Origin of the sequence: Endozoicomonas sp. 4G (assembly GCF_023822025.1) — a bacterium.
GTDB lineage: Bacteria > Pseudomonadota > Gammaproteobacteria > Pseudomonadales > Endozoicomonadaceae > Endozoicomonas_A.
This window is the reverse complement of the sequence record NZ_CP082909.1, coordinates 4,055,001-4,112,671: the sequence shown is the minus strand read 5'-3', so window position 1 is coordinate 4,112,671 and position 57,671 is coordinate 4,055,001. Positions and strand designations below refer to the sequence as shown.

48 protein-coding genes, 1 rRNA gene and 1 riboswitch (2 of these 50 cut by a window edge) are annotated in these 57,671 nt (G+C 49.7%); of the genes, 24 read left to right on the top strand and 25 right to left on the bottom strand.

Features of this window, described 5'->3' with window-relative positions; translation table 11 throughout:
* Window positions 1–848, bottom strand: partial view of a tyrosine--tRNA ligase gene (gene tyrS, locus K7B67_RS16065; RefSeq protein WP_252176894.1) — the 5' portion only. Its footprint begins 460 nt before the window's first position; 848 of the gene's 1,308 nt are visible here — the first part of the coding sequence; the start codon lies at window positions 846–848; the stop codon falls past the left edge of the window.
* A 472-nt stretch (window positions 849–1,320) separates the two neighbouring features.
* On the opposite strand from tyrS, the gene K7B67_RS16060 reads away from it, so the two are divergent.
* Together K7B67_RS16060 and K7B67_RS16055 are read left to right on the top strand one after the other, a co-directional pair.
* On the top strand, window positions 1,321–2,757 hold the full coding sequence (locus tag K7B67_RS16060) for a peptidoglycan DD-metalloendopeptidase family protein (protein ID WP_252176893.1): 1,437 nt from the start codon (window positions 1,321–1,323) through the stop codon (window positions 2,755–2,757).
* 48 nt (window positions 2,758–2,805) lie between these two features.
* Window positions 2,806–3,933 carry an anhydro-N-acetylmuramic acid kinase gene (locus K7B67_RS16055; RefSeq protein WP_252176892.1) on the top strand — a complete coding sequence of 376 codons (1,128 nt, stop codon included), beginning with the start codon at window positions 2,806–2,808 and terminating at the stop codon, window positions 3,931–3,933.
* Between the two features lie 65 nt (window positions 3,934–3,998).
* Here K7B67_RS16055 and K7B67_RS16050 read toward each other — a convergent pair whose 3' ends face one another.
* From K7B67_RS16050 to K7B67_RS16040, 3 genes are all read right to left on the bottom strand, one after another.
* On the bottom strand, window positions 3,999–4,853 hold the full coding sequence (locus tag K7B67_RS16050; RefSeq protein WP_252176891.1) for a hypothetical protein: 855 nt from the start codon (window positions 4,851–4,853) through the stop codon (window positions 3,999–4,001).
* A gap of 357 nt (window positions 4,854–5,210) precedes the next feature.
* Window positions 5,211–5,567, bottom strand: a complete 357-nt coding sequence (erpA, locus tag K7B67_RS16045) for an iron-sulfur cluster insertion protein ErpA (RefSeq protein ID WP_252176890.1) — start codon at window positions 5,565–5,567, stop codon at window positions 5,211–5,213.
* A gap of 149 nt (window positions 5,568–5,716) precedes the next feature.
* Window positions 5,717–6,514 carry a DUF6776 family protein gene (locus K7B67_RS16040; RefSeq protein WP_252176889.1) on the bottom strand — a complete coding sequence of 266 codons (798 nt, stop codon included), beginning with the start codon at window positions 6,512–6,514 and terminating at the stop codon, window positions 5,717–5,719.
* 153 nt (window positions 6,515–6,667) lie between these two features.
* Between K7B67_RS16040 and K7B67_RS16035 the strand changes: the two genes are divergently transcribed.
* Window positions 6,668–7,306 (top strand): CDP-alcohol phosphatidyltransferase family protein, encoded by a 639-nt coding sequence (locus K7B67_RS16035; protein ID WP_252180595.1) that lies wholly within the window; start codon window positions 6,668–6,670, stop codon window positions 7,304–7,306.
* A gap of 2 nt (window positions 7,307–7,308) precedes the next feature.
* Window positions 7,309–7,482, top strand: a complete 174-nt coding sequence (locus K7B67_RS16030) for a hypothetical protein (protein ID WP_252176888.1) — start codon at window positions 7,309–7,311, stop codon at window positions 7,480–7,482.
* 61 nt (window positions 7,483–7,543) lie between these two features.
* On the opposite strand, the gene K7B67_RS16025 is transcribed toward K7B67_RS16030, so the two are convergent.
* A complete protein-coding gene (locus K7B67_RS16025) occupies window positions 7,544–7,753 on the bottom strand; it encodes a cold-shock protein (protein ID WP_034832746.1) in 210 nt (69 codons plus the stop codon).
* Between the two features lie 460 nt (window positions 7,754–8,213).
* Between K7B67_RS16025 and K7B67_RS16020 the strand changes: the two genes are divergently transcribed.
* Complete coding sequence (locus K7B67_RS16020) at window positions 8,214–8,732, top strand: GNAT family N-acetyltransferase (protein ID WP_252176887.1); 519 nt, start codon at window positions 8,214–8,216, stop codon at window positions 8,730–8,732.
* A gap of 180 nt (window positions 8,733–8,912) precedes the next feature.
* Here the strand turns inward: K7B67_RS16020 and argC are convergent, their stop codons facing one another.
* Both argC and K7B67_RS16010 read right to left on the bottom strand, forming a co-directional pair.
* Entirely contained in the window at window positions 8,913–9,956 is a 1,044-nt protein-coding gene (argC, locus tag K7B67_RS16015) for an N-acetyl-gamma-glutamyl-phosphate reductase (RefSeq protein WP_252176886.1), read from the bottom strand.
* A 126-nt stretch (window positions 9,957–10,082) separates the two neighbouring features.
* Window positions 10,083–10,379: a hypothetical protein gene (locus K7B67_RS16010; protein ID WP_252176885.1), complete on the bottom strand. Its 297-nt coding sequence runs from the start codon at window positions 10,377–10,379 to the stop codon at window positions 10,083–10,085.
* 102 nt (window positions 10,380–10,481) lie between these two features.
* Here K7B67_RS16010 and pgtP point away from each other — a divergent pair, with 102 nt between their 5' ends.
* Window positions 10,482–11,837 (top strand): phosphoglycerate transporter protein PgtP, encoded by a 1,356-nt coding sequence (gene pgtP, locus K7B67_RS16005; RefSeq protein WP_252176884.1) that lies wholly within the window; start codon window positions 10,482–10,484, stop codon window positions 11,835–11,837.
* Between the two features lie 405 nt (window positions 11,838–12,242).
* On the opposite strand, the gene K7B67_RS16000 is transcribed toward pgtP, so the two are convergent.
* Together K7B67_RS16000 and K7B67_RS15995 are read right to left on the bottom strand one after the other, a co-directional pair.
* Entirely contained in the window at window positions 12,243–12,674 is a 432-nt protein-coding gene (locus tag K7B67_RS16000; protein WP_252176883.1) for a DUF2147 domain-containing protein, read from the bottom strand.
* A gap of 106 nt (window positions 12,675–12,780) precedes the next feature.
* A complete protein-coding gene (locus K7B67_RS15995) occupies window positions 12,781–13,992 on the bottom strand; it encodes an aromatic amino acid transport family protein (RefSeq protein WP_252176882.1) in 1,212 nt (403 codons plus the stop codon).
* A 135-nt stretch (window positions 13,993–14,127) separates the two neighbouring features.
* Here K7B67_RS15995 and K7B67_RS15990 point away from each other — a divergent pair, with 135 nt between their 5' ends.
* Window positions 14,128–14,469 (top strand): 5-carboxymethyl-2-hydroxymuconate Delta-isomerase, encoded by a 342-nt coding sequence (locus K7B67_RS15990; protein WP_252176881.1) that lies wholly within the window; start codon window positions 14,128–14,130, stop codon window positions 14,467–14,469.
* 32 nt (window positions 14,470–14,501) lie between these two features.
* On the opposite strand, the gene hisA is transcribed toward K7B67_RS15990, so the two are convergent.
* Window positions 14,502–15,260: a phosphoribosylformimino-5-aminoimidazole carboxamide ribotide isomerase gene (hisA, locus tag K7B67_RS15985; protein ID WP_252176880.1), complete on the bottom strand. Its 759-nt coding sequence runs from the start codon at window positions 15,258–15,260 to the stop codon at window positions 14,502–14,504.
* Between the two features lie 134 nt (window positions 15,261–15,394).
* On the opposite strand from hisA, the gene K7B67_RS15980 reads away from it, so the two are divergent.
* The gene (locus tag K7B67_RS15980) at window positions 15,395–16,249 is read left to right on the top strand and encodes a S1/P1 nuclease (protein WP_252176879.1); all 855 of its coding nucleotides are present in this window, start codon (window positions 15,395–15,397) and stop codon (window positions 16,247–16,249) included.
* Here K7B67_RS15980 and K7B67_RS15975 read toward each other — a convergent pair whose 3' ends face one another.
* The 7 genes from K7B67_RS15975 to K7B67_RS15945 all read right to left on the bottom strand — a co-directional run bounded on the left by K7B67_RS15975 (window position 16,250) and on the right by K7B67_RS15945 (window position 24,473).
* Complete coding sequence (locus K7B67_RS15975) at window positions 16,250–16,990, bottom strand: META domain-containing protein (RefSeq protein WP_252176878.1); 741 nt, start codon at window positions 16,988–16,990, stop codon at window positions 16,250–16,252.
* 180 nt (window positions 16,991–17,170) lie between these two features.
* Window positions 17,171–17,551, bottom strand: a complete 381-nt coding sequence (locus K7B67_RS15970; protein ID WP_252176877.1) for an SET domain-containing protein — start codon at window positions 17,549–17,551, stop codon at window positions 17,171–17,173.
* Between the two features lie 141 nt (window positions 17,552–17,692).
* Window positions 17,693–19,516: a DEAD/DEAH box helicase gene (locus tag K7B67_RS15965; RefSeq protein ID WP_252176876.1), complete on the bottom strand. Its 1,824-nt coding sequence runs from the start codon at window positions 19,514–19,516 to the stop codon at window positions 17,693–17,695.
* Window positions 19,517–19,980: 464 nt separating this feature from the next.
* A complete protein-coding gene (locus K7B67_RS15960) occupies window positions 19,981–20,556 on the bottom strand; it encodes a lysophospholipid acyltransferase family protein (protein ID WP_252176875.1) in 576 nt (191 codons plus the stop codon).
* 125 nt (window positions 20,557–20,681) lie between these two features.
* Window positions 20,682–21,662: a GTP 3',8-cyclase MoaA gene (gene moaA / locus K7B67_RS15955; protein WP_252176874.1), complete on the bottom strand. Its 981-nt coding sequence runs from the start codon at window positions 21,660–21,662 to the stop codon at window positions 20,682–20,684.
* Window positions 21,651–21,817, bottom strand: a riboswitch (molybdenum cofactor riboswitch). (Overlaps the previous gene by 12 nt.)
* Before the next feature lie 93 nt (window positions 21,818–21,910).
* Complete coding sequence (locus tag K7B67_RS15950) at window positions 21,911–23,062, bottom strand: hypothetical protein (RefSeq protein WP_252176873.1); 1,152 nt, start codon at window positions 23,060–23,062, stop codon at window positions 21,911–21,913.
* Window positions 23,063–23,336: 274 nt separating this feature from the next.
* Window positions 23,337–24,473 carry a hypothetical protein gene (locus K7B67_RS15945; RefSeq protein ID WP_252176872.1) on the bottom strand — a complete coding sequence of 379 codons (1,137 nt, stop codon included), beginning with the start codon at window positions 24,471–24,473 and terminating at the stop codon, window positions 23,337–23,339.
* Window positions 24,474–24,773: 300 nt separating this feature from the next.
* Between K7B67_RS15945 and K7B67_RS15940 the strand changes: the two genes are divergently transcribed.
* The 3 genes from K7B67_RS15940 (at window position 24,774) to ltrA (ending at window position 27,204) form a co-directional block, all read left to right on the top strand.
* Window positions 24,774–24,995 carry a hypothetical protein gene (locus tag K7B67_RS15940; RefSeq protein ID WP_252176871.1) on the top strand — a complete coding sequence of 74 codons (222 nt, stop codon included), beginning with the start codon at window positions 24,774–24,776 and terminating at the stop codon, window positions 24,993–24,995.
* A gap of 884 nt (window positions 24,996–25,879) precedes the next feature.
* The gene (locus K7B67_RS15935; RefSeq protein ID WP_252176870.1) at window positions 25,880–26,158 is read left to right on the top strand and encodes a hypothetical protein; all 279 of its coding nucleotides are present in this window, start codon (window positions 25,880–25,882) and stop codon (window positions 26,156–26,158) included.
* Window positions 26,122–27,204: a group II intron reverse transcriptase/maturase gene (gene ltrA, locus K7B67_RS15930; protein WP_252176869.1), complete on the top strand. Its 1,083-nt coding sequence runs from the start codon at window positions 26,122–26,124 to the stop codon at window positions 27,202–27,204. The genes K7B67_RS15935 and ltrA overlap by 37 nt, the downstream gene beginning before the upstream one ends.
* 104 nt (window positions 27,205–27,308) lie before the next feature.
* Here the strand turns inward: ltrA and K7B67_RS15925 are convergent, their stop codons facing one another.
* From K7B67_RS15925 to K7B67_RS15905, 5 genes are all read right to left on the bottom strand, one after another.
* Window positions 27,309–27,749, bottom strand: coding sequence for a restriction endonuclease subunit S (locus tag K7B67_RS15925; protein WP_256484871.1), 441 nt, complete (start codon window positions 27,747–27,749; stop codon window positions 27,309–27,311).
* A gap of 24 nt (window positions 27,750–27,773) precedes the next feature.
* Window positions 27,774–29,027, bottom strand: coding sequence for an ISL3 family transposase (locus K7B67_RS15920; RefSeq protein WP_252176868.1), 1,254 nt, complete (start codon window positions 29,025–29,027; stop codon window positions 27,774–27,776).
* Between the two features lie 231 nt (window positions 29,028–29,258).
* The gene (locus K7B67_RS15915; protein WP_252176867.1) at window positions 29,259–30,488 is read right to left on the bottom strand and encodes a restriction endonuclease subunit S; all 1,230 of its coding nucleotides are present in this window, start codon (window positions 30,486–30,488) and stop codon (window positions 29,259–29,261) included.
* Window positions 30,489–30,607: 119 nt separating this feature from the next.
* On the bottom strand, window positions 30,608–32,320 hold the full coding sequence (locus tag K7B67_RS15910) for a class I SAM-dependent DNA methyltransferase (protein WP_252176866.1): 1,713 nt from the start codon (window positions 32,318–32,320) through the stop codon (window positions 30,608–30,610).
* A gap of 72 nt (window positions 32,321–32,392) precedes the next feature.
* Window positions 32,393–34,690 carry a DEAD/DEAH box helicase family protein gene (locus K7B67_RS15905; protein ID WP_252176865.1) on the bottom strand — a complete coding sequence of 766 codons (2,298 nt, stop codon included), beginning with the start codon at window positions 34,688–34,690 and terminating at the stop codon, window positions 32,393–32,395.
* 203 nt (window positions 34,691–34,893) lie between these two features.
* Here K7B67_RS15905 and mobB point away from each other — a divergent pair, with 203 nt between their 5' ends.
* The 9 genes from mobB (at window position 34,894) to K7B67_RS15860 (ending at window position 48,428) form a co-directional block, all read left to right on the top strand.
* Entirely contained in the window at window positions 34,894–35,454 is a 561-nt protein-coding gene (mobB, locus tag K7B67_RS15900) for a molybdopterin-guanine dinucleotide biosynthesis protein B (RefSeq protein WP_252176864.1), read from the top strand.
* Window positions 35,451–36,689 (top strand): molybdopterin molybdotransferase MoeA, encoded by a 1,239-nt coding sequence (moeA, locus tag K7B67_RS15895; RefSeq protein WP_252176863.1) that lies wholly within the window; start codon window positions 35,451–35,453, stop codon window positions 36,687–36,689. The genes mobB and moeA overlap by 4 nt, the downstream gene beginning before the upstream one ends.
* 37 nt (window positions 36,690–36,726) lie before the next feature.
* Window positions 36,727–37,917 (top strand): Na/Pi symporter, encoded by a 1,191-nt coding sequence (locus tag K7B67_RS15890; protein ID WP_252176862.1) that lies wholly within the window; start codon window positions 36,727–36,729, stop codon window positions 37,915–37,917.
* 93 nt (window positions 37,918–38,010) lie between these two features.
* Window positions 38,011–38,721: an energy transducer TonB gene (locus K7B67_RS15885; RefSeq protein WP_252176861.1), complete on the top strand. Its 711-nt coding sequence runs from the start codon at window positions 38,011–38,013 to the stop codon at window positions 38,719–38,721.
* Window positions 38,722–38,900: 179 nt separating this feature from the next.
* A complete protein-coding gene (locus K7B67_RS15880; protein WP_252176860.1) occupies window positions 38,901–40,391 on the top strand; it encodes an esterase-like activity of phytase family protein in 1,491 nt (496 codons plus the stop codon).
* A 325-nt stretch (window positions 40,392–40,716) separates the two neighbouring features.
* Complete coding sequence (gene pilB / locus K7B67_RS15875; RefSeq protein ID WP_252176859.1) at window positions 40,717–42,420, top strand: type IV-A pilus assembly ATPase PilB; 1,704 nt, start codon at window positions 40,717–40,719, stop codon at window positions 42,418–42,420.
* 81 nt (window positions 42,421–42,501) lie between these two features.
* Window positions 42,502–44,688 carry a 1,4-alpha-glucan branching protein GlgB gene (gene glgB, locus K7B67_RS15870; protein WP_252176858.1) on the top strand — a complete coding sequence of 729 codons (2,187 nt, stop codon included), beginning with the start codon at window positions 42,502–42,504 and terminating at the stop codon, window positions 44,686–44,688.
* Window positions 44,689–44,741: 53 nt separating this feature from the next.
* Complete coding sequence (glgX, locus tag K7B67_RS15865; RefSeq protein WP_252180593.1) at window positions 44,742–46,889, top strand: glycogen debranching protein GlgX; 2,148 nt, start codon at window positions 44,742–44,744, stop codon at window positions 46,887–46,889.
* Between the two features lie 231 nt (window positions 46,890–47,120).
* Window positions 47,121–48,428: a PTS sugar transporter subunit IIC gene (locus tag K7B67_RS15860; RefSeq protein ID WP_252176857.1), complete on the top strand. Its 1,308-nt coding sequence runs from the start codon at window positions 47,121–47,123 to the stop codon at window positions 48,426–48,428.
* A 118-nt stretch (window positions 48,429–48,546) separates the two neighbouring features.
* Here K7B67_RS15860 and amrA read toward each other — a convergent pair whose 3' ends face one another.
* Together amrA and amrB are read right to left on the bottom strand one after the other, a co-directional pair.
* Window positions 48,547–49,116, bottom strand: a complete 570-nt coding sequence (gene amrA / locus K7B67_RS15855) for an AmmeMemoRadiSam system protein A (protein ID WP_252176856.1) — start codon at window positions 49,114–49,116, stop codon at window positions 48,547–48,549.
* An 81-nt stretch (window positions 49,117–49,197) separates the two neighbouring features.
* Window positions 49,198–49,977, bottom strand: coding sequence for an AmmeMemoRadiSam system protein B (gene amrB, locus K7B67_RS15850; RefSeq protein WP_252176855.1), 780 nt, complete (start codon window positions 49,975–49,977; stop codon window positions 49,198–49,200).
* 62 nt (window positions 49,978–50,039) lie between these two features.
* On the opposite strand from amrB, the gene amrS reads away from it, so the two are divergent.
* Both amrS and K7B67_RS15840 read left to right on the top strand, forming a co-directional pair.
* Complete coding sequence (amrS, locus tag K7B67_RS15845; RefSeq protein ID WP_252176854.1) at window positions 50,040–51,134, top strand: AmmeMemoRadiSam system radical SAM enzyme; 1,095 nt, start codon at window positions 50,040–50,042, stop codon at window positions 51,132–51,134.
* Window positions 51,135–51,228: 94 nt separating this feature from the next.
* Window positions 51,229–52,620, top strand: a complete 1,392-nt coding sequence (locus K7B67_RS15840) for an autotransporter outer membrane beta-barrel domain-containing protein (protein WP_252176853.1) — start codon at window positions 51,229–51,231, stop codon at window positions 52,618–52,620.
* A gap of 9 nt (window positions 52,621–52,629) precedes the next feature.
* Here the strand turns inward: K7B67_RS15840 and K7B67_RS15835 are convergent, their stop codons facing one another.
* A complete protein-coding gene (locus tag K7B67_RS15835) occupies window positions 52,630–55,008 on the bottom strand; it encodes an ATP-binding protein (RefSeq protein WP_252176852.1) in 2,379 nt (792 codons plus the stop codon).
* A 357-nt stretch (window positions 55,009–55,365) separates the two neighbouring features.
* On the opposite strand from K7B67_RS15835, the gene dacB reads away from it, so the two are divergent.
* Together dacB and K7B67_RS15825 are read left to right on the top strand one after the other, a co-directional pair.
* On the top strand, window positions 55,366–56,775 hold the full coding sequence (dacB, locus tag K7B67_RS15830; protein WP_252176851.1) for a D-alanyl-D-alanine carboxypeptidase/D-alanyl-D-alanine-endopeptidase: 1,410 nt from the start codon (window positions 55,366–55,368) through the stop codon (window positions 56,773–56,775).
* Window positions 56,776–57,343: 568 nt separating this feature from the next.
* A 16S ribosomal RNA gene (locus tag K7B67_RS15825) occupies window positions 57,344–57,671 on the top strand; it runs 1,212 nt beyond the window's last position.

Here is a 57,671-nt window from a genome sequence, read left to right as displayed (position 1 = left end):
TGCTGTGGCAGGAAAGTGAAAAAGTTCATAAAGCGGTATACGTCAGCATCCGCCGTATTGATCCAGAATTGGTAAAAAGCGTACTGAGACGTCTTGGCTGGGTCCAGCCAGACTGCACCGCCTTCGGTTTTACCAAACTTGGTGCCGTCGGACTTAGTGATCAGAGGCACGGTCAGGCCAAAAGTCCTGGCCTGATTCTGACGACGGGACAGATCAATACCGCCGACAATGTTACCCCACTGATCACTGCCACCGACCTGAAGCGTACAGTCATAACGACGGTTCAGCTCAGCGAAATCCATTCCCTGAAGCAGGGCATAGGAAAACTCGGTGAAAGAGATACCGGCACCTTCCCGATTCAGCCGCTGTTGAACGGATTCCTTGTTGATCATGGCGTTGACGGAAAAATGTTTGCCGATATCACGCAGAAAATCCAGGGCGGTCATCTCGCCGGTCCATTCCAGATTGTTGACAACCAGTGCGGCATTCTCACCGCAGTCAAAGTCTATAAACTGACTGACCTGCCCTTTAATTTTGTCGACCCAGCCTGCCACAACGTCAGGTGTGTTGAGCTGCCGTTCAGCCGCTTTGAAACTGGGGTCCCCGATCAGGCCGGTAGCGCCACCCACCAGAGCGATAGGTTTGTGTCCTGCCATCTGGAAACGCTTCAGGACCAGAAGAGGCACCAGGTGCCCCAGGTGCAGGCTGTCTGCGGTCGGATCGAAGCCGCAATAAAGAACTCTTGGCTGCTCACTCAGGTGAGCGTCCAGCTCTTCCACGGCAGTGGTTTGCGCGATAAGCTGGCGGGCCTGCAGATCTTTTAGAAGCGGATTTTGACTCTCAGACATTTCTCTACCCTGCTGTGAGGTCTGCGAGACTGGGACAACCAGTCTCATGATTTAAACACTGCCGAAGCAGCCGGACTGAATTTAGCGGGTAAAAGTACAATAAAACCGCTTCAGAACAAAGCCGGGAAAATGGCTTTCCTTACCCTGTGTCAGAAAAAGCCACAAAGAGAATGGCACCGATAGCGGACTTTCAACGATGAATGTAATACAGTACGGTCGACGTGATTGAGCTGAGCCCCAGCGTCGATTTTTCGTCACTGGTGAACGAAATATTTACAAACCGTTTATAGCTTTAAATCAATTCATTATGTAGCGTTTAGAGATATAATTCATATATACGTCACAAAACTTTAACCCAACAGCTACGAGCTATAAAAGATAGCGTCTGATCTGAACCATAGAGAAGGTGTCACTATAGTAGCAGACACTAGTAGCAGACACTCATAGCGGTATTTCGACAGTAAAACGTGCAATGACTAAGTTTTCTCCCAGAGGTGCCACGCGCAAGCAACCCGGTGGCATCAAGAGTTTTCCCAAAAGACATCTGTTATTGGTAACCGGTGTTGCTGTTGCAGTGATCACCATCATTGGCCTGTTGCCCTCCCCACAAGTTGAAGCCAAACGCTCTGAAACCGAGCTGCTCATTGATGAGTTTCAACCCGAATCCCCTAAAGAAACGCTGAACGAATTGGCTTCCGAAGTTAAGGTTGCTCCTGTAGAAACAGAAGCCCAACGTCTGGCCAGAGAAAAAGCGGAGCGTTTAGCGGCTGAAGAAGCGGCTGAAGAAGCGGCCCTGGGGCCCTTGAAAAGTATCACTATCGAGTCCGGCGATAATCTCTCAACCCTGTTTGATGATATGGGCTTAAGTGCCAGGGTTGTCTATGAAGTCTCCAAAACCCCAAAACTGGGCAAAAGCCTGACCGATATCCGCCCCGGACAGACGTTTGAATATCGTGTTAACAGCAAAGGCGTCCTGACTCAGCTGCGCTATGTCCAGAACAAGCTTGAAAGTATCGTCTATGAAAGAAAAGCGGGTAGCTACGTTGCTAAAAAGGTCGCCCTTGAACCTGAAATTCGTATTGCCTTTGCCGAAGCTTCCATCAAAAACTCTCTCTTCCTGGCCAGTCAGAATGCTGGCCTGAGCGAAAAAATGACCATGGAGCTGGCGGGCCTTTTTGCCTGGGACATTGATTTTGCACTGGATATTCGCAGCGGTGACAGTTTCACCCTGATGTACGAAGAGAAATATCTGAATAATGAAAAGCTGGGTGATGGCAATATACTGGCAGCGACGTTTGTTAATCAGGATGAAGCCTTTACCGCCCTTCGCTACACGGACAGCCAGGGTGATACCAACTACTATTCACCGGATGGCAAGAGCATGAAAAAGGCGTTCCTGCGTACGCCGGTCAACTTCACCCGGATCAGCTCAAGCTTCAACCCTGATCGCCTTCATCCGATTTTTAAAACCAAGCGCCCCCATAATGGCACCGACTATGCCGCCCCTACGGGTACGCCCATCAAGGCGGCTGGAGACGGTAGAATCCACTTTATTGGCTGGCAGAATGGTTTTGGCAATGTTGTCTATATCCAGCACCCCAATAATATTGTGACCGTTTACGCCCACCAGAGCCGCGTGAATAAAAAACTCAAGAAAGGTAGTTCGGTGAAACAGGGGCAGACGATTGGTTATGTGGGCCAGACTGGCTGGGCAACAGGCCCACACCTTCATTACGAGTTCAGGGTCAATGGTGTTCACAGAAACCCGGTTACCGTGAAACTGCCTGATGCCTCACCGATTCCCAAATCGGAAAAAGCACGTTTTATGGCATTCGCTGACAAAATCGTGGCTCAACTGGAAAAACAAAGCTCAACCCTGTTGGCCAGAAACGAGAACGAGTCGGAATAACGACAATGGGCCCCTTCTTCGAAAGGGGCATGATGGAATACCGGGGATATGCCTGAATACTTTATTGGCCTGATGTCAGGCACCAGCCTTGATGCCATTGATGCCGTTCTGGTTGAATTTGATGACCAGCGTTCCAAACACTCACCACCGGGAAACTGTCGACTGCTACAGTCTCTTTCACATTCTCTCCCTGAGAAGCTCAGGGAGCAGCTTCTTGCCCTGACACTACCAGGCCCCGATGAAATTGAACGAATGGCGATTGCAGAACCTGCTTTTGCCCGGGAATCGGCTGATGCCGTCAGGCAGCTGCTAGAGCAGGCCCACTTTGATCGGGATCAGGTTGCTGCCATCGGCAGCCATGGACAAACCATCCGCCATCGTCCGGAAAAAGGTTTCACTCTGCAGATTGGTGACCCTGGCCTGATTGCTGAACGGTCAGGTATTACTGTGGTTGCCGACTTCAGACGTCGGGATGTTGCGGCAGGTGGCCAGGGAGCCCCTCTGGTTCCGGCCTTTCACCAGGCTGTTTTTAGTCATCCCGAATTAGACAGGGTCATATTGAATATTGGCGGAATGTCCAATATCAGTTTGTTACCGGCAGACCCTGAGAAGCTTGTCACCGGCTTTGACACCGGCCCGGGCAACGTTCTGATGGATTATTGGTGCCAGCAACACCTCAACCAACCCTTTGATGCCGGTGGCCAATGGGCCGCATCGGGAACCGTGGATGATCAACTGCTCAATGCCATGTTGAGTGACAGCTACTTTTCTGAAGCGCCACCCAAGAGCACCGGTCGGGAACGCTTCAATCCGGGCTGGCTGGCGTCTCAGCTGGGAGCATTTCCCGGCCTGCAACCTGAAGATGTTGCTGCCACACTCACGTTGCTGACGGCAAAAACCATTGCCCTGGATATCTGTCAATACGCGCCATCGGCTAAAGAAGTACTGGTGTGTGGTGGGGGAGCCAGTAATACGCACCTGATGACGCTTATTGAAAAGGAGCTGGAGCCGATGTCCGTTGCCACCACCGCCTCCCTTGGCATAGCACCTGAGTGGGTAGAAGCAGTTGCCTTCGCCTGGCTGGCCAGACAAACACTGGCAGGAAAGCCTGGCAATCTTCCTGCTGTGACGGGGGCTGCTGGTGAGCGGATTCTTGGGGCTATTTTTCCGGCCTGAGAGCGGGGGCGGTATTCTGAAACCGCCTGAAACGGAGTCAGGACTGAAGCAATACCGGGTGTTTGTTAACCTTTCGGAGCTTTCAACAGTCGTTGTTTGGCGCCATCGGCACCGTATTTGGCGGTGAGTGCCGGAGTGAGTGCTTCGTTGAGTTTATCAACTCTACTGCTTACCTTGTCCCTTTCTTGAGCAGTGGTTAAGCCCTTAGCCACCAAAGGCTCGATAGATTTTTTCAACTTATCAAAGCCATGGTTCTCTGATTGTTGCTTCATCAGTAATTTTTCCTGTTTCATGTGGGCAGCCCACTCCAGTGTGTTTGACTTTGAGGGCCTTTGATCTTGGAAGATTTTAATCAGGTCAGACATCTCAAACTCAAGTCGAATAATACCTTCGTACAATGACATAAAGTTGGAAGCATCATCGAGATGTTGCGAATCCTCTTTCGACTCCAGCATCATTTCAAGCATCTCCAGCTCAAAATCCATATCATCTATTGATTGATATATATTTTCCTCCGTAGATGGATCTATGGAATTTGAACCCTCTTTTTCTGATGGGCTCGAAGGCAGGGGTGATGATTTAACATTCAGATTTTTGGGAACATCATAGTCAGTACTTTTATTTCGATGGGGGGGCACATCATAGATGGGGACTTTTTTTAAATTACCGGGCACATCATACACGGGTACTTTTTTCAGATTGCTGGGTACATCATAAATATTGGTCTGTTCCGGTTTTGTCTGTTTACGTGGCTTTGCCTTGGGAGGGATCCCTTGATCCAGGGACTGGTTGAGGGCATCCCTGTTTTTTCTTCGCGTTCGAGGAGTCGGGACTGGCGTTTCGTTTTTTTTGGGTTCTGACTTACTTCTTCTGGGTGCCACTGGCGGTGCCTGTTTTTCACTCTGTTGTTGATGGGGCATCTTCGGCGATCTTGGCTTTGGAGTGGGTGCTGAAACGGGTCGACCTTTCTGGGGAGGCACCGGAATGAAGCTCTTGCTTTCCGCTTTTATTGCTGCTCTCGACTTAAGGTCTGTTGGAGGCTGGGGGAGGGGGCGTTTACTTTTCGTCTGCTCGGTCTTCAGGGAAGGAAGGCTTTGTTGGGAGTCTACTTTTCTGATTTTTCTCAGTATGCCTCCCAGTAGTGCCTTGATAGAACTCTTCAAGTTCTCCTTAACCGCTGAAGCTGCATATAAGGGTCCATTGCTTCCCTGAGGACCTGTGACTCCTGCCATCACGCACCATCCATGTCTGTATTGATGTTTCTATCAGTATAATAGTCAGACAGAGAAAGAAGAACCACACCCACAGGTAGCGGTTGCATTGGGATTTTTTACGAGAAACCTGGAGCCTTCCAGCCCTTCCTCGTAATCTACTTCAGCACCTACCAGATATTGGTAGCTCAGTGAATCCACCACCATTTCAGCGCCCTGCTTTTTAACCAGAGTATCGTCGTCCGCCACCTGGTCATCAAACTTGAAGCCGTACTGAAATCCTGAACACCCACCACCGGTTACATAGACCCGGAGCCTCAGGGATTTGTTGTCTTCATCTTCCATAAGCTGTTTGACTTTATCTGCGGCATTGTCCGTCAGCTCAATTGGGTCTGGTATTACCGTTTTAACTACTGCGCTCATTTATCCTCCCGCGTTACCTGATTGCCGCAGGCAACGACGCTGCTACTCTCAAAGTCCTGCTCTTTTGGGGCTCTGTCTGTATGTCTGTAATAATAGGTTGCGCCCATTATCCAAGTAACCCAGTAAAGCAGTCAACTACTGGGAAACGCTTAATCCTTGTTGGTCAACTCGTTTTTTGCATCGGTTTCCAGCTTCTCCTGCCAGTCCACAACAGTGGTCAGGCTGCGTGCAGCACCGCTTTTAATCTGGATGCTAACCAATATTTTCTCTGGTTTAAAACCATCTGGAAGCGTCAGGTTGATATAATCACGATTTTCCGGGAAAGCCTGAAAATACCGAAATCCAAGTGCCTGTGATTTTTCCAGTCCGGCCAGCTCCAGTAGGGATAAAGATGCTTTCTTGCCATCTTTGACTCCCTTGATGGTGACACTTAAAGTACCTTTAAGAAACACGTTTTCCCTGGCTACCTGAGAGATCACCATTCTGAAGCGATACTGGTTTGTCCCTTTGCCCTGCAGCAGATCAAATGCGTGGAGCCTGACCCCCTCAGTACTGTCTTCAGGAGCAAGAATATTCTTGTAAAACGCCAGATCCTTACTCAGCAGTGCTTTTTCATCTTCCAAGTCCCTGATAATACTGCGAACGCTGTTTAGGGCTTCGCGATCCACCTTGCTGGTCCTTCCCAGAATGACCAGTTTCTGCTTGAGCGACTCTGTTTCTTTCTCCAGAGTCTGCACCTGAATTTTTAGCTCAGAATTCTCCTGACTGAGTTTGGCGGGCTCGGTATTAGCAAAGTAACCTCCAACACAATAGGAAAGAGCAGCAACCAGGACAAAAACCAGTACAACAAAAAGCCTGACCTTAAGCTCTCTGGCAGGGTCATAACGCACCACCTTCATACTACCCGGTGGCTTGACTCTCTGAAAAATAGCAAAAGGATCTGGCATATTATTTATCCCGATAAAATCTGCTGGACTATACACAAGCCCTTTCACCATCACAAACCGCCACTGGGGCGACGCAAAACAGCGAGGTTTCGACTCCTGTGACACGATCAGGGTATGATAGCCAGCCGTGACCACAGACTGCCCGATACCCTGATGCTTGATCGTTGGACTTCTTTATGGATCAGATCACCTCTGAACCTGCTTGCCCGCCCACTGAAAAAAATGGGTGTTCGGGCTGACCAGATCACCCTGACTGGCTTCCTGATCGGATTAACAGTGGTACCTTTACTGGCATTTGGGCTCTATTTGCCAGCTCTGGCGGCTATTCTCGTTAACCGGCTGATGGATGGGCTGGATGGCGCGCTGGCCAGAATAACCCGCAGCTCCGATGCTGGCGGCTATCTGGACATCACCCTGGACTTCATCTTTTACGCTGCCGTGGTGCTTGGTTTTGCCCTGGCTGATCCGGAAAAAAATGCCCTGATGGCCAGCTTGCTGATCTTCACCTTTATGGGAACCGGTTCCAGCTTTCTGGCTTATGCGATTATGGCTCAAAAGAAAGGTCTCTCAGACCCCAACTTCAGCAACAAGTCCTTCTATTATCTGAATGGACTGGCGGAAGGCACGGAAACCATTGCCATTTTTGTGCTCTTTTGCCTGTTTCCCCAGTATTTCCCGATTCTGGCTGCAATTTTTGCTGCACTCTGTATCCTGACTACTGTGACCAGAGTCTGGGGAGGTTACCAGACCATCAGGCAGGCAGACGAACTCAACAACCCCAGCGAAAGATAACCATGGAATTATTGAAGATACTGTTTCTACTCTTTGTTGCACTGGCTGTGGTAGTGATGGCGACGGAGCGGTTTGGCAAACCCATGAGCCGGGAAAAGCAGTCAAAACTGTCGAAAATAGCCATTATCCTGGTTCTGGTGATGCTGGTGGCCAGAATCATTAAAGAAATCGCATAAACGCAAAAAGCAGCGCAAAGCGCTGCTTTTATTCACTGCCCGAAGGGGGCGTGAAGAGTAATCAGTCGATTACTTCGATGTTCTCAGCCTGAGGGCCTTTGGCGCCCTGAGTTACTTCAAACTTAACGCGCTGGCCTTCAACCAGGGTTTTGAAGCCAGTACCAACGATTGCTCTGAAGTGAGCAAACACGTCTGGACCAGAGTCCTGGCTGATGAAGCCGTAACCTTTGGATTCATTGAACCACTTAACTGTTCCGGTAGAAGCAGACATAATCAATTCCTGAAATTGAACAAAAATAGGGTGGTCACACAACATGACCGCTTAGCTGAAAGTGTCGCTACTACTTATGATTTATCAGGAAGATCTACAACTATGGAACTTCGAAACGCAAGACATAAATATAAGACATAACTTAAAGCCAAGCTAATTGTATCTCAAATTGCTCCAGAAGCAATGAGTACAACACGATTAAAGATATAGCGAAAATCAGCAGATACAACCCCGGCAGTATCGATATAGAGATAATCGGCATGATTATTTCTCATGACCCTGTCTTATTTCATTATCCGGAATCAGATTCTGTGTCTGGAAGACAGCCATCGGCGGCTGCCGGAGCCTCGATAACCAGCCTCTCGGGTACCTGTCAGCCATATAACTTGCATCGAACATTCGGGTAGAGAATACTGCCGCTTTGAGATTGCCACAGAGAAACAGAGGCTATAAAAATACTATGGAAATAATAATACGACACCAGGAAGACAGGGACTTTCCTCGTATCGCAGAAATGTTTGAATATCAGGACTTGGCAGAAAACACCTCCCAGATCCCCTACAACCACTCCGACCACTGGAAAGAACTGTTTCAGTCCCGAAGCAATGAATCCGTTCAGCTGGTTGCAGAAGTAAACGGCAAGGTTGCAGGTCATCTTGGCATTCGTATGTCCAGCAAGCCACGTAAAAAACACGTCGCGACTTTCGGCATCAGTGTACACCCTGATTTTCAGGGGCAGGGAGTAGGATCAAGACTGGTTGATGAAATGATCCAGCTCTGTGATCACTGGTTGAATATTGTCCGTATCGAACTGGGCGTTTTCACAGAAAACAAACACGCGATTGCCCTGTATAAAAAGTACGGCTTTGAAATCGAAGGAACTGCCCGCTTCGATTGCTTCCGCAGAGGCCAGTACGGCAGCACCTATCAAATGGCCAGAATCAGGCCAGACCTGTTGAGCAGCATTGAAAATCCATGACTCCAGCACGCTGCCCTCTTTGCCAACAGCAAAATCACTGCGCCATCAGCGCTGGAAAACCTGCCGGACAGTGCTGGTGTATGAAAGACTTGAAGTCGTCTTTAACCCATACACCCGCTGTTTTGATGTCAGTGCCCGAAGCAGATACCTCCTGCTACTGCGAGCCCTGTCTTGTAAAGATCAAGGCATCAAAGCAGGCGCATCAAGGCTCGCGGTTTCATTCAGTCCGCACATAATATTCATATTTTGAATCGCCTGACCTGCCGCTCCCTTCACCAGATTATCAATCACCGACAGAATCACCAGGGTATCGCCTCCCTGTGGGCGATGAACGGAAATACGACATTGGTTGCAGGATTTGACTGAACGTGTTTCCGGATGACTGCCTGCTGGCAAAACATCAACAAAAGGCTCATGACTGAACCTGTTTTCGTACAAGGCCTGAAGATCAATGGTGTGATCTTTTACCGAAACATACGACGTTGTATGAATGCCTCTGATCATGGGAACAAGGTGCGGCACAAACACCAGCTCACCCTGGTAACTCTGAACGCCTGCCAGAGACATTCTCTCTATGCCCTGTCGGATTTCTGGCAGATGCCTGTGGCCTGGTACACCGTATGCTTTGAATGATTCAGAAGCTTCGCACAATAAACTGGCCACTTTGGCTTCACGGCCAGCGCCACTGACTCCGGACTTGGCATCAATAATAACATTGCCTTCTACCAGACCTTTTTCCATCAGCGGCAACAAACCCAATTGTGCAGCCGTCGGATAACACCCCGGATTGGCCACCAGCTGTGCGGATTTAATGGACTCCCGGTTCATCTCCGGCAAACCATAGACCGCTTCTGCCAGTAAACCAGGGCAGGCATGATCAACGCCGTACCATTGCTGCCATTGGGCAGCATTGCTCAGACGAAAGTCGGCTGCCAGATCCACGACCTTCACACCTTTGTCCAGCAGACCGGGAACAGAATTCATGGCAATTCCATTGGGCGTGGCAAAGAACACCAGGTCACAGCTAGCCAGAGCATCATCGTCTGGCTGTGAATAGACAATGTCCATTTTGCCCCGCAGTCCGGGATACAGTTCACTGACGGGCTTGCCTGCCTCCTTTCTTGAAGTAATCACCGTGACTTCAACGTCGGGATGAACTGCCAGAAGACGCAACAATTCTGCTCCGGTGTAACCGGTACCGCCAACAATGCCTGCCTTGATCATGGATATGCACTCTAAATAAGAATATTGTACGTAAGTTTTATTACCAGGGCATCACTCTAATATCTGATTATTTTTTAAACTTTGACTTGCCAAATCACAAATATGAACTGAAATTACCATGGTTGATTACACACAGAACCATTTAAGCACACATTCTGTGGAGCCTAATAAAACGCCTTTTCTCTTTGGGAGCCAGTGAGCCTGACAGTCAAATAAAATTGCAACAATCGCAAAATCAATTACGCTAGACACAAGATAAATCGCAAAAGGTGAATTTATCTTGTAGGTTTCAACTTTAAGTGTTTGAAAGGTAGCTTGAACCTTAGCCATAACAACGAGTGTTGCGCTCGTTGCGGTTTTAATCAAGAGTTGTCTGTAAAAAATAATGCTAACTGCATTGAGAAAGAAGCGGTTCCAAATCATTCAGCCATGGATCCAATTGCCGGTCTAAAGGACTACTCGCCGTTGCTGTTGGCTGCCCGTCAGGGCAAATGGCTATAGCAAATAAGCTTGGGAGTACTTTATATGCTGGGATTTCTCAGTCCTCCTGCTCATCAAGAGCAGATTGCGTCCAAAGATGTCGATGAAGTCTACAAGAGACTTCGCATTCAGGTTTTGTTGGGTATCATTGTTGGTTATGCCGCTTATTACCTGATACGTAAAAACTTCTCTCTGGCCATGCCTGACCTGATTGAGCAGGGATTCACCAAGTCTGAGCTGGGTCTGGCTCTCTCAGCGGTTTCTTTTGCCTATGGCTTCAGCAAGTTTCTTATGGGCAACCTGTCTGATCGCAGTGATGCCCGGAAATTCATGAGTATAGGTCTGATTCTCTCAGCTCTGACCATGATATTTATGGGGATCGTTCCCTTTGCTACCGCTTCGGTCACTGCCATGTTTGCCCTGCTGTTTCTCAATGGCTGGTTTCAGGGAATGGGCTATCCGGCTGGCAGCAGGGTTATGACGCATTGGTTCTCTGTCAGAGAAAGGGGCGTCAAGTGGGCATACTGGAATACCTCTCATAACCTCGGAGCCGGTCTGGTGGGGCCCATGGCTATTTATGCGGTCTATTTATTTGGTGACTGGCAGTCGCAGCTCTGGTTCCACGGGGTTGTGGCCCTGGTTCTGGCCGGTATTACCTGGACGTTATTAAGAGATACTCCCCAGTCCTGCGGTCTGCCCAGTATCGAAGCCTGGACTGGCGATAAACTCAAATCTTACGACGAGCATCACCATGAGCAGGAGATGTCCGCCAAAGACATTTTTTTCAAATACGTATTCAACAATAAATTGCTCTGGTATCTCTCACTGGCCAATGTCTTCGTTTATCTGGTTCGTTACGGAGTGCTGGACTGGGCACCGACTTACCTGAAAGAAGTGAAAGGTTTCTCAATGGCTCAAAGTGGTCTGGCCTATTTCCTTTATGAGTTTGCCGGTATTCCCGGTATCCTGCTTTGTGGCTGGGCCAGCGACCGCTTCTTCAGAGGCTGCCGTGCCCCTGTCAGTATGTGGATGATGGCGCTGGTCTGTGTGGCTATTGTTATTTACTGGCAGAACCCCGCCGGACACCCAATGATTGATAACCTCTGCCTGATCTTCGTGGGTTTCCTGATTTATGGCCCTGTGGTGCTGGTAGGTCTTCAGGCCGCTGATTCAGCTCCCAAGAAAGCGACCGGAACCGCCACTGGCCTGACCGGCCTGTTTGGTTACCTGGGTGGCGCTCTGTTTGCCAATCTAGCCATGGGCGTCATTGTTGACGCGATGGGTTGGAGTGGTGGCTTTATGCTGATTCTGGCTGCCTGTGGCATGGCGATTCTGTTTTTGGCAATGACTCTGAAGCAGGAGAAAGAGGACAAAGCTGAACTGTTCAGTCAGTACAAATGACCCTAGTGCAGCTAAGCCTTGATATACATACAGCCCCCTCGTTCATCCTGAGCGGAGTCGAAGGATGTGGACTCTGAACTAACAAAGACCGTGCCAACCACCCTTCGACTCCGCTCAGGGTGAACGGAGCTTGGGTGCTATTAATAGAGGGAACCCATCAATTACATTGAAGCCGTGTACTAGGAGCCTGACCGAGAATGGCGCCCGTAGCGAGGACGGCAGAAAATTGAGGATAAAAATTCGGTTTTGTGAGGAGAATAGCGAGCTATTTGACGAACAAAAGCGGATTTTTAGACCAATTTGCTGTCGCCGCAGTAGGGCAGCTATTCTCGGTCAGGCTCCTAGGAGCCTGACTTTTGCCCGGCAGTATCACCGCCGGGTGCTAAGCCTGCCCACTTTGCAAGACTACTCGGCCTTAAGCCAAACTGTCGTTCTCCCTAACAATGAAAAGCCCACATAACCCCTGAGTTCCAGCTTTTGGCCCTCGTCAATTAACTTCATGCTACCGCTGTAAACTTTGCCTGACTTCGGATCGAGAACATTTCCATTGTCGTATTTAGAGCCGTCTTTTTTCATTCCCCAGAGAAAAGTCATCCCCTCTATCTTCTGGTTCTTTTTATCACCCTTACATTTTTCGCAGACCGCCCCCCTGGTGGCAGGATCAAGAATCTGCACCACCTTTCCTTTGAGCTGATTGTCTTCTTCCCAGATAGTCACCAGGGATTCTGGTTTATTGGTGTCTTCATTAATGGTGTGCCACTGACCTACGTATCCGTTGGCAAAAGATAAAGCGGGGAGAACAAGGGCTGAAGCCGTCAGAAGTGTTTTTCGTAACATGAGGAGTTTCCGTTCTTATTAATAGAAGAGATGATACTAATTGGATCAAGGGTAAAGAGCCAGACAGGCTCTTTTGACAGGCTCTTTTGACAGCCTTGGTTCCTGATCAGGAATCCAGGGCTGGCAGCCAACCGGAAACAATGCCTATCTGGGCAAAAATCACAGCCAGCCCAATCAAACACATAACCACCAGCAACACGTTGCCACCGGCCACCTGATAGGGTTCTTCAAGGTGCTCCTTCCGAGCTTCCCAGACCATAAAAACAGGAATAAAGACTGCTAGAACCACCAATGCCACTGCCGCATAGCCCAGAGTCGTTACGAAGCTTCCCGGAAATAGAACCGCCACCAACAATGGCAGCCCCAGCGTCAGGCAGAGGGTTTGAATGCGACCCACGAGGGTGTCAGGTCTATGGCTGACCTCAGCCAGATAATCAAACAGACCAATGGCTACGCCCAGAAATGAAGTACCCAGCGCACAGGCGGTAAAGCCATTGATGAGATGACTAAAGCCGGAGTAATGGCTAGCCTCCCCGATTCTATTAATAAGCTCGCCCACTGCATCGGGACTGCTGTGCAGGTTGTTGATCACCAGCGACGACAAGGTGCCGTTGGTGGCAACCTGCCAGAGCGAATAGACCAGAAGAGGCAAGAAACTGCCCAGCACCAATGCCAGACGAAAATCTCCGGGCTTGCCTTTCACATATTGTACGACGGTGGGTACTGCGCAATGGTAGCCAAATGAGGTGTAGAGTACTGGCAGGGCGGCAAAGAGCATACCGGGTTCACCGACCCCAAGGGTGAGATTGTCGGCTTCAGCTTCTGGCAGCAACAGCGCCATGATGAACATCAATAACATCATCATCAGCAGGAACATCGTGCGATTGGCATAATCCACAACCACTGTCCCGACCAACACCAGAGCGGCAATGAACCCTGTCACTACCGCAGCTGACTGAGAAAAGCTGAGAGCCAGTCCCATCTTGCTGGTGAATGAGGCCAGCTGCCCTGCGCCAGCGGTGATATAGGCTGAACTGAGTGAGTAATACAAAAACAGCATGGCCAGAATAGCCACCGCCTGACCGGGTTTTCCCAGCAACCGCCCCACGACGCCATGGAGATTAACGGCCTCTGGCACGGCCCGGCAAGCCTCGGCTATGAGCAGCCCTCCATAGCAGGCCAGAGATGCCATTAACATCATCAGCAGGATGCCTGACCAGAAACCCGTGGCAGCGGAAACCAGAGGCAAAGCCAGCATTCCCGCGCCGATAGATGTTCCTGCTACCAGCAGGGTGCTTCCTAATGTTTGACTGTTCATGTATTAATTTATCGGCTCCTTTCCAAACACCAAGAATAGACAAGAAATTCATAGCGTGGCCTGTTTTAGTCTTTCTGTTGCCTCCTTTGGGTTTTTGATAAGCTTCTTCACTCCATTTCCCAAAGACAATCCGCCATGCCTCACTGCATCATCGAGTACTCTTCAGGTATTGAACACAAGTGCTCAATCAGAGATCTGGTTTCAGCTGTTCATCAAGGCGCCCTGGAATCAGGCCTGTTTAAAACGGAAGACATCAAGTCCAGGGCTATCGCCTGCGAATACTTTCAAACAGCTCAGCCTGAGCAGTCTTTTGTTCACATCACCGTCAGAATTATGAGAGGTCGAACAGCAGCCCAAAAGAAAGACCTCAGCCAACAAGTGCTCAGTGCCGCTGATCGGATCATCCCGATGGTGAATATACTGACGGTTGAAATTCTTGATATTGACACTGATTGCTATTCAAAGCGGGTGGTTTAAAAGCAATCAGCATAGATGGTAGCGCTGCGGGATCAATCCGTTTTACAGCTCGCAACCACGTCCCTGAACGCCAAAGCACCACCAAAAATATCCAGGGCACTGCCGATGGTAATGTGTACCTGGCCGTTGCCGGCTGTTCTTACCGCTTCAATATCTTCCAGAGTGGCAATGCCCCCCGCATAAGTCACAGGAATCGGTGAATAGTGAGCCAGCAGGGAAACCAGTGCCAGGTCAGGGCCCGCCATTAAACCTTCGACCGACGCGGCATGAACAAGAAACTCATCACAATAGTGAGCCAGTTTTTCCAGTGTCTCTCCATTGATTCGGATGTCGGTAAACCTCTGCCAGCGATCCGTCACAATAAAATAGTCATCGCCTTTCTTTTTACAGGAAAGGTCCAGCACCAGTCGTTTTCGGCCCACAGCAGCCAGCAATTTGTCGAGATTTGCAAAGTTGATCTGGCCATCCTTGAAAACGTAGGAAGTCACGATGACATGGGAGGCTCCCAAATCAAGATAGTAAGTGGCATTCTCAGAAGTAATGCCGCCACCTGCCTGAAGACCTCTTGGCCAGCCTGACAGGGCAGCGGCAGCGGCTGCTTCGTTACCGGGACCTAATTTTATGACATGACCACCGGTTAACCCTTCCCGGCGATAAAGCTCGGCAAAATCAGCGGCTGAGCGGTCGCTTTCAAAGTTCACCTGAGCTGAATGATCATCATCACGCAGGGAGCTTCCTACTATCTGTTTCACCTTGCCTTGGTGCAGGTCAATGCAGGGACGAAACTGCATAGCGGGAACTCCTTGATGTTGATAGAAAAGAGGAAGAAACGAATGTATCACATTAGCCATAAGGTGAGAGAGCATTGCCCCGTAATTGCCAGTGGTTAATACTTGATTCCAGAACAAATGAAAAGGGAGAGGCTATGTGCAGAGGAATCGTCTTCCTGTTGGCAAGCCTGTTTTTCAGCCCAGTCCATGCCTGGTTTGACTCGGGCCATATGATCAGCAGCTGGATAGCCTGGCAGAATATGACACCCATCGCCCGGCAGCGCAGTCAGGAGCTGCTGGATGTTTTGAAAGAGGCCGAACCCCAAACGCATAGCTTTATTATCGCTTCCACCTGGATGGATGCCATCAAAAAGGAAGGTCTGGCTGTCACGGGTTACTGGCATACCGTCAGTGATGATCAGGTGGTCAATGGACTGGCGAACGGGCCCCAACAGCAAAACGGCATCTGGGTGGCAGAGCAGGCTATTAAAACCCTCTCTAACCCTGATAGTTCAAACTTTGCCCAAGCCTTGATGTTAAGAGCCTTGATTCATATCAGTCAGGATCTCCATAGTCCTCTGCATATTTGTGACGACAGGAAGGAGAGGCCGCCGGAACACGGCCAGTGCTACAAGGCTTTTGCCATTGCCGGGGTTAAGTATGAGGAAGAACAACTTACCAACCTGGCAGCGCTCTGGGACAGTGGTTTAACGGCTTTTCCTTCGGTGCGCAGCTACCATCCCGGGGCTGAAAAGATGATCGCCGAGTATTCCCGACAACTTTTGCTGGATGTCCCCCGGCACACGCTTTCCAACCTGAAGGACAGCCACCCTGCAAATTGGGCACGGGAAAGTTTACATATACAGAGAACACTGGTCTTAGATCAGATCAGACCGGGCGAGCCTCCCAGCAAAGACTATTTGCTGAGAGGACAACAAGTTTCAAAAGAAAGAATAGTGACTTCAGGTTATCGACTGGCTGAAATTCTCAATCAGGCGTTCAGCCCGTAATCACTGAGTTGTCTTCAATTCCAGAGGTTTAGCGAGATTAACCATTTTGTCGGAAGTACTGTGGGAAATCAGTTTTCCCTTTTGTCTGACTTCTACAGAGACGGAATAGGAATGGTTTGGCTGAACCAGGGTGGGGGAATAAGGAACTTCAAATTTTAAGGGGGCATCCAGCTCATGCTCCAGCTTGATTTTCTTCTCACCGATCAGATTATAGCGGGTATCCTTCTTGCTGGTATCTTTCAGCTGAATTCGAACATCGGAGCCAGCCGGAAAACTACCGGTGGTTGATTTGACGATGCCTTTCACTTCAGCTGTTTCTGCAACAAACGTCATCGACTGGTTGTTGTGACGGCTCTTGAGTGTCAGCACGACGCCGTTAGACACCATGGTGTCTACCTTCTGGAGCGCGTTGAAAAAAGCCATTTCCTGCTTCATAACAGGCTCCGGGCAGGCCATCAGGGTGGAGCCCACTCTGCCAAACTGCAGTTCATCCTGCTGCATCGTGTAGCTGCCAAAGTAACCATTACAAGGACCGCGGCCACCGATTTTACCATCCACGTCAGAAGCAGGCTGTAATTCAAAGGTGACTCTTCTGCCATTAACCGGTGGCTGGCCATCCAGGGAACGCAGCACCCAGGTCTTACCCTCAACTTCGGTGGGCGTCACCACCACATTTTTTTCTGATGAACTACAGGCGGCAAGAAGGCTTCCCGCAGCCAGCACCAGAGCATAACATCCCATGATCCTCATGACTTTACTTTAGACCTCACACTACACGACAAAGAAGCAGTAAATAGTAGAACATCGACAGATACTTATCTGGCTGACTTCCCCAGATAAAATATCACTAAGTGTAGCAGTCAAATGCTCAACAATATCAATCATATTAACCGGTGATATCTGAACTCAGGCATCGACCTTTCAAGGCTCCCACTGAACACCTTCCCAAAGTGGCGATTGATCATTGGGTGAGCCGTTGTAATTAATCGTTATCTCTTCATTGGGCAGAATTTTTTTAATAGCAATAAATTCAATCACCCGGTCGTCCATATCAAATCGATAAAGGGCATTGGGCGTATAAGAGTGGTTGTAAATTGAACCCAGTCCCAAAGCAATGGCGGCGGAATCCATTTCCTCACCCCAGGAAAAGTAATAGTTGTAGATTGACGTTTGATCGATGTGTTCAAGATCTTCCGGAGGTAATTCAAGCACGGGACAACGCTCGATAACCGTATCTCGCTCAATCTTTTTACGGGTGAAGACTCCCCGCCCTTTCGAACCGGAAAATGCTACATATAGCATAAGCGAGACCTCTTTAATTATTGTTTCCAGACAGTCTACCTGCCCTTTGATGGTCTGTTAATGGCCTTTTATGGTACTCCAAACAAAAAAAGCAGAAGTACCGGGCTTCTGCTTTTTCGTAATCAGGGAAGGACGATCGACTTACGCTTCACGACGCGGTTTGCGCGACCCCTGACGCCGGTCGCCACCACGATGTTCACGATCTCTTCTGAAGCCTTCACCATCGCGACCACGGCCACGACGGGGACGGTTGTTATCACGGCTGTTATCACGACGACCGTCGTCAGCCCAGATTTTCAGATCCAGAGCCTTGTTGCGAACCTTGACGTTTTTCAAAGCATCCAGAGTTGAGGAGTCCACACCTTCTGGCAGGTAGATGGACGAGCAGGTGTCGAACAGACGAATGTGGCCAATGTTTTTGCCAGAAATATTACTTTCGTTGGCAATGGCACCCACCAGGTCTCCGGGAGTGATGCCCTGGTCGCGGCCGATATCGACGCGGTAACGAACCATACCTTCATTGTCTTCTTTACGATCTCGACGAGGACGGGCGCCGCGCTCACCCCGATCGCCTCTGTCGCCTCTGTCGCCCCGGTCACGGCGCTCACGCTGTGGACGCTCAGGCTCTTTACCATCCGGGAATGGACGGTCTTTCTGAGCCATAAAGCAAAGCACAGCCGCCATGTCTTCGTGGCTCAGGGCGTGTTCGGTTTCCAACTCGGTAATGATTTCACGGAAGGCATCCAGCTCTTCACCCATTTCCAGGGATTTCACCACTTCTTCTTTGAAAGCCCGGATGCGCATATCACGAACATCGCGCATAGACGGCAGACGCATGGTTTCGATGCGCTGGCGGGTAGCGTGTTCAATGGCACGCAACATACGACGCTCACGGTGTGTAGCAAACAGGATAGCGACACCCTGACGACCGGCACGGCCAGTACGACCAATACGGTGAACGTAAGCCTCGGTATCGTAAGGAATGTCGTAGTTAACCACGTGAGACATACGCTCAACGTCAAGACCACGGGCGGCAACATCGGTAGCGATCAGAATATCGAGAGAGCCTTTCTTCAGTCGATCCACCACTTTTTCACGCAGACCCTGGCTCATGTCACCGTTCAGAGCGGCCGCAGCAAAGCCTCTGGCCTCCAGCTTTTCAGCCAGCTCCACGGTGGCGGTTTTGGTGCGCACGAAAATAATCATGGCATCAAAAGGTTCCACTTCCAGGATGCGGGTCAGTGCATCGAGCTTGTGGAAACCGCTGACCATGCAGACTTTCTGGGTGATGGTATCCACCGTGGCGGTTTTCGCCTTGATCTCAACCGTGGCAGGATTTTTCAGGTGGGTATCAGCAATCTTGCGAATCTGTCTGGGCATGGTGGCTGAGAACAGGGCTACCTGACGATCTTCAGGGGTCTGCTCCATGATCCATTCGATATCATCGACAAAGCCCATGCGCAGCATTTCGTCGGCTTCATCCAGAACCACCGCTTTCAGGGTATTGAGCCTGAGACTTTCTCTGCGGATATGATCCATGACACGACCGGGCGTACCGACAATAACATGGGCACCACGCTTGAGGCCTCTGAGCTGACCGCGCATATCCTGACCACCGTAAACGGGCAGCACGTGAAAGCCGGGCATGTGACGGGCATAGCGCTGAAACGCTTCAGCCACCTGGATGGCCAGTTCCCGTGTGGGTGTCAGAACGAGAACCTGGGGATCATTGGTTTTCATATCCAGTCTGGACAGCATCGGCAGGGCAAAAGCAGCGGTTTTGCCTGTGCCGGTCTGGGCCAGGCCCAGCAGGTCTCTGCCCTCAAGAATCTGGGGAATGCTCTGAGCCTGAATAGGAGAAGGGGTTTCATAGCCAACATCCTGTACTGCCTTGATCACTGCCGGGGAAAGCGGCAGTTCAGCAAAGGTAATCATTGGCTCAGTAGGGGTTGTGTCGTCAGACATCAAGTGCTCCGAAAAATTAGGCATTGATAGGATCAGTGCTCTCCCTTTAGATACTCTGACAGGCAGCCGACGGGATAATGCCGGTCTTAAGCCGTGAGAATCACCCATGGGACAGTAGCAGGTAGAAAGTCGGTCATCATGCACACTGATCCACTGCACGGTCCTTTCCGTAACGTGCAGTGATTATTAACCATGCCCAGGCCACCTTTATTAACAGGCTACGGCCTTTTCACGCATGGCAGCTGGGTGTCCATGACTTCGCTGAAGATCTCGAAAGAACTGACAGGATCGGTATCCGATGAGAATTCAATATTAACCGATCACAAAGGTAAACGGAGTACCAGGACATTTGGGAGGTCTTATTCAACAGTCCTCCCACAAAAGGCCGGTCATTCTATCGTTATTTATTCAACATGGATAGCTGTATTTCTACCAGACAGCCAGTTTTTAGCCCGCAGGCCATTTTAGAACTTATGAGGCCTTTTCCCCGTCATTCCCTGGTAAAACTGTTGAATTTTTTCCAGATCATCCTCGTAGCTATCCGTGGGGAAGAACATGGGGCCGAAACCGCCCTTTTTGGTTTTAAAATCCAGAAATCCCAGGGCAATGGGGACGCCTGCCCCGGCAGCAACATGATAAAAACCGCTTTTCCATTGACCTACCTTGCTGCGAGTTCCCTCAGGAGGGATGGTCACGATCAGATCTTCAGAAGCATTAAACTGGTCGATGACTTGTTGCACCAGTCCGGTATTTCGGCTTCGTTCCACAGGAATGCCGCCCATCCAGCGCATTATCGGGCCCATGGGGCCTTTAAAGAGACTGCTTTTGCCCATCCAGGAAATTTTGGCGCCGAACTTAAAGGCAATGGCTATCACCAGGATAAAGTCCCAGTTGCTGGTGTGGGGAGCCGCAATAAGAACATATTTTCGAGCATCGGGCTTTTTGCCCGACAATTTCCAGCCTGTCAGTTTCAGGCCCAGAGTCGAGATAAAGCGAAAAAACGTGTTGACGATGGGAGTATCAAAGATCGTATGAGTCATCAGGAAGATTACCACGGGCAGTCGGGATCAAGACTAAGCCGATGTCCATAAGGCGCCCGACCAGTCTTCGGACGGCATTATACCCGGCCCAATCAAAATGTATACGACAGTACCTACTTTCCAGATCAACCCCCAATCTGGGCAAGGTTCTGAGTTCCGCCGGTATACCCCTGATCCAGAAAATGACCGTCTACTTTCAATCTCAGTACCGATCGAATTTCCCGGATCAATTCATCCTGCTGGCTGTCGTCCTGTAACAAACGTCGAAGGTCATGGCCCGACTCGGAGAACAGACAAAGTTGCAGATGGCCCTGACTGCTAACCCTCAGACGGTTACAGTCTTTGCAGAAATCTTTTGAATAAGGCGTGATCAGGCCAATACGCCCCTGATAGTCAGGATGACAATATTCGTAGGCCGGACCGGCATCTTTCTTACGGGTCATTCTGACCCAGCCCTGCGCCAACAGTTGATCTCTTATCTGCCTTCCGGGGACATGGAATTGATTGAAAAAACGGCCATTATCCCCCGTCTGCATCAACTCAATAAAGCGCATGGTAATCGGCTGGTGCCTGATCCACTCCAGAAACGCTCCCAGCTGGATGTCGTTAACCCCTTTCATCAAAACCGCATTGACTTTGATGGCAGAAAGACCGTTAGCAAAGGCTTTATCAATACCCGTCAGTACTTCCTGAAGACGGTCGTGCCCGGTTATTGTTTCAAAGGCGCGAGGATCCAGGCTGTCGATGCTGACATTAATCTGATCGACACCGGCAGCCAGCCAGGACTCCACCCTCTGATCCATTTTGTAGCCATTGGTGGTCATCGCCACTTTCTGAATACCGGGAATGGACTTAATGGTACTGACAATGTCGTTGAAGTCAGAGCGCAGGGTGGGCTCGCCGCCGGTCAGGCGGATTTTCTCAACACCGACTGCCGAAAAAGCAGTCACTAGTCGTTTAATTTCGGCAACGCTCAGCGCCTGTCTGTGACGGTGATCCTCACAGCCATCAGGCAGGCAATAGTTACAATTGAAGTTACACAGATCGGTCAGAGACAGTCTGAGATAGGGATATGTTCGTCCCTGTCGGTCATGCAGTGGTCGCATTTCACACCTTTCCAAATACGGGAGGCTCAGACATTTCTGTGTGAACCCTGGTAACCCTGCGTATAACACGCATCCGGTTACGGCCTGGCAACCATGCCTTCAGGATTAATACCTGACCGAGGGTTAGGTTGCGAAGCTCGGCGCTTAATTAAAATTTAATGGGTTCACATCCTAACGCTAACTCAGTTAAATAGCCATGCTGGAAAAGACGGCATTGGTTGCCAAAAGTACGGTCAAACCGCACGATGTTATAGTCTTCTCCCCCAGTTTCTGGACATAGCCCTTAATCGATCAACACCAGTTGCTTCCGGATTGTTGACTCTACCTCTATCAGCAAGTCTGTAGAGCCAATGCCCTGCCACTGCTCTTAATTCGGAAGAACTGGTTGGGACTGTAGAGTTCATGAGCATCCCCAGGATATCCTCCTGTGTCACGAACCTCGGTTGGGCGGGGTGGCGGTTTTGAAGAGCCTGGCGGTCCCGAAACGCTTGCAGGTATTCGCGGTCTTGTTGTGTTCGCTGGACAGCAGGTACTGACGGATCATAAGTACTGACTAAACAAGCTGAGCATTTATCGTGGGCGGCCACAGGATTACGTCGACTGCAATGTTGACAAATCCTGGGGCCTGATGGTTCCCCTGAACCATCGCTCCCTTCATTTCCTGTCCCATCACTGCTGTGACTGTGGCTGCCAGAGCCTGCCTGAGATTGAGTATTAGCAGATGAGGAAGTCAATGCAGGATGACTGGCACCTTTCTTTTTGCCTGATTCAGTTCGACAATCTATTCCTGTTGGGCAACTGCCCGGAAAAACGGATACGCTGAGTAATTGTTCAGAATTTAAAACAAACTTTTGTTGTGAGTGACCGGGGTTTTTTGTCTGCACCTTGCCGTCAGAAAATAACGTTAAACCAGTGGTTTCTGAAAAAATACCGCTACAGGATGGTTCTAAAACCCATTCATTGTCATTGTCCTCAACCGACAGAATCAACGATTGTTTTCCTTCTGGTATACGCCAACTAACCTGATGCTCGAACTGCCAGCGACCACTGCCTGCTGCCAGTTCCACCAGCCTCGTACTCCCTGCTTGCATATCCAACATAATCTGCTCTGTTGCAGAACGGGTAATGACTGGAGGCGTGGGCAAATATTCCACTGATAATGCAGGGGGTGTTCTGAAACAAAAATGAAAGACATCTCCTGACTTACCATCAATGCTGACAAAAAGCTGATTTCTCTCCAGCTCAGGAACAGTCTTGAGATCGTAACTAGAATGAAGAGCGGGATTATTTTCTATAAACGGCAACTTTTTGATAGTTTCCGAGAAATCAACGATGGGCAAGAAATGTCCCAAGCCTACCCAGCCCAGTGTGTTGGAAAAACCAGAGCTATGACCAGCCATTGGTAAAATGAAAAACAGCAGAAACGAGCAGCTCGTAATGAGAAGTTTTATTATTTTCATAGTGAAGAGTATGTCCAGATACTTTTTAGCTTGAGCGTAAAAGTAGACCACTAAAGAAAAAATGCCACTGTACACGACAAAAATCAGGAGTAAGTCGGCGAGATCCACTATCATGGAACCCGCTGACTTACTTATTAAGCAGTTTGGAACCTCTGCTTAGCCATGCTGGAAAGGACGACATTGGTTGCCAAAAGTACGGTCAAACCGCACGATGTTATAGTCTTCTCCAGTTTCTGGACATAGCCCTTAATCGATCAATATCAGTTGCTTCCGGATCGTTGATTATGTCGATGTCTCGTCTGTTGGCCTCTGTATTATTGTCCGTACTTTCGTTAGGTATTCGTGCATCGATGATTCTAACACGCCCTGCCCCTGCTCTTAATTCGGAAGAACTGGCCGGGATCATAGAGTTCATGAGCCTCCTCAGAATATCCTCCTGTGTCACGAACCTCGGCTGGGGGAGGTGGCGGTTTCGAAGAGCCTGGCGGTCCCGAAACGCTTGCCGGTATTCGCGGTCTTGCTGTTCTCGCTGGGCAGCAGGTACTGACGGATCATAAGTACTGACTAAACAAGCCGAGCATTTATCGTGGGTGGCCACAGGATTACGTCGGCTGCAATGTTGACAAATCCCGGGGTCTGGCGATCCCCCTGAACCATCGCTCCCCTCATTTCCTGTCCCATCACTGCTGTGACTGTGGCTGCCAGAGCCTGCCTGAGATTGAGTATTAGCAGATGAGGAAGTCAATGCCGGGTGAGTAGTACCTTTCTTTTTGTCTGATTCAGTTCGACAATCCATTCCTGTTGGGCAACTGCCCGGAAAAACGGATACGCTGAGTAATTGTCCAGAATTTAAAACAAACTCTTGTTGTGGGTTACCGGGGTTTTTTGTCTGCACCTTGCCGTCAGAAAATAACGTTAAACCAGTGGTTTCTGAAAAAATACCGCTACAGGATGGTTCTAAAACCCATTCATTGTCATTGTCCTCAACCGACAGAAGCAACGATTGTTTTCCTTCTGGTATACGCCAACTAACCTGATGTTCGAACTGCCAGCGACCACTGCCTGCTGCCAGTTCCACCAGCCTCGTACTCCCTGCTTGCATATCCAACATAATCTGCTCTGTTGCAGAACGGGTAATGACCGGAGGCGTGGGTAAATATTCCACTGATAATGCAGGGGGTGTTCTGAAACAAAAATGAAAGACATCTCCTGACTTACCATCAATGCTGACAAAAAGCTGATCTTTCTCCAGCTCAGGAACAGTCTTGAGATCGTAAGTAGAACGAAGAACGGGATTATTTTCTATAAACGACAACTTAGTGATCGTTTCCGGGAAATCAACGATGGGCAAGAAATGCCCCCAGCCTATCCAGCCCAGTGTGCTGGAAAAACCAGAGCTATGACCAGCCACTGGCAAAGTGAGAAACAGCAGAAACGAGCAGCTCGTAATGAGAAGCTTTATTGTTTTCATAATTCAGGGTATGTCCAGATACTTTTTAGCCCAAGCATAAAAGTAGACAACTAAAGAAAAAATGCCACTGAACACGGCAAAAATCAGGAGTAAGTCGGCGAGATCCACTATCATGGAACCCGCTGACTTACTTATTAAGCAGCTTGGAACCTCTGCTCGAACACTTGGAGAAAATTGGAAATGAGGTATATTGAGCACCTGATCGAGCCTGATCGTTTATTGCTGTCCTGGCAGGCGCAGGAAAGTAAGGATCGTTCACGTTATGTTGTAGGCGAACTGGTGCGCAAGGGAGATAAGGTCGTTCTCAATTACTTTAAGGACACAGAAGACTTTGAGCGGGCACGTCAACATGGCTTTTCAGGGCACCAATCCGCTTTAAATTTAAATTTCTTATTGACTTAGCCCTTAGGTGGGCTAGGATCATCGGTAACACGGCCTCTTTCGATAGAACTGCTTGCAGGGAAATCGCTAAGGGGTTTTTTTATTGCCCTGAATATCGTGTTCCCCCCCAGTGTTCCCAGCCATCAATGGCTCCCATGCCCTTCAGATTCAGGCCAATGGCTTGTAGGTCTGGAAAGTCGTTCAGCAGATGTTCCCTAAGTCTTGACCACCAGGTTGACGTCGGGTTAATGATTGTCAGCAAATGCTGAATGATACAAAACAAAAAGAAAGGGCGAGCCAGAGCCTGCTCTTTGCCTCTGAACTGGTCAAGTACCGCGACCTCTCCAATGGGTGTTAGTTTTGCCTGCTCTGATCTATATCTTCACTTCTGTTGGTGCTATAACGAACTGATCCTGTTTGTTCTGGCGGGGATCACTCCCTGCCAGATTCTACGTGTGCCGAGCATGTCACACAGCTTGGGGGTGAAAGTCCCCTGTCCAGCCAGATGAGGGCGAAGGACTAGTGAAGCACAAGGTTTGTATCGTGAGATGCAGGCTGAAGGCAGTGTGGAGCAAAACCGCGAGCCGACGAACAGAAATCAGATATGAGGCTGTTTGCGTGAGGACGAGTCAGCGTATGATGACGAAGTCCATACTCATCCGGACATTCAGGCAGTAGATCTGGCGGTTGTGCGGCGAAGGCGGTGTGACTTACCTCGGGAGGTCTGTGTGGTGTCTGATATTTCGGACTGAGGTCATCGTAAGGTGACTTGACCGCCACACAGAAGTCAGCAGATGGCATAGTAGCTGGCGTATGTCAGTGAAGGCCTGAACGGTACAGAGTGGTGAGTAGTTTCTGTTATTCGATACACTGGACGCAGACAAATCCAGCAAACACTGGAACTCATGCCAAGTGGTCACGGCGGAACCGGAGGCTGCAAGGCTATGAGAGCTGAGGTCGTGTCGGTATCACAGGATTACGAAAGCCCGGCGGGTGGTACTAGACTGATGGAGCGTATCGCCAACCCCAATAATTTAACAAGAGCCTTTCAGCGAGTTAAACGCAATAAAGGCGCAGCAGGGATCGACCGTATGACAGTGGAAGGGTTGTACACCCATCTACAAGAACATGGTCATGAACTGCGACAATGTCTTTGCAGGGAGAATGGCGTCCTGCTCCCGTAAGGCGAGTACTGATTCCCAAACCGGACGGAGGAGAAAGGCAGTTGGGTATACCAATCGCCTTAGACCGAATGGTGCAGCAAGCGATACAGCAAGTATTGCAGGCCGAGTGGGAACTAAGGTTCTCATCTTTCAGTTACGGGTTCAGGCCGAACCGGTCAGCTCATCAGGCGATTAATCAGGCTCAGTCGTATATCCGAGAAGGATATAACTGGGTTGTGGACATTGACCTGTCGAAATTCTTCGATCGGGTTAACCATGATCGACTGATGGCAAAACTGGCAGTTCACACAGATGACAAGGATGTATTACGTTTAATTCGACGATTCCTACAGTCCGGAGTGATGGAGAACGGGCTGGTAAAACCGCAGACGGAAGGAGTGCCTCAGGGAGGGCCGCTCTCACCTGTGTTGTCTAACATCGTACTGGATGAACTCGATAAAGAGTTAGAAAAGCGTGATTTACGATTTGTACGTTACGCTGATGACTGTCGGGTGTTTGTGCGAAGCAAGAAAGCAGGCGAGAGAGTGATGGCAAGTTTGACTCGTTACATCGAAAGTAAGCTGAAGCTGAAAGTCAACGTTGCGAAAAGTGCAGTTGACAAGGCATGGAGGCGGGCGTTCCTGGGATACAGCTTTACCAGAGATGGCAGGAAGAAGCTGGCAGATAAAACCTGCAAGCGGTTCAGGGACAAGGTCAAACAACTAACCCGCAAAGGCGGGCGGTCACTGGAGCAGAGATTGGAGTCTCTGAATCGCTATTTACGGGGCTGGAAGAACTACTTTCGAGAAGTTGAAACCCGTTCGGAGTTTGAAAACTTTGACTGCTGGATCAGGCGACGATTGAGAAGTTTGCTCTGGTATCAATGGAAGAAAAGTCCGAAGCGATATGCGGAGCTAAGAAGGCGAGGAGTCAGTGAAGAGCTGACGAGGCAGACAGTAGGATCGAGCAAAGGGTACTGGCGGATAAGCCGGAGTCCTGCGCTGCACTTAGCATTGCCGAATAGTTGGTTCGATGAATTAGGTTTGATTAGATTATTGGCTGCTTAACTGACCGAAACGCCCAGTACGGACCCGTATGCTGGGTGTTGTGGGAGGAGCGTAGCTGTGAGGCTACGCCCTATCCCGATTTTCCCCAGTGGCTCTTTTGCCTGTCAGCCAATAGTTTCTTCGACCATGGCCGTTGCCAGTTGCTGTTGGGTGGTTTGGGCCTGTTGTAGCTGTTGTTGGAGGGTGTCGCAGAGGGTCATGAGTTCGTTGACTCGGGTGACGATGCGATCTTTTTCAGCTGTGGGAGGTATTGCGACTGGACAACCCCGTAGTTGGGTTTTGTTGATTGAGGCGAGATTGGTAGTCTGCTTGCTTGACCGGGCAAAGTACTGTCTTGCTAACGGGCCATTCAGATAACGTTCAAGCCAGAGTTCACTCTGTTCAGATAAAAATATGCGAGCCTTGAAAACATGGTTCTGATGAGCCATGTAAGGCAGTTCGTCTGACCATATAGCTGTGCGTCCAACCTTGTCCCAGTCCCCTCCTTCCGTAATCAGAAGATCACGGGCTTTGACCTGATATTTATCCCGCTCCTCAACCGGTATCTCAACCTCTTTGATTTTGCCTCGTCAGTAAAATCTGTGGGTCATTTCTGGTTCAGGCAGATGGCCCAGTGCATGATATAAAGCAATTTCTGCACATTTGTAGGTCCTAAAACCGTACGATTTTCTCGTAGTGAGTTTTACCTTGGTGTTCAGACCTTCAACAATTCCGCTGGAAAATGCCTTTTTTGCCTTGAACCAATTCAGAATCAACGGCCTGTGTCGTCGAACAGTTTTGGCTACTTTCTTCATGGGTTCTATCTTTGACCTCATGACTCTTGTGCACCACCGATCCAGATACTTCCCTGCCCAGTGTGGTGATATGTAGTCCCAGAACACTTGAAACTCTTCCTTGAGCAGATAAGCCCTGACACTTTTGAGGTTATACTGGAGTACCGTATTTAACTTGATCTCCTCTTTCTCGGTCAGGTTCTCCTTCCGTTTGAGGAGACACCAACGAGTCTTCTTCAAAACAGGCTCATAACCATCAGCCTGAAGCTGTTTTTGTTCTGATGCCCTGACCTCATCGATAGCTTTGTTCAGCATGGAGACAATATGAAATCGATCCAGAATATGCAGCGCCTGACTGGCAAACTCAGTGATTGCTTTTACGTAGGGCTTCCACATGTCAGAGCAGACATACTCCAATCGCTCACTACGTTCGGGGCCAAAGAAAGAGAAAAAGCTACGAATCGTCGCTTCTGTACGGTCCTTACCAACCCACAACAGCCGGGTACAACCACGATCAATCTGGTAAACCACTGTCAGGTATTTGTGCCCAACCTGGTAAGACACTTCATCAACCCCAATAGCCTTGATATGGTCGAGTGAGCGATTTGCTTTGCCCCACTCAACCATGTACTCCACAGCATGAAATACTTTTTCCCACGAAGTATTGAAAGTACTGGCAACCTCCTTCCAGGAAAGTTTTCTGGCCCAGTTTGCCAGGAATTGCATGTAGACTTTGGTCAGTTCCTTTTTACCTTCAGCCCATGGAACTTGCTCAACCTTTACGCCGCATGTCTTACATTCCACTCGGCGCATTCTATAGAGCAAGAAAACTCTGATTCCCCAGAGGGGAACAAACTCGAAACGGCGTTCAGTAAGGTGATCATAGCCTGGTGCTGGTTTTTGGCAGCCAGAGCAGAGAGCCCGACTGTTCTTCCTTGGAACCACGGTGACATTGAACACATCTTCACCCTGATAATTGCCGAATTGGACATCCTGATAAACAAATGACTTGAGTTTATGCACTTTATTTAGGATAGTTTTTATTAGCATCAGCGGTCTCTTCTGTTTTTTTGTCTGCTAACAAAAAACTACCAGAAATCAGCCGCTGGTGCTTCTACCTTTAAGTTTGATCATTCTTACCCGCGGATACCTCTTAAGAACTGGTTTGCTAACCTCAGGGCGCTGATAGCGTTGCAAACTGGTTTGCAGAGTCAGCGGTTTCCAATCCTTCATGTGCCGACTATTTGTTTCCAACTTAGAGGTTACTCTGTAGCTTTATCCTCACAGGCTGGCTGGTTTTACCCACAGATATCCCTGAAGAGCCTTGATTTTATCCAGTACCAGATGAGCACGTTGCACATTGGCGACACGCAGATAAGGTACGGAAACCAACTCCCGATCTCCCAGCTTTCTACCTTTAGTAATGCCACTATAAATAACAACGACATCTTCCAGACGAGCCCAGGACCAGCCATAGGGTAGTTCAAATGGCATGTCTTCATCAGTGATGGTTGGCAACGGCTTTTGTTTAGCGATCTGCTTCTCTGCAATTAGTTTTACTTTCTCTGCCGCAATACGCTCCAACAGCTTGGCTGCCGGTTCATCTTCTGGGTTCTGTGGCACCAGTCGCCCCATGACCGCCAGTTGCAGAATGGTCTGTCGCAGTCGGGTAATGCTGGCTTCGGTGGTGAACAGGGTGTCGAAATGCTCTGCCACCAGTGACCAGTTTTCTGCCAGTTCGGAGGCGTCTTTGCTGTCGGTCAGGGTGGTGAGCATGGCATCCACCAGCGTTTGGTGGGCGGCGATGCTGTCGGTTTCTTCCTGTTCCAGTTGGTCGCACAGGGTCATCAGTTCATCGACCTTGGTTACGATGCGGTGCTGTTCAGCTTCAGGTGGAAGGGCTATGACACTGGTAATTATTTTCTCTTTTGAGATATTGGGTTGGGCTCCTCCTGCTCCCATATTGATCAACCGGCCTTTGAAGGCTTTGAGTACAACTAAAAGGTATGTATTTATAAAACCTGTAAATGGGGTGCAGGCACATACTGCTTGGTTCGTGGTAGCCCTGACATTTAGAATTGCAGTTTTACCAATTGTTGCCCCGTACATTGCGACAAGCACATCACCGATATTGTTATATCTAAGTGACGTTTTTTTAAGAGCCGCTTCTGTAACTGTTTCTTCAGATTGGAAAATGTAGTCAGCAACCAGTTCACCTGATTTGAACCAAGGAATATCACCTCCGTAGAACTCAGAATTTCCTCTCTTAGGTGTGGCACCTGCCCCCCAATCACCTAAATCATTTAGCCTTACCCACTGCCATTGAAACGGGAGGTTACTGTAAGGCTTTTCCTCATCTTTGATGTCAGAAAACTTTTTGGGTTTCTTGATTTGCTTGCTCTTTGCTAATCTTTCTCTCTCTACTCTAATCCGCTCCAACAGCACAGAAGCCGGTTCATCCTCCGGATTCTGCGCCACCAGCTTCCCCCGCACCGCCAGCTCCAGAATCAACTCCCGCAGCTTTTTAATACCCGTCAGTTCCAGTTTGTTACCTTTGCCCCGGCCACTGGCTGAACGGGTGGTGTGGGTTGTCGTCAACAGCTCCAGATGTTCAGTCAGCATCGTCTCAATCATGCTTGTTCCCCCGTTGTAGACGACAGGGCAACATCCAGAATCGCCTTGATTTTACGACGGGTGTCGGTCATGGACTGTTGCTGCTGCTGGTAGTGTGCCAGCAGTACTTTTGGGTCGTGGCTCACCTGCTCTGCCCGGTGCGGGTTTTTTATGTTCAGGTTGAAGATCGGCCAGTACAGGGCATCACCGGCCTCTTTGGCTTTGCTGGCCTTTGCTTTCAGGGTTTTGATTTCGGCACTGTGCTGGCCAATCTGCTGATTCAGTACCGGGCGTTCCGGACTTTTCTTGTCCAGCTCTTTCAGTTGGTTTTTAAGCTGTCGGACAAGAGAAGTCAGGCCGGATATCTCATCGCCCAGTTCATTAGCCTTGTCCCAGTGGGGTTTGGCCTTGGCCCTGGCGTCTTCCATGATCTGTTTGAAATCCACCGCCCATGCCTGCTCTGACTCGGTACGGGTGCTAAATCCATCGGCTTCATCGCCCCACCACTGGATTTCAGGGGCAAACTCGTCAAACCGCATGGGTTTGGTTTTGCTGTAACTTTTCTGACCTTCCGGGTAAGGGTGCTCATAGAACCAGATGGTGTCGGTGGGCTGGCCTTTGGTGAAGAACAGCAGGTTGGTGGAAATGTCGGTATAGGGCGCAAAGACTTTCTTGGGCAGGCGCACGACGGTGTGCAGGTTGCACTCCGTCAGCAGTTTTTCCTTGAGGCGGGCTTTCATGCCATCGCCAAACATAAAGCCATCGGGCAGTACTACGGCTGCACGACCACCGTCTTTCAGCAGATGAATGAACAACAGCATAAAGAGGTCGGCGGTTTCACGGGTGCGAAAGGCAGTGGGGAAGTTGCTTTCGATACCGTCTTCTTCCATGCCACCAAAGGGAGGATTGGCAACGATGACGTTCACCCGGTCTTTCTCTGACCAGTCGTTGTAGGGCTTTTTCAGGGTGTTGTCGTGCCGTATCTGGTTGGGTACCTCAATGCCGTGCAGGATCATATTGGTGGTGGCCAGCAGGTGAGGCAGGGGTTTTTTCTCGACGCCATGAATGCTGGCCTGAAGTGCCTGCGCATCTTCCGGGGTGTGCACATAGTGCTTGCGCTTGTGCTCGATGGTGCAGGTGAGGAAGCCGCCGGTGCCGCACGCAGGATCCATGACTGATTCGCCGAGCTTCGGGTCTACCCGGTTGACCATAAATTCGGTGACCGCCCTTGGCGTGTAGAACTCCCCGGCATTGCCAGCGCTTTGCAGGTCTTTCAGAATCTGCTCATACATATCCCCAAAGGCGTGACGCTCTTTGGATTTGTTGAAGTCGATACCCGCCTGGATTTTGTTGATGACCTCGCGAATCAGCTGGCCGGACTTCATGTAGTTGTAGGCATCTTCAAAAACGCTTTGAATCACGGCGGCACGTGGGTCATCGCGAACGCCGGGCAGTCGTTGCAAGCCGTCAAACAGTTCGTCGTCAATAAAGGTTTTCAGGTCATTACCGGTAATGCCTTCGTCGTCTGCTGCCCAGTGACGCCAACGCAGTTTCTCCGGGATAGGTGAACGGTAATTGTCGTTCATTAGCTCCCATTCCCGCTCACGGTCGTCGTAGATTTTCAGGAACAGCATCCAGACCAACTGGCCGATTCGCTGGGCATCACCATCGACACCGACGTCTTTACGCATAATGTCCTGAATGGCTTTGATGGTGGAACTGATAGACATGCTGGTTTCCTGAATACTGTTCAATCAGGGCAGTCTCGGCGGACTGCCGCAGGGTAAAAATAATAAGGGAGGTTAAGCGAGGCTGGCGTAGATTTCCTGCTCAAGGGATTGTACCGCTTTCTGGTACTCTTGCCTGCCCCCGAAGGATTCGATCAGCTCCATTGGGGAGCCAAGGGTGGAAAAGGGCGCCAGGTAGAGGATCTTAACATCTTCAATGGGCTCGATACCGTTATCGGCATATTTTTCCAGCAAAGCCTCCAGCACCTTCCGGGCCTGCCCCTCGTAGCGGGTAAAGTAATCCCGTTTGATCACCTGATCGGCCCGCTCTTTGCGGGTGAGCGCCGGTTGATCGTAGACCACATGGCAGATGAGGTCGAAGGGATCCATATCAACGCCTTGCTTCTCTTTCACCAATACCTGCAGTTCCTCCCAGTAGACGCCCTGTTCGGAGAGTTCTTTGATGATGGCCTGCTTTTTATCCGCCGTGGACCATTTGCGCAGAAACTCATCAAGACTCTTGAACTGCTGTTTTACTTTGTCGCAGGTGTGGTCTTGCAGTGAGGTGGTGACCAGTTCACCATCCATGGTCATGTGCTGTTCACGGATGCTGGCGATGTTAATGTTTTCACCCTTTACCTGGTATTTGATGCGAGGTTCGCCGACTCCACCGGGCGGCAATGTCTTCTTGTCTGGCTTCGGTTCGTAGATAACATCTGGGTCGCCATCAAACTTCTCATCTTTGAAGAGTTTGGTCGCACCTTTAAAGTCCATGATGGTGAACCAGTATTTGTCGTGCTCTTCATCAATGCGGGTACCCCGGCCAATGATCTGTTTGAACTCGGTCATGGATTCGATGTTCTGGTCCAGTACCACGAGTTTGCAGGTTTTGGCATCGACCCCGGTACTCAGCAGTTTGCTGGTGGTGGCGATGACCGGGTAACGGGATTCCGGGTTGATAAAGTTATCCAGCTCGGCCTTACCGTCTTTATCCTCTCCGGTGATGCGCATGATGTATTTACGGTTCTCTGCGACCCGTTCCGGGTTCAGGTTGACCAGGGCACGGCGCATGCTTTCGGCATGGTCGGTGTCGTCACAGAAGACGATGGTCTTCTGAAATTCACCGGTTTGCTGGAGGTATTCGGTGATTTTCATGGCGACCAGTTGAGTACGCTCATCAAAGGCAATGTGGCGGTTGATGTCTTTGCGATTATAAATACGGTCTTCAATCAGGTTGCCGTATTTGTCTTGCTGGCCGGGTTTCGGCCTCCAGCTATCCAAGTCTACGTCTATGTCGATACGGATGACTTTGTAGGGTGCCAGGTAGCCGTCGTCAATCCCCTGCTTCAATGAATAGGTGTATACCGGTTCGCCAAAGTAGGTCGCGTTGGAGACATCTTTGGTCTCTTTCGGTGTGGCGGTCAGGCCGATCTGGCTAGCGCCCCAAAAGTAGTCCAATACTTCCCGCCATGCGGAGTTTTTTTTGGCGCTGCCACGGTGACACTCATCCACAACGATCAGGTCAAAGAAATCGGGCGAGAACTGTTTAAAGATGTTTTGCTCTTCCGTTTTGCCTGTCACAGCCTGATACAGGCAGAGGTAAATTTGAAAGGACTTGTTGACCTGCCGTTTGGTGATTTTCGTCATGGCGGAGCCAAAGGGCTTGAAGTCATTGTTTTTAGTCTGATCGACCAGAATGTTGCGATCGGCCAGAAACAGTATGCGTTTCTTCTGTTTCGACTTCCACAATCGCCAGATGATCTGGAATGCTGTGTAAGTTTTGCCGGTCCCCGTAGCCATAACCAGCAGAATGCGATCTTGACCTCTGGCGATAGCCTCAATCGTGCGGTTGATCGCATTCGCCTGATAGTAACGCGGCCTTTTGCCGTCTTTATCGATATGGAACGGAGCACTGATGCTTTGCTGCTCAGCAGCAGTCAGCTGTTTCCATTGACAGTAGGATTTCCATAAAGCTTCCGGAGATGGAAACTGATCCATGGTTAATTCGGATTCAACAACCTTTGAAAGGCCAGTTTTGTCGTGGAAGATAAAGCCATCGCCATTACTGGAAAATACAAAGGGCGTGTCCAGATGATCGGAATATTCCAGAGCTTGCTGTAACCCGGCTCCCACACTGTGATTATTGTCTTTTGCCTCAATTACAGCGATGGGCAAACCATCGTTATAGGAAAGCAGGTAGTCTGCCCGACGTTTTTCGCCACGACTGCACAGGGTTCCTTTCAGGGTGACCCGACCTACTGCAAATGTGACTTCCTCGCGTATCTGCGTTTGTATATCCCAGCCAGCTTTCTCTAAAGCGGGCGTAATGTATTTAGTGCAGATATCCCGCTCACTCAGCTCCTTTTTATTCATAGGGTTACTCCAATGCTCCTGCTTCGATAAGGCTGTAAACCTGAAGAACTAACGGAAAAATAGTGTCCAGACCGACACGACAAGACGATTGTACCAGTCTTTGGTCGGTGGTTGGCAATCAGGGGGTTGCACCGCCCAGTGATTGAGTAGCAACGGATATTTCAATAGACTTCCGCGCACTCAATCAATGATCAGGAATGCAAATGCCGACCCCCTCACTGCAATCCTTCCCCCTGCCCATTATCGGGCTGGCTGCATTCAGCGGTACGGGTAAAACCACCCTGCTGGAACAGTTGCTCCCCCTGCTGATAAACAGGGGGCTGGACGTTGGAATAGTCAAAGCATCACATCACAGCGTTGATCCTGATACCCCCGGTAAAGACAGTTATCGTCTCAGACAGTCGGGCAGCAGCCAGCTGCTTCTGAGTACGCCTGAACGATCGATCTGTTACACCGAGAAAAAAGCACCGAATGATCCCCGGCTAATGGCTGAACTGCAGTTGCTGGACTCTAGCCGTCTTGATCTGGTGATTGTTGAAGGTTTCAGGGACGAAGCCTTTCCGAAGATTGAACTGCACCGCCAGGATCTGGATCGCCCCCTGCTTTACCTGAAAGATCCCAATATTATTGCAATAGCCTGTGATACTCCCTTAACTGACAATCCAGAACTTCCTCTGCTGGACCTTAATCATCCGGAGCAGATTGCTGAATTCATTTGTCGTTTTTGTTTCAAACACAGTTTTAAAAAGGAGACCTATCAATGACTGACTGCTGTTCTACTCCAGGGTTGATGACCCTGCATGAAGGGCTGGAGAAACTGATGACGGAAACACCGATCGTTACCGAAACGGAAACGGTGGCTCTGACGGACTGTCTGGACAGGGTGCTTGCCGACAGGATCATTTCGCCGGTCAATGTTCCCTCCCATGATAATTCAGCCATGGACGGATATGCCGTGCGTTTCAGTGATCTGGCACAACATTCTGTCCTGCCGCTGGCCGGAAAATCTCTGGCCGGGCATCCTTATCAGGGCACTCTGCCTGCTGGTCACTGTATAAGAATTATGACCGGGGCTTCTATTCCCGAGGGGGCCGATACGGTCATCATGCAGGAACAGACAGAGACAACCGGGCAGGGCATTGCTTTCACTAAGCTCCCCTCCCGGGCAGGCAGTCATGTTCGTTATGCCGGTGAGGACATTCCTGAAGGCTGTCAGGTGTTTGAGCAAGGTCACGTCTTCAAAACACAGGATATAGGGCTACTGGCTTCCCTGGGAATCCCCAGTGTTCCTGTCATTCGCAAAATTAAAGTAGCGCTCTTTTCTACGGGAGATGAACTGAAACTGCCCGGTGAAGCATTGGGGCTGGGCGATATATACGACAGCAACAGATTTGCAGTGTCAGCGATGCTCAAGCGACTGGGTGCAGAAGTGATCGACCTTGGTAAGCTTCAGGATAATCGTGACGAAATCCGGGAAGCCTTTCTGAAAGCTGACCAGCAGTCCGATGTGGTGATTACTTCCGGAGGGGTGTCCGTGGGTGAAGCTGACTTTGTCAAAGATATTCTTAATGAAATAGGCCATACTTCCTTCTGGAAACTGGCCATTAAGCCCGGCAAGCCGTTTGCCTTTGGCAGGCTTCCCAACAGTGTTTTCTTCGGGCTTCCGGGCAATCCGGTTTCCGCTACGGTGACGTTCCAACAACTGGCAGCACCGGCGTTGCGTCGTATGATGGGAGCAAAGCCCGCCCCTGTGACGGAACTGTCAGCAACCTGTCTCACCCCCCTCAAGAAGCAACCCGGCCGTCTGGAGTTCCAGAGGGGAATCCTCTCAACTAACGAGAAAGGAGAAGCCGAGGTGGTAACAACGGGAAGTCAGGGATCGGGCATACTCCGATCCATGAGCATGGCTAACTGTTTCATTGTGTTGCCGACTCTTCAGGGCAACCTTGATGCAGGAGAAACCGTTAAAGTGCAGATGTTCGATAAGGTTCTTGGGTGACCGCAAACTTTATTCACACAGCACCAAGGTGCAGAAAATGTCTGAAGTAATAAGTCAAGCCAGCACCAGCGCTGACTATAAACTCAAAAACGCCGACTACAAACTCACCAGCAAACACTATGGCCGTATCTGGATGAGGGTTACCCTCTGGATCTATGCCCTTCTGGTTGCCGTCAGTGTCGTAGGTTCCGGTTTTAAAATGGCAGTGGGCGGCGCGCAGGCTGCTGCCGAGCTGTTCAGCTTTGCCAATAACACGGTGCTGGCTCTGATTGCCGGTACCCTGGCAACCGCTCTGGTTCAGTCTTCCAGTACAGTGACTTCTGTTATCGTGGGTCTGGTGGCGGGCGGTTTGCCGGTGACCATGGCGATCCCCATGATTATGGGAGCCAATATTGGTACCACCATCACCAACACTCTGGTCAGCCTGGGTCATATGGGTTGTGACAAAGCCTTTAAGCGGGCCTTTGCTGCTTCCACGGTTCATGACTTTTTTAACTATCTGGCGGTTCTGATTCTGCTGCCACTGGAACTGTTGACCGGCTTTCTGAGCACAATTTCAAGGCATGTTGCCGCAGCCGTAGTCGGTGGCTCCGCTATTGATGTGGGCAGCCTGAATTTCGTCAAGCCTCTGACCAAACCCGCCGTGGATATTGTCAAAGAGTTTGCCGGGCTGCTGCCAGATACCACACTGGGTGGCCTGACGATGATCGGCATTGGTATCTTCCTGATTTTCAGCTCTGTCGTGAGACTGGGCAAGTTGCTAAAAAAAGTTCTGGTCGGACGTGCCAGGGATATACTGCACAAGTCTATTGGGCGAGGCCCTGTTTCAGGTATCGCTTCCGGCACCATCATGACGGTAATGGTGCAATCGTCGTCTACTACCACCAGCCTGATGGTTCCTCTGGTGGGCAGTGGTGTGTTCACTGTTCGTCAGATGTACCCTGTCACTCTGGGTGCCAACATTGGGACAACCATCACAGCCCTGCTGGCTGCAACGGCCATTGTCGGTGCCGAAGCAGAACCGGCAATGACCATCGCCCTGGTGCACTTGTTTTTCAACCTGTTTGCAGTGGCGCTCATTTTTGGCATCAAGTGGTTACGTGAGATTCCTTTGTACGGGGCAGAGAAGCTGTCTGACCTGGCAGTAAAGAACCGCGCTTATGCGTTCCTGTATTTGCTGTTGGCCTTTTTTGTCATACCGGGTCTTGGGATTTTCATCGCCCAATAGAAACAGGAGCCCACCATCAGGCACTTGGCTCTCCCCCTGATCCTGTCACTGATTTTTCATACCTCGTTTTTGAGCTTAATCGGCGGGGAGTTGGTGGCTGCTGCCAAAACACCGGGGATGCAATTCAAACTGGTCGCCCCTGAATCCTCGATAACTTCTGTTATTGAAGAAAACCTGAGCATTGACGAAGAGACTGCCGACTCGAAATCACAAAAACGGGATACTCAGGGGGAAAGCACTGAGCACACGCAAACGACCGAAAAAACCGAGATCAAGGAAGCCATAACGACCAGGGTGGAAAAGAAAAAGGTTCCGAAAAAACCAGCTGACCACAAAGAAAAAAAACACAAGGACGTCAAGCCAGCAGAGCCTCCCGCTCCGGTTGTCAGTCAACAGACATCAGAAAAGGCAAGTATTGAACTGACCAACCAGGGAGCTGGAAGCACAGAGTCCGAGACCTTTCAAGAGTGGGTGGCTCAGCTTCAATACCGGATCAATCGCTATAAGGTGTACCCCTATCAAGCTAAAAGGAGACGACTGGAAGGTGAGGTAAAAATAAAAATTGACATCAACTCTGACGGAACATTGGGCAAGGTCAGTATGCTGGCCGGTAAAAAGGGACTAGAAGCCAGCAGCCTGAAAGCCATTGAGCGCTCTCTGCCCTTACCGACACCTGATGATAAGCCCGTCACAGTGATTCTCTCCATCAATTACAGACTGCTGACACGTACTCCCAAACCTTCACATACGATGACTATAAAACCGACTTCAGATCGGAATCCGTCAAAAATACATCTGCAATGAAAAATTATGGCTATCTTTATGGGGTTATTTCACTTCAGGTGTTGTTATCAATGATGAAAAGAAGAAGTGCCTTGGTTGGCTCTGCACTTTGCTTCCTTCTTTCGGTTCCCTGCTGGTCAGCAGAACCTTCAGGAAAAGCACCCCCTCACAAAGAGGTCAGGTATCTGGGAAGTCACTTAGTGCCCTTGGCCTCCCAGAAAAGGGTTACTCATATCACCGGTGCTCATTTCGAACCTGCTGACGGGAGTGGCTCACCAGGAATGCTCTACCTGCTTTCCGGAGATGCCGGGGCAGGTTTTACAGGCCGTCATGGCTTGGGCGTTTTTTCCAAGCCTCGTTACTACGAGATCGACCTGAGAGGGGTTAAACTGGATCAGTCAAGCAGTCGATACCTCCAGAGCTTGCCTGATGATGAAGTGTTTGAGTACCACCTCACTGAAGGCAAGCATGCTAAAACCGATCCTCTTTGGTTGAATGATGGCCATATTGCCCCCAGCGCAATTACGACGACCAAAGATAACAAACTGCTGATTTCCTCCAGTCAGAGTGACAGAGGCTTTTTCGGCGTTATTGACTACAGGGCTATCGATATCCCCGCCTATGCAGGCTACGGTTACCGGCACGCCAATCGTGACGAAACCAGTTTTGAAACCCGTAACAATGGTTTTCTGAAAGCCTGGTACGACGCTCATGAGTTTTTTCCTGTCCCTATTTTTGATTTGATTCCGGCAGCCTTCCTGCATATCTTCCGGGAGGTTCCCATTCAGTTTTTGAAAGGTGTCCATCGTTTCGATGTGGGTCTGTCATCAAAATTTCTACTCACCGATAATGATCGTCGAGCGGGTCAGGTGGATAGCGAATTCAGACTGCCCAGGCATTTTGAAAACAACAACTGGATTCCTCTTTACAGAGGGTTGCGCGGCATTCAAGAGGGACTCGGTATAAAGAGTCTTGACCGTGTTCCCGGTAGCCACCTTTTTGTTGCTGCAACCGCTGGTGCTCTGGTTCAGGATGCCCGCGAATGGACAATCAAGGGAGCCAATCCGCCTGCCAGGGTAGTGACCTTTACTACCGAGCAACTGCACAAAAAGGGTGAGCCGATGCCCATACAATACCCGAACAGTGATCAGCTTCCTGCCAGAGGTGAAGTGTCAATATTGTCAGAGAAGCTCTATAACTTTTCTCTTCTGGTGGTAAACCCTGTTGTGAGAAAGCAGCTAAAGGGTGACCCGATTCGAACCGTTAGCGATATTGCGGTGCTTAATGACAAATATGCCCTGTTCCTTGAGAAAACAGAGCTTCCTTTTCAAACTTCTCGGAAGACCGCCTTTGTCACCCGGGTTTATCTGGTCGCCCTGCACAGCGGCAAAAATTTCAAAGACAGTGGAGCGTTCACTGATGACGAGCTGAACAAAATATTTATGGAGACCCCCAAAGACTTTATGTCTAAAACCCTGCTCTTTGACAGCAGTCACAAAGACTCCCTGGATCTGATGCCGGACAATCCCGATTTCGATATTCATGAGACCGGTTTTGAAGCGATTGCCCTGGGCCCTAACACGTCAAACGGTGACAGGACGTTCATGCTGGTCAGCTACGATAACGGCGAAAGCGAATCCCAAAAGACCCGAACCCGTCTGCTGCACTTTAGTTTACCAGCCGGGCATTAAAGGTCAGCCTCTTCGCTATAAACAAGCCATTATCTTTGGGTAATGGCTTGTTTCATGTTGGAAGAGACTTTCCGTTGAAATATGATGTTGATGTAGCTACATTTCCTCTAGCATAAATGCGCATATACGAAATTCGGGGTAGGTCATACCCTTAGAGCCTGCCAAGCGAACGATGCTGTAATGTCGTCGGCAACAGGAAACTGCTAAAGCCGTGAGGCTGAAGCCTGCACTGTCTAATTAGTGCAGAATCGCTACCCTTTAGGGTGGTGAGTATGTCAAAGTGGAAATCAGCGAACAGAGTTAAGAACAAAACGGATTACAAGTCATGGCCGATAAACCTCTGACAGGACTCGCTGCTCGACTGGTTGTCGACCAGCTGATTGATGAAGAGACACTGCGCTCTGCACTTTCACAGGCAGAAAAAAACAAACAGCCCCTTTCCAGCTACCTGATCCGGAAAAAACTGCTCAGCTCCAAAGATATAGCTCTGGCCAGTGCCGAAGAGTTTGGCATGCCGGTCATGGATCTTGATGCCTTTGATCCTGAAAATGCCCCGAAAGGTCTGGTTCAGGAAAAACTGATCCGCAAGCATAAACTGATCCCCTTGATACAACGAGGTACCAGACTGTTTGTCGCAGTGGTTGATCCCAGTGACCATACCGGCATTGACGAAATCCGGTTCAGCAGCGGCCTTATGGTGGATTCGGTACTGGTTGAAGAAGATAAGCTGGACAGGTTCATTGATCGGTTGCTGGACAGTGGCATGAATGACCTTTCCAGTTTCGATGACGATGAATTTGATAATCTTGAAGACTTGGAAGTCGGTGCCGTTGAAAATACTGATGAGGAAGTGGCAACAGAGGATGACGATACTCCGGTAGTAAAGTTCGTCAATAAAATGCTGTTGACCGCCATCAAAACCGGTGCGTCAGATCTTCACTTTGAACCTTATGAAAAAACCTATCGGGTTCGCTTCCGCACCGACGGTGTGCTCCAGGAAATCGCCAAACCTCCTTCAGCTCTGGCACCGAGAATAGCATCCCGTCTGAAAATTATGTCCGCCATGGATATTTCAGAACGGCGTAAACCTCAGGATGGTCGTATTAAAATGCGTCTGTCCAAAAGCAAATCCATCGACTTCCGGGTCAATACTCTGCCTACCCTCTGGGGTGAAAAGATCGTACTGCGGATTCTTGACCCCTCCAGTGCCAAAATGGGTATTGATGCTTTGGGTTATGAAGAAATCCAGAAAGACATGTACATGGAAGCCCTGCATCAGCCCCAGGGTATGATTCTGGTCACGGGCCCCACCGGTTCTGGTAAGACGGTTTCTCTTTATACGGGCCTGAATATTCTTAATACTCCGGAAAGAAATATTTCCACAGCCGAGGATCCTGTAGAAATCAATCTCGAAGGCATCAACCAGGTGAACGTCAGGCCGAAGCAGGGAATGGATTTTTCTCAGGCTCTAAGAGCCTTCCTTCGTCAGGATCCCGACATCATCATGGTGGGGGAAATTCGGGACCTGGAAACGGCCAACATCGCCATTAAAGCGGCCCAGACGGGCCACATGGTTATGTCCACTCTGCATACTAACAGTGCCCCGGAAACTCTGACCCGCCTGCAAAATATGGGAGTTCCTTCCTTCAACATTGCCACCTCTGTCAGTCTGATCATTGCCCAGCGTCTGGCCAGACGTTTATGCAGCAACTGCAAAGAACAAAAAGACATCCCAAAAGAAACGCTGTTGGAAGAAGGTTTTACTGAAGCGCAGGTCAAGGGGGCCAAAATTTTTGGTCCCAAGGGATGTGATCAATGCAGCAAGGGCTACAAAGGCCGTGTCGGCATTTATGAAGTCGTGAAGATCACACCCGCCCTGCAACAGATTATTATGGAAGAAGGCAACTCGCTCCAGATTGCCGAAATTGCCCAGAAAGAGGGGTTTAATAATCTTCGCCAGTCCGGACTGTTAAAGGTTTTACAGGGGGTGACCAGTCTTGAGGAAGCCAACCGGGTAACGCTTGAGTAAACTGTAAAACGACAGACATTACCTGACGGAGTCTCTTTCGCTATACTACGTCGGGTTGAACAAACAGAAGCTGTTCCCTGTATGTCTAATCCTGTCGAATCGCTGATCGGTCATCTTCTTGATAGCCGCTGTGCCGAGCCGTTTAATCTGCTGGGATTTCATGAGCGTCCTGAAGGAAGGGGCCTGTTGTTGAGGGTCTGGCGGCCCGATGCCAATGCTGTCAGTGTCATCGCCTTTACTTCCGGCGAAGCCATGGGCGAGATGGCTCAGGTCGCTCCGGGGCTGTTTGAGCTGGTACTGCCAGAATGCTGTTCTGTTTTTCTGTACCAGCTGGTGATCACGAATAAAGATCACCAGTCGTATACCTTGATAGATCCCTACCAGTTTCAATCATACGTCCTGAGTCATGTACACCGTGAGCCTTACCGAAACTATCGGTACATGGGCGCACATCCGGTTTCGCTGCACCCTGAGGAGAAAGTTTCCGTAGAGGGTGTCATCTTCAGAGTCTATGCGCCCCACGCGAGAAGCGTCAGCCTGATTGGCTGTTTCAATGACTGGGATGGCAGAATTCACCCCATGGCCAGCTCAGAAGACGGCGTCTGGCGTTTATTTATTCCGGGGGTGAAGGCGGGCGATCTCTATAAATATGAAGTTCGCAGTCAACAGGGGGGGTTACTGCCTCATAAGGCCGATCCCTATGGTTATTTCGCCGAGCAGCCTCCCGGTAACGCTTCCATTGTTTATGATCACCTGAACTATGAGTGGCAAGATCACCACTGGAGGCATCACTCCTGTCTGGACAGGCCCGTCAGCATCTATGAAGTGCACCTGGGATCCTGGCGTCAGGAGCAGGGTCAAAGCCTCACTTACAAGGCCCTGGCTGAGCAGTTAATTCCCTACGTGGTCGAGATGGGGTTTACCCATATTGAACTGATGCCCCCCATGGAGCATCCCTTCACAGGATCCTGGGGCTATCAACCGGTAGGGCTGTTTGCACCCACCAGCCGTTTTGGCAGCCCGGATGATTTCAAAGCGTTTATTGATGCCTGTCATCAGTCCGGTATTGGCGTCATTCTTGACTGGGTTCCTGCCCATTTTCCTTCTGACTCTCATGGTCTGGGTCGTTTTGATGGTACCGCCCTGTATGAACATGCTGATCCCAAAAGAGGTTGGCATCCTGACTGGCAGTCCTATATTTACGACTATGGTAAGCCAGAGGTAAAAGATTTTCTGATCAGTAATGCCATGTACTGGCTGGATCATTTTCATCTCGATGGTGTGCGGGTGGATGCAGTGGCTTCCATGCTCTATCTCGACTACTCCAGAAGTGAAGGGGAGTGGGAGCCCAATTGCATGGGCTCAAATGAACACATTGAAGCGGTGCAGTTCCTGAAGGAGTTGAACGAAACCCTGTATCTGCACTACCCGGATCAGATCTCGATTGCCGAGGAGTCCACCAATTGGCCCAGGGTTTCTGTGCCGACTTACGACGGGGGGTTGGGGTTTGGCTACAAATGGAATATGGGCTGGATGCACGACACCCTTGGCTACATGGCCCGGGAACCTGTTTATCGTAGTCATCATCATTGGGAAATGATGCAGAGCATGACCTATCACTACAGCGAACATTTTATTTTGGCGCTGTCCCATGATGAAGTCGTGCACGACAATGGCAGTCTACTGGGAAAAATGCCGGGTGATGAGTGGCGAAAGTACGCTAACTTACGTGCTTACCTGGGCTTTATGTTCGGGCATCCCGGTAAGAAGTTGCTGTTTATGGGCTCTGAGATCGGCAGCAGGAATGAGTGGGATCATGATGGTCAGCTGGATTGGGAGTTGCTTAAGAATAATCATTACAGCCAGGGGCTCAACCAGCTGGTTAAAACATTAAATCACCTGTATAAATCCTATCCTGCGCTGTATAAGTCGGATTATGACCACAATGGTTTTGGCTGGGTAGTGGCGGACGACCAGCAGCAGAGTGTATTTGCATTTATTCGAAAAAGTTTTTCAGGTTCACCCGTCATTGTGGTGGCCAATATGACGCCGGAAATCAGGACAGATTACAGGATCGGAGTGCCCATCGAGGGCATCTGGAAAGAAATACTGAATTCAGATGCCCAATGCTTTGGGGGGAGTGGCGTTGCTAACAGCAAGGCCATTTATACCGAGCATTATCACACCCATGGTTATGATTACTCGCTGCTGGTGACGCTACCGCCTTTATCGACCCTGTTTCTTGCTCCGGATTTCTGCGCTATATGAAAAATGTACCTGAATTTTTAACTAAAACAGCTTTAAGTGAAAAAACGATTGTGATGACTGATATTTCTGTTTCTGCAGGGTGCCATGACCTGCAGGGGGCAACACTGGTTAATGATAATTTTATGCCAGTAGCTGGCAACGAGGCGACAGGTGTTAACTTTGCTGTCTATGCGCCTGATGCCAGTCAACTCTACCTCTGCCTGTTCAGCCAGGATGATAAGGAAGATAGACTGGCGATGATGCCTTCTGATGAGGGCGTATGGCATCTTCTGGTAAAAGGTATTGGAGCTGGTCAGCTGTACGGCTTTCGTGCCGAGGGTGCCTGGTCGCCGTCTATTTCTCCCCGGTTTAACAGTCATAAGTTGTTGATGGATCCTTATACCCGGGAAATACGGGGGAACGTTCAGTGGTCTGAAACGTTATTTGACTACCGGTGTCATATACCCCCTGAAGACCATGCTTACAGGGTAAAGAGTTTTTCATCAGCGGACAGTGCCGAACACTGGCTTCAAAGTGAGCAGGACAGTGCCGCCTTCATGCCAAGAAGCGTTGTCAGAGAGCACACCTTCGACTGGCAGTCCGTGCAAAAGCCTGGTATTCCCAAGGCAGACAGTGTCGTTTATGAACTGCATGTCAAAGGATTCACGCAACAGCACCCAGATGTTCCGGAAGCGTTAAGAGGCACCTATCTGGGCCTATGCCATCCCAGCGTGATTGACTACCTGAAAAGTCTCGGAGTCACAGCGATTGAATTGCTACCGGTGACCTCTCTGGTCAATGAAGAGCGTCTTGAGAATATGGGGCTCAGGAATTACTGGGGATATAACCCGCTGTGTATGATGGCTCCGGAACCGTCACTGGCGATCGAGGATCCGGTCACTGAAATGAAGACCATGGTTCGTGAGCTGCACAGGGCGGGTATCGAGGTCATTATGGATGTGGTCTACAACCATACCTGCGAATCAGGCCATGGTGGCCCAAGTTTGAGTATGCGTGGCCTGGCAGAGCGTGATTACTATCTGATGGATGATCATAATGGTCATCTATCCGCCGTCAATTATACGGGGTGTGGTAATACGTTAAATTTTGACAGTCCTCAAACCCTGAAGCTGACCATGGATGCCTTGCGCCTTTGGGCAGAAGAGTACCAGATTGATGGTTTCCGCTTTGACCTGGCTCCTACGCTGGCCAGACAGTATCGAGAGTATCGGTTTGACAGCGCCTTCTTCCGGGCTGTGCATCAGGATCCGGTGATTTCCCGTACCAAGTTAATTGCAGAACCCTGGGATATTGGGCCTGAAGGTTACCGACTGTCCGGCTTCCCACTGGCGTGGCAGGAGTGGAGTGATCGTTTCAGGGATGGGACGCGAGCTTATTGGCGAGGCGATAAGGGACGGCTGGCAGAGATGGGCTGGCGAATCACCGGTTCTGAAGATGTATTTGGCAAGCGTCGTCCATTAGCCAGCATTAATTATCTTTGCAGCCATGATGGCTTCACCCTTAACGACCTCTGTGCCTACGAAGAGCGTCGCAATCATGCCAATGGCGAAGACAATCGTGATGGCGATCAGCATAACTTCTCGAAGAATTACGGTGTCGAAGGCGAGACAGAAGATCGCAATATCAGAGCCAAAAGGTTGAGAGCCCGAAAGAACATGCTGGCAACGCTGATGCTTTCCCGTGGGACGCCGATGTTGATGGCTGGTGATGAGTTTGGTAACAGCCAGCAGGGCAATAACAATGCTTACTGTCAGGATTCACCGTTATCTTGGCTGGACTGGGGGTGGATGCAGGGCGGTGATGATGATGGTGCTGTTTTACAGTCTTTTGTCCAGCAATTGATAAGGCTCCGAAAGACTCATTCCCTGCTGGGCGGTGCCGGTGGCCGCAAAGCCACCACCTGGTATTCACCAGATGGCAGCAGGCTTACGGAAGCTCAACTGGGAGAACTGAGCGGTGGTTGTCTCTGCATCAAGATGACTTCAGTGGTCGCCTGTCAGGATGAGAAAAGCCTCTACATTCTGATTAACAATGAAGAACAGACCAAAAAAGTGATACTGCCCCAGGTTGAACCGCACAAGTACTGGACCCGCCTGATGGATACCAGCTCAGAGTCGCCTTTTTCTAAAGAAGCCTTACTCACCCGGGGCTGGATAAATATGGAAGCAAACTCGCTGGTGGTGATTGAAGAGCACCTCTAATCTTACACTCGGGCATCTGTGTATCAGACAGATGTCCGATTTTTGGCTGTTATCCTTTTTGGCAGTATTTCTCTCCATTGATTTTCCCTCTCGTTGATTTATATCAAAACACGCTTTTCTTTAGGTATTTTTCATAATGTAACCGATTACATTGTTCTGAAATCCTTGTGCTCATCCTGATTAACACAGAAAAGCTCTTTCGGACTCAGGGTTCGAGAGGTAGGGAATTCTATGGAAAAATTTGTACAACGGGTCGAGCAGGTGTTGCTACCCATTGCTGCCAGACTGGCTAACATCAAGTATCTGATCGCTATCCGGGATGGTGCGGTTTACGCAATGCCTTTCCTGATTGTTGGATCCCTGATTCTATTGCTCCTCAACCTTCCCCTTACTGACCCGGCCAATTTCATGTACTCCCAGTGGTACACTGATCTGATGGCGGAATATAAAGACGACTGGTTACAGCCATTTTATGCCACCATGGGTATGGCTTGTCTGTTTATCAGTTTTGGTTTGGGTTCCAGTCTCGGTAAGCTCTATGGTTTGCCCGAAATCACCAGTGGCTTCCTGGCCCTGTTTGCTTTTTTGTTGGTGGCTGCTCCGGTCACCGGTTGGCCTCCTGCGATTAATGCATCCTACCTGGATGGCAAGGGGATGTTTACGGCAATTATTGTCTGTGGTCTGGCTGTTGAAGTGTACCGCTTTCTGGTGAATAAAAAGCTGACCATTAAACTGCCCGAGCAGGTTCCTCCGGCCATTGCCCGCTCTTTTGAGTCTCTGACACCGGTCATCGCCATCATCCTTATTTTGCAGCCGCTCAATATTTTGTTATCTAACATGGGTGATGGAATGTTGTTGCCAGAGTTACTGATGGAGATTTTCAAACCTCTGATTTCTGCTTCAGATTCTCTGCCAGCGCTGTTGCTGATTGCCTTCATCATCCATATTCTCTGGTTTTGTGGTCTCCATGGCGCCAATATCGTTATGGGCGTTGTGGGTACCTTTACCCTGACCAACCTGCAAATGAACCAGGCCGCTCTCGCTGCCGGAGAGCCTCTGCCTGCCATTTTTGCCGGTGGTTTTCTGGATAACTATATGAACCTGGGGGGATCAGGAGCGACGCTGGGTCTGGCGATTGCCATGGCCATAAGCCGGAGTGCTCATTTGCGGTCTATCGGGCGGATATCAGTGGTTCCCGGTATTTTTAATATTAATGAGCCCATTCTGTTTGGTGCGCCTATTATCATGAATCCGATTCTGGGCATTCCTTTTATACTGATTCCCATGCTGAATGTCACCATTGCCTACTTCGCTACCTCCATGGACTTTGCCGGTCGGGTGGTTGCCCTGGTGCCTTGGACGACACCCGGACCACTGGCAGCTTTCCTGAGCACCAACTTCCACTTTGGTTCATTGTTCCTCGCTCTGGGACTGCTGGTTATGTCTACCTTATTGTATCTGCCCTTCCTGAATATTTACTCCAAGTCATTGATAGCTCAGGAGCAGGCCGACAAAGTCGCTAAATCCGCAGCAGCCTGATAGCCACTTTTTTCTTCGCTATGGACAGTAGGACAGTAGGACAGTAGGACAGTAGGACAGTAGATAGAAGCAGGGAATGCTTCTATCTACTTTACGACATTCCCGCCTTCCCAAAGGATTAATCTTCTTTGAATTTAAGACACTGGTAGGAAAAGCACTTCATGTTTTCGGGCCACTCATGAGACTGAAGTCCGGCTTTGTGTTTCAGGTGGAGTAGGAACTGGTCAGGTTCACTCAGCTGTTCCCATACCTGGGGAAGGAAAGTGGCTTTGTGATCGTCTCCCTCAATCAGCAGGCCATCAATACCCGGACGTAACTGCTTGAGAAGATCTTCTTCAGTCTCAATCGTCATAAGCGTCATCGGGGTCAGGATAGATATTTCAATACTCAGGTCCGCCAGTTCGTTTTCGGTCACAGGAAAGAAGCGCTGATCTCTGAAAGCGCTGGCAAAAGCATTGTATGCGATGTCTTCTATTAACGGTTTCCGGGGTGTCAGTGAACCGATGCAGCCCCTCAGCTCTCCAAACTTCTGAAGTGTCACAAATGACGCGAGGTGAGCCTGCAGTTTCGCTGGAAACTGAGTGACATCCAGCTCAGGCGGTTCACCTTCAACGCAGACGTTGGCGATCGTGTGTCTGGCCAGACGTAACAGATTTTTTTTATCCAGTTCCGTGAGATTAAGATCCATCCGGCTTAGTCCTTTCCTGTTGTGGTCAGTGTGTTAAACAATCAATAAATGCACTGCTGCTGGTATCGACTCTGGTTATCTTTACTGGATAACATAGGCTCCATATCCCACGACCCGTTTTTTATCACCCGCAGTATCACCAGAGTTTCTAACATCCAGAGTAACGACTTCCATGCCCCTGCGCTGGGCTATTTTCAGCATACCATTGAGAGGATAGCTGCCACAGGCCTGTCCGCCAGTCAAACAGCTGCTCATTTGTTCTATGGCTTTGGTGGTCAGACTGTCGCGCCGGTTGGCTTCTTCGTAGCTGAGGTAGTGACTGAGGTCTGAGCTGATGACGATCAGGGTTTCATCGCCGCCCCAGAGAAAGTCGATCACTTCAGCAACGGCGTATGGTGAAGCATCACCCACGACCAGGGGAATGAGTTTGAAGTGATCCAGGGTGCTTTGCAGAAAGGGGCACTGGACTTCCAGACTGTGCTCATGTGCATGAGCTGCATCCAGGGTGTGTACCTGATTGAATCGACTCAGGCTTTCGATGGCATCAGCATCCAATGGAATATCGCCCAAGGGGGTTGAGTAGGCTTCGCAGTCTGGAAGGGCTATTCCTTCAAATGCAGTCTGGTGAGAAGGGCCCAGCAATACCACTCTTTTGATCTTGCTGCGGTAAAGCCCTAACTGTTTATAGCCCGATGCAGCAATCGCACCGGAGTAGATGTATCCGGCATGAGGTACGATCAGGACTTTAGGCGACAGTTCTCTTTCAGTGGCTTCGGATATCAGGTTATTGACGACGGTTTTCAGCAGTTCTGGCTGGTCGGGATAGAAAACACCAGACACAGCGGGTTGTCGAACATTCATTAGTCTTTCCCCCGGATGAGAAGCTCTATAATTATAGCCATCGCAACGAGCGAGGCATTGTGATGATGAATGGAATTCGTCAGTCTCCACCTGACCATTTTCTCACTGAATACTGGCACCGTCTGGAAGATGGTCGGATTCAGTGCGATGTCTGCCCCAGGGCCTGCAAGTTGAGAGAAGGTCAGCAGGGACTTTGTTTTGTCAGAGCCCGGCACCAGGATCAGATTGTGTTAACCAGTTACGGGCGCTCCAGTGGTTTCTGTATTGATCCCATCGAAAAGAAACCACTGAACCACTTTTTACCAGGTACTCCGGTTTTATCATTTGGCACAGCAGGCTGCAATCTTGCCTGTAAGTTCTGTCAGAACTGGGACATGAGTAAGTCGAGAGAAATGGATACTCTGGCTGATCAGGCTATGCCCGAACAGTTGGCTTTGGCGGCGCTGGAAACGGGCTGTAGAAGCCTGGCTTTTACCTATAATGATCCGGTTATTTTTCTGGAATATGCCAGAGATGTTGCCCTTGCTGGTCGTGAGCAGGGTATCCGGTCCGTGGCCGTCAGCGCCGGTTATATATGTGATGCCCCCAGAGAAGCTTTCTTTGAATGTATCGATGCCGCCAATATTGACCTGAAAGCATTCACTGAGTCTTTTTATAAAAAGATTTGTGGTGGGTCTTTACAGCCTGTGCTGGAAACTCTGAAGTATCTTAAGCATGAAACAAACGTGTGGTTTGAAATAACCACGCTGCTGATTCCCGGAGAGAATGATTCTGATCGGGAGCTTCACAGCCTGTGTGAGTGGGTCGTTGAACATCTGGGCGTTGATGTGCCTATTCATTTTACTGCTTTTCATCCCGACTGGAAAATGCTGGAACATGCCCGCACGCCCGCTGAAACGCTGACCAGGGCAAGAGATATTGCGATCAGTAAAGGCATTCGTTACGCCTATACCGGCAATGTACACGACAGTGAGGGTGGGAGTACCTGGTGCCATAACTGTGGGCAATTGTTGATTGAGAGGGATTGGTTCCAACTTAATGTTTGGAAACTGAAATCAGGCTGCTGTCATCAATGCGGTGAAAGGGTAGCCGGTGTTTTTGAAGAGCAGCCCGGCGTCTGGGGAAGCAAAAGAATTCCGGTGAGAATGAAGCCCTGAATAATTTTTTAAAAACTGGATAACCTGCCGCGATAGGCTACTTTCTGATCTGGAGGGATTTTTAATTATTGCCGCATAAAGACCGGGAGTCGTTGTGAACGTCAAGTCCAATCTATCTTATGCCATCAAGCTGGCCACACTCACCAGTGTTGCCGGAGGATGGTTCGTTCCTGTTCTGGCTCAACCCGAAGTTGAGTCTTCGATAACAAGTGATCAAAGTGGCAACAGTGCCACCATCACTTACTCAAAAACGTTTGATGCAAAAGCCACCATAGATACCGATAAGGTTTATCAACTGGGCAGGGATGGTCAGTATTACTTTAAAGCTAAGCATGTCGATCAGTCGATCAAAGAGGGCGAGCTGGTTCCGGTACAAAGACTAGACGACACTGTACCTATTTTGTCTGAGTCCCCCTCCATTCCCCTTGCACTCAGTCACCCTGCCATAGCCGACAAAATGATGATTGAATCAAGCCTTGCCGCATACGATAGCTTCACCGGTTTGACGCAAAGTATTCTCAGGGGGCGGATACCCGCTGCTGCAATGGTTGGGGTTGAGGGGAATCTGTTTGAGAAAACCCCCACTGCTCTGTTGAAGGCGGAAGCCGCTGATGTTTCTTCAGAGGTCGATTATCTGGGGCAGGATGAAACAGCTGAAGTCTATGTGCTGTCAATGTCAGAAAAGGCTGCTGCTTTTGTCAGCGGCGGCTGGTTTGGACTGTTGGAGCTTAATGGTCATTTTTACGATCAGGACAAGATGAACAATCTGGCAGGCTTCAAGTCCAGTGGTTATGGCATTCAGCTGGGGCTGGTCAGGCCGGTCTGTGAAGGCTGGTTGTTTGGCGTTTACGGTGCCTGGCAGAAACTGGGCGCTGATGTTAAGGGTTATAATGGCGAGGTAGATACCGGCACCTGGAGACTGGGCCCGACGGTGGCCTGGAGCAGGGATGGCTTTCATGCGGAAGGCCTGCTGACGTATAACTGGAACACCGTTGACAGCAAAGTAGCCCGATATAAGTCAGACTACAAAAGCAAGGAGTGGGATGCCTATATTCGCGGTGGTTACGATATCAATCTCGACGGTGTCACAAGGGGTCTGACGTTAACGCCGGAAGTTCAGCTTCTCTATGCCAGTCAGGAGCGGGATGAGTACAACTGGGGTATGGGTATGATAGGCAAGGGCAGCAGCAAAGGCTGGGTGTCCAGAATGGGAGGCCGTCTGACATACGACCGTTTTCTGATGAATCAACCTATGGAATTGAAAGCCTCAGTGGGTTGGCAACATAATGATTACAAGCCCGACGATATTGACTACATGAATTCGAAGCACAACTTTAAAGGTTATGATGAGAATGCTGTGTATTACTCTTTAGGGCTGGATACTCAGCTGAGCCGACGGTTCAATATGAATATTGGTTATGCGGGCACCTGGTCAGAAAATGCACTGGCCCACTATTTGCGGGCCGGTGTGGAATTAAGGTTCTAAAAAGGAACGTCAACTGCCTTCCTTGGAAAGCTCAGAAATTTCTTTCAGGCGTGCCAGAACTTTGTAATTGATGGAGCCTTTGGTGTACTGATCACGGCTGTTCAGTGTGCCAGGCTTGCAACCGGTCAGAAGTTCCATGGCTTCGTCAGCATGGTTGACGGCGTAAACACTGAACTTGCCCGCTTTTACCGCATCGACCACTTTTTGGTGAAGCATCAGGTTCCGGAGGTTTGCGCAAGGGATAATAACACCCTGTTCGCCGGTCAGGCCGCGGGCGTTACAAAGGTCAAAGAAGCCTTCAATTTTTTCATTAACACCGCCAATCGCCTGCACTTCGCCATGCTGGTTCATAGAGCCGGTGACGGCAAAACCCTGTTTGATGGGTGTACTGGTTAAAGCCGACATCAGGCAGCACAGCTCGGCCAGAGTGGCACTGTCACCATCAATGTAACCGTAAGATTGTTCCATGGTCAGGCTGGCTGAGATAGCCAGAGGAAATTTCTGGGCGTATTTGCTGCCCAGGTAGCCCGTCAGGATCATGACTCCCTTGGAGTGAATGGCCTGACCCAGTGAGACCTCCCGTTCTATATCGACAATCCCCTGAGAGCCGGGGTAGACGGCAGCGGTAATTCTTGCGGCAGAACCAAAACTGGTATCTCCAATGGACATGACAGTAAGCCCGTTGATCTTACCGATTTTTTCTCCTTCGGTATCGATCAGGATGCTGCCTTCAATCATATCATCGAGAATTTGCTGGCTGACACGACCGGTGCGTTCAGACTTGGCGGCCAGTGCCCGGTCAACATGGTCGTTGTTGATTTTGCGGCCACGGCTCATACGACGAATGAAGTCTGCTTCTGCCAGCAGGTCGAACAGATCACCAATTCTGGCAGACATCTCACCCTGGTGTTCAGCCATTCTGGAGCTGTGTTCGACGAGGCGGGCGACAGCAGCAGCGGTCAGGGCCGGGTAGTTTTCGTCATCTGCCCGGTTTTTTAACAGTTGGGCAAAAGCATGTACTGATTCCTTGTCCCGTATAATCCGGTCATCAAAATCCACCAGAACTCGGAATATTTCATGGAAATCCGGATCAAGTTGTTGCAGCAGATAATAAATATCCCTGGAACCGACAAGGATGATCTTGACGCTGAGAGGGATGGATTGCGGATTCAGGGTAGTGGTGTTGAGCAGCCCCATTTCTGAGTAGGGTGATTCAATGGTCAGCTCTTTTTCTTTCAGGGCTCTTTTCAGTGCTTCCCAAACAAACGGCTCTTCCAGCAGTTTATTGGCATCCAGCAACAGATAGCCCCCGTTGGCTTTGTGCAGAGAGCCTGGGCAAATCTGTCGGTAATTGGTGACCAGGGCACCCATCTCACTGGCGTACTCTATACGACCAAACAGGTTTTTATAGTTGGGGTGGGACTCATACACGACAGGTGCCGCACCGCTGGCAGAGTGGCCAATCAGAAGGTTAGGTGCGTAGAGTTCAACCAGCGACTGGCGTTTGGTTGAGTCATCCTTGGACTCCATGTTGCGATCATCGGCAAGAATTTCAATAACGGTGCGGTGCAGGTGATTTTTAACCGCTTCAAAATATTCCAGCACTGCCTTCTGATTGTTGTACACTTTTTTCAGCGGCTTGAGCAGAGGCTCCAGTGCCTGGTCAATGGTTTCCTGATTCAGCTTTTGCAGTTTCTCGTTGGATTCCCGTTTCCACTGAGGCAGCTCAACCAGAGAGTCATTCAGTATGGATTCCAGCTCACTGATGTCCTGGTTGAACTTGGACCGTTTTTTATCCGGAAGCTGGGCAAACTCAGTTTCGTCCATCGCTTTACCTTCATGCATAGGGGTAAAGCTCAGGGAGCCCGCCTCCCGGAACAGGGCAATGTCCCGCTTCAGGGCTTCCTGTTCAATCTCATCAATGGCGTGATCGTAACTTCGGTTGAAGTCACGCTCAATGGCGCTTTTCTTTTGCTGATAGGTCGGGTTTTCAAAGGCTGCCGGAAACGTCAGCATGAGACTGTCAATAAACTGGTCAAAATCTTTCTGTAAAGGCTCACCGGTTCCCGCTGGAAGCGTTAAAATCTTTGGTTCGCGGGTATTGTCGAAGTTGTTGATGTAAACCCAGTCGTCAGGCGGGGTCTGGCGTTTGGCTTCAGATTCCAGATATTTTCTCAGGTAGGACATTCTGCCTGTGCCAGACTCCCCCATTACGTAGATGTTGTAGCCCGTTCTATGCATGGCAACGCCAAATTGAATGGCGCTGGTGGCTCTTTCCTGGCCGAGGATCCCTGCGTATTTCTCAAGGTCGTCGGTGGACTTGAATCCAAGTTCTTTGACTGGCTGTTTCGCAATAAGTTGACTGGTTGTAAGTTTAAGCTTTTTCACTAAGGCCTGCCGTTAACTAATGAGTTCTCTTATATACGTTGCCAGGTCATCGGTTTCTTCGGATAACCCGTATCGATAGCATAATGCTTTTCTTGTCTAACTGTCATCGGTTCTCTTGTCAATTAAGGCTGGAGGATAAAACTGTTTTTTTATCGGGTATTTGTGACAAGGACATGCTTCTCATTTTCCCAAGAATAGCGTTTACTTAAACGATGGGATGCCCAGTGCCGATAGTTGAAGTAACGTGGAGAAAAAACCTCCGGTTACTTCACGACGAAAATAGTACATTCGTATCAGGTTGTTTGTTTATGCATCTTTTCGAAGACCCTCTGAGGTTAACAGGGAATTGAGTTCATCATGGTGAGATTTCTTTCATGTCTGCTATCGGCGTTTGTTATTTTTTCATTTCACAGTGCCCAGGCTTCACCGCCACTGGCGAAAGAGTTACAGAAACTGGTGAAGAGTTTGCCGCCGGGCAGTGTCTACTCCATCCAGGTCAAAGACCCCGTCAGTGGCCAGATTGTTTTTGAACGGGGTGCCCAACATAACCTCGTGCCTGCCAGTGTTCTGAAAGTCATGACGGCGACATTGGCTTATGAAGTTCTGGGTGAGGAATTTCAATACACTACCCAGTTTGTAACTCAGGACAGACCTATTCGAAAGGGTATCGTCAAAGGCCCCGTGGCTCTTGTGTTCAGTGGTGATCCCTCTTTGAAGCGGAAACACCTGGATGAGCTGGTTGAGCAGCTGAAAAAGTTGGGGATTAAATCCATTCATGGTGACCTCTGGCTGGATGGCGAGGTTTTTTCAGGTTATGACCGTGCAGGCGGAGTCAGCTGGGATGATCTGAATATCTGTTTTGCAGCACCGGCCGCTGCCATGATTATGGATCGAAACTGTTTCTATGCCTGGTTGAAGCCGGGCAAAAAAGAAGGCGCCAGAACGACCGTTAAATACGATCAGTCAGACTGGTTTCTGACGATTGATAACCAGGTACGCACCCGTTCTGAAAAGGACTGTCGTCTTGAAGTCCGCCCCTCATTGGATAAGGAGTATCGTATAGAGGGCTGCATCAGTCCAAAATCCCGCTCTGTTCGCCTCGCTTTTTCTGTGAATGATGTGGAGAGAGCGGTTAAGCGATACATAAAAAGCCAGCTGCGGAAAAAGGGTATCCATTTAAGGGGCCGACTGATTGTGGGTCGTCCTGATCTGGATATGCCCCTTGTCCTGGCAGAGCATCGATCCGAGTTTTTACCGCAGCTGCTCAAACCAGTATTGAATGATTCTGACAATTTATACTCTGACAGTATTTTGAAAACAGTCGGTTATGAAACCTCTGGTAAGCCGGGGTCTTATGCTTCCGGTATTGAAACAGCGCGAGAAGTATTGGGAGGTAAAGGGGTAAATTTTGGAACCAGCAGGCTGGTGGATGGATCCGGGCTTTCCCGATACAACTTTATCAGTGCGTCAACGCTGGTTGATGTGCTGGTGTTTGGCTGGGCACAATGGGGTGAAGACAGCCCCTGGCTGCGAGCTCGTGATGATCCTAAGAAAACCTGGCTGAAAACCGGTTACATGAGTGGAGTCAGTAGTATGGCTGGTTACGTATTCCAGTCTAATGGACAACCTCTGGTGTTCGCTGTAATCCTCAATGGGCTGATGCCACCTTTACCGGCAAGTCGGGAAGAGATGAAAGCTTTTCGCAAAGACATTAAAAGTTTCCATCGTTCATTTTTAAAAGTGTTGGCCGGAGAAGGAAAAGCTTAATTTTCATGAAGTCAGTGAATGTGTTCTGAGATAGGTGTTTGCCGCTGTTGCTATCTTCACTCCTGACCTTATAATGCGCCTCCACTGATCGGGCATCGCTCTTAAAGAAAGCTTCTTAACGAGCACGCAGCGATCCATTGAGTCATCGTTCAAAACGATGATTGACAATCGGATCGAACGGCGTAGAATGCACCGCCGCTGAGACGGAAACGCAACGCTTACTGAGTAAACGGATGCGGTCTCAGCGAGTTGAAAAGCCTCTGTCTTCTTAACGGACTTCGTTGAAAATGATTGCTTGACAACAACCGGCGCCAAGGTAAGATGAGCGCCTCGCTGAACAGCACTGACTGCTGATTCAGCCGGTTAAAACCCTCTTGTTTTAACTCAGTTCTTTAACAAATTATCAGACAATTCGTGTGGGCGCTTGTGCGAATGGCATCGGTCAACAGAGCTTTGCTCTGGAATGATTTAAATGCTGATCAAGCAAGCGAACATACCTGTAATTCATGTACGTTTAATTGCAAAGATTGAGCAGCGGACTGTTTTCGGACAGGAAGCAAAACGATTTAAACTGAAGAGTTTGATCATGGCTCAGATTGAACGCTGGCGGCAGGCCTAACACATGCAAGTCGAGCGGTAACAGGACTAGCTTGCTAGTTGCTGACGAGCGGCGGACGGGTGCGTAACACGTAGGAATCTGCCCGGTAGTGGGGGATAGCCCGGAGAAATCCGGATTAATACCGCATACGCCCTAAGGGGGAAAGCAGGGGATCTTCGGACCTTGCGCTATCGGATGAGCCTGCGTCGGATTAGCTTGTTGGTGGGGTAAAGGCCTACCAAGGCGACGATCCGTAGCTGGTCTGAGAGGATGATCAGCCACACTGGGACTGAGACAC

Excerpts from the sequence above, each read along its gene's own strand:
- K7B67_RS16060 (WP_252176893.1), top strand. The coding sequence starts at position 1,321 with ATGACTAAGTTTTCTCCCAGAGGTGCCACGCGCAAGCAACCCGGTGGC.
- K7B67_RS16055 (WP_252176892.1), top strand. The coding sequence starts at position 2,806 with ATGCCTGAATACTTTATTGGCCTGATGTCAGGCACCAGCCTTGATGCC.
- K7B67_RS16050 (WP_252176891.1), bottom strand. The coding sequence starts at position 4,853 with ATGCCCCATCAACAACAGAGTGAAAAACAGGCACCGCCAGTGGCACCC.
- erpA (WP_252176890.1), bottom strand. The coding sequence starts at position 5,567 with ATGAGCGCAGTAGTTAAAACGGTAATACCAGACCCAATTGAGCTGACG.
- K7B67_RS16040 (WP_252176889.1), bottom strand. The coding sequence starts at position 6,514 with ATGCCAGATCCTTTTGCTATTTTTCAGAGAGTCAAGCCACCGGGTAGT.
- K7B67_RS16035 (WP_252180595.1), top strand. The coding sequence starts at position 6,668 with ATGCTTGATCGTTGGACTTCTTTATGGATCAGATCACCTCTGAACCTG.
- K7B67_RS16030 (WP_252176888.1), top strand. The coding sequence starts at position 7,309 with ATGGAATTATTGAAGATACTGTTTCTACTCTTTGTTGCACTGGCTGTG.
- K7B67_RS16025 (WP_034832746.1), bottom strand. The coding sequence starts at position 7,753 with ATGTCTGCTTCTACCGGAACAGTTAAGTGGTTCAATGAATCCAAAGGT.
- K7B67_RS16020 (WP_252176887.1), top strand. The coding sequence starts at position 8,214 with ATGGAAATAATAATACGACACCAGGAAGACAGGGACTTTCCTCGTATC.
- argC (WP_252176886.1), bottom strand. The coding sequence starts at position 9,956 with ATGATCAAGGCAGGCATTGTTGGCGGTACCGGTTACACCGGAGCAGAA.
- K7B67_RS16010 (WP_252176885.1), bottom strand. The coding sequence starts at position 10,379 with ATGATTTGGAACCGCTTCTTTCTCAATGCAGTTAGCATTATTTTTTAC.
- pgtP (WP_252176884.1), top strand. The coding sequence starts at position 10,482 with ATGCTGGGATTTCTCAGTCCTCCTGCTCATCAAGAGCAGATTGCGTCC.
- K7B67_RS16000 (WP_252176883.1), bottom strand. The coding sequence starts at position 12,674 with ATGTTACGAAAAACACTTCTGACGGCTTCAGCCCTTGTTCTCCCCGCT.
- K7B67_RS15995 (WP_252176882.1), bottom strand. The coding sequence starts at position 13,992 with ATGAACAGTCAAACATTAGGAAGCACCCTGCTGGTAGCAGGAACATCT.
- K7B67_RS15990 (WP_252176881.1), top strand. The coding sequence starts at position 14,128 with ATGCCTCACTGCATCATCGAGTACTCTTCAGGTATTGAACACAAGTGC.
- hisA (WP_252176880.1), bottom strand. The coding sequence starts at position 15,260 with ATGCAGTTTCGTCCCTGCATTGACCTGCACCAAGGCAAGGTGAAACAG.
- K7B67_RS15980 (WP_252176879.1), top strand. The coding sequence starts at position 15,395 with ATGTGCAGAGGAATCGTCTTCCTGTTGGCAAGCCTGTTTTTCAGCCCA.
- K7B67_RS15975 (WP_252176878.1), bottom strand. The coding sequence starts at position 16,990 with ATGGGATGTTATGCTCTGGTGCTGGCTGCGGGAAGCCTTCTTGCCGCC.
- K7B67_RS15970 (WP_252176877.1), bottom strand. The coding sequence starts at position 17,551 with ATGCTATATGTAGCATTTTCCGGTTCGAAAGGGCGGGGAGTCTTCACC.
- K7B67_RS15965 (WP_252176876.1), bottom strand. The coding sequence starts at position 19,516 with ATGTCTGACGACACAACCCCTACTGAGCCAATGATTACCTTTGCTGAA.
- K7B67_RS15960 (WP_252176875.1), bottom strand. The coding sequence starts at position 20,556 with ATGACTCATACGATCTTTGATACTCCCATCGTCAACACGTTTTTTCGC.
- moaA (WP_252176874.1), bottom strand. The coding sequence starts at position 21,662 with ATGCGACCACTGCATGACCGACAGGGACGAACATATCCCTATCTCAGA.
- K7B67_RS15950 (WP_252176873.1), bottom strand. The coding sequence starts at position 23,062 with ATGGCTGGTCATAGCTCTGGTTTTTCCAACACACTGGGCTGGGTAGGC.
- K7B67_RS15940 (WP_252176871.1), top strand. The coding sequence starts at position 24,774 with ATGAGGTATATTGAGCACCTGATCGAGCCTGATCGTTTATTGCTGTCC.
- K7B67_RS15935 (WP_252176870.1), top strand. The coding sequence starts at position 25,880 with ATGCCAAGTGGTCACGGCGGAACCGGAGGCTGCAAGGCTATGAGAGCT.
- ltrA (WP_252176869.1), top strand. The coding sequence starts at position 26,122 with ATGTCTTTGCAGGGAGAATGGCGTCCTGCTCCCGTAAGGCGAGTACTG.
- K7B67_RS15920 (WP_252176868.1), bottom strand. The coding sequence starts at position 29,027 with ATGCTAATAAAAACTATCCTAAATAAAGTGCATAAACTCAAGTCATTT.
- K7B67_RS15910 (WP_252176866.1), bottom strand. The coding sequence starts at position 32,320 with ATGTCTATCAGTTCCACCATCAAAGCCATTCAGGACATTATGCGTAAA.
- K7B67_RS15905 (WP_252176865.1), bottom strand. The coding sequence starts at position 34,690 with ATGAATAAAAAGGAGCTGAGTGAGCGGGATATCTGCACTAAATACATT.
- mobB (WP_252176864.1), top strand. The coding sequence starts at position 34,894 with ATGCCGACCCCCTCACTGCAATCCTTCCCCCTGCCCATTATCGGGCTG.
- moeA (WP_252176863.1), top strand. The coding sequence starts at position 35,451 with ATGACTGACTGCTGTTCTACTCCAGGGTTGATGACCCTGCATGAAGGG.
- K7B67_RS15890 (WP_252176862.1), top strand. The coding sequence starts at position 36,727 with ATGTCTGAAGTAATAAGTCAAGCCAGCACCAGCGCTGACTATAAACTC.
- pilB (WP_252176859.1), top strand. The coding sequence starts at position 40,717 with ATGGCCGATAAACCTCTGACAGGACTCGCTGCTCGACTGGTTGTCGAC.
- glgB (WP_252176858.1), top strand. The coding sequence starts at position 42,502 with ATGTCTAATCCTGTCGAATCGCTGATCGGTCATCTTCTTGATAGCCGC.
- glgX (WP_252180593.1), top strand. The coding sequence starts at position 44,742 with ATGACTGATATTTCTGTTTCTGCAGGGTGCCATGACCTGCAGGGGGCA.
- K7B67_RS15860 (WP_252176857.1), top strand. The coding sequence starts at position 47,121 with ATGGAAAAATTTGTACAACGGGTCGAGCAGGTGTTGCTACCCATTGCT.
- amrA (WP_252176856.1), bottom strand. The coding sequence starts at position 49,116 with ATGGATCTTAATCTCACGGAACTGGATAAAAAAAATCTGTTACGTCTG.
- amrB (WP_252176855.1), bottom strand. The coding sequence starts at position 49,977 with ATGAATGTTCGACAACCCGCTGTGTCTGGTGTTTTCTATCCCGACCAG.
- amrS (WP_252176854.1), top strand. The coding sequence starts at position 50,040 with ATGATGAATGGAATTCGTCAGTCTCCACCTGACCATTTTCTCACTGAA.
- dacB (WP_252176851.1), top strand. The coding sequence starts at position 55,366 with ATGGTGAGATTTCTTTCATGTCTGCTATCGGCGTTTGTTATTTTTTCA.